This is a genomic window from Steroidobacter agaridevorans, from assembly GCF_009932555.1.
GTDB classification, from domain to species: domain Bacteria; phylum Pseudomonadota; class Gammaproteobacteria; order Steroidobacterales; family Steroidobacteraceae; genus Steroidobacter; species Steroidobacter agaridevorans.
In genome coordinates this window covers 1,453,258-1,509,710 of sequence record NZ_BLJO01000001.1, presented here as the reverse complement: position 1 = coordinate 1,509,710, position 56,453 = coordinate 1,453,258, and the positions used below count along the sequence as shown (strand labels likewise).

The window sequence follows — 56,453 nt, the reverse complement described above, 5'->3', positions numbered from 1 at the left end:
ATGCGATGGCCGAAGGCGCAGTAGTTGTCGTACTCACGATCGCCCAAGGCGAGCACGCCGTAACTCAGGCTCTTCAGTGGCACGGAGCTGTCGAGCACATCGCGAACGAATCCGGCCGCGGGATCTGGCGCGTCGCCTTCGCCAGTCGTGCTCACGACGAACAACGCCTGTTTCGCCTGCCGCAGGATCTCGTCGTCGACCTGCTGTAACGACGCGAGCATCACCGGCGCGCCGGCCGCCTGCAGCGATTGCGCCGTTCTATTTGCGAGTTCGGCCGCAAAGCCGGTTTGGCTCGCGAACGCGATCAAGGTGGGGGCGGCGGTCCGATCGGCGCCGGTGGCGACGAGTGCCGGCCGACGACGCGGCCATAGGAAATAGGCACTGGTCGTGAGATACAAAATCACAACGACGCACGCTGAGTACAGTCGTGCGTCGCTGAGACCGGCCAGAAGCTCGGACATTGCCGCCTTACTGCGGCAACACTTCGAACGTCGCGACGTAGCTCAGCCGGCGCTGCTTGGCCTGCTTCAGCGACGTCTTCTGATCTTCCGTGCCGGTTTCGAGCCAATACATGCCGGGCACGGGCCAGTTGACGCTCAGCTCGCCGTTCGCATCGGTCTTGAGCTTCTGCTCTTCCTGCTCGTTGCGATAGCGCGTGCCGCCAGGCTGCACGACCACGTCGAGATTGGCAGCGGGCTTGCCATCGATCAGGAACCGGAACTTCGACGCTTCACCGGCGTACAGATCGTTCGGATGCGTGAGCGGAATGAGCTCGAGCCCGATGTTGGCCGGCTTCAACGCGGTCTCGGTCGGCTTGCCGGCAGTGACGAACGTTTCGACGCGGCCGAACGATTCGCTGACCTGCAGGTTGTTCGCATCGGCGGGGACTTCCTTGGCGAACTTCTCGGCGTTACCCCGCCAGCGCTTGCGCTGACCGTTCTGTTCGTAGCTGGCGAACAGCCCATTGTTGACGAGCGCCACTTTGTACGTGCCGTTCTGCTTCAGCTGCACGTCGAACACGCTGCGATATTTGCCCGTGAACGGATTCTCCGCATTCACTTTCGAGCCGTCCGGCGCGGTGATCGCCAGTGAGTCCAGGCGCAGCGGGACATGGTTGAAGTAGAACAAATCATTCGAGACGGCCGCGTCGACCGTGATCCATTGATCGACGGTCGAGACGGTGGCGGAGGGCAGCAGCCACATCTTGTGCGCATGGCTCGCGAACGGCGCGAGCAGGGCAGCGGAAACAGCGAAGGCGCGAAGTGCGGTTTTCATGGTTTTCCTCGCCAAGTTAAGGAGTGACGTTGAGGGTGATGGCGCCGAGCTCGGTCTTGCCTTGAGCCGTCGCCGTTTGTTTCTGGGTGCCGGGCCATTCGAACGGCAAGCGGAGCAGCTCGCGTCCGCCGACTTCACGCGTTGCTTCGACCACGACGTTGTATTTGCCGGGCGCGAGAGTGGCGAGCTGTTTGTCACTGCCCTTGTAGGTCAGCACGTGCGCGCCGACCGGACGCGTCGCACCGGTCACGCCGTCGACGGGCATCTGTAACTCGCGGCCGCCACGTCGCCACCACTGGCGCAGGTCTTTCAGCCACTGCGTGCCGTCTTCTTTCTTCGAATCGGTTTGATACCAGACGGCGAGTTGCGCGGCCGTGCTTTGATCCTGGTTCTCGACCCACACCGCGACATAGGGGCGATGATATTCGGCCACGTCGAGCCGCGGAATTTCCAGCTTCAGATTCAATTCGGCGCCGGACGATGCGGCGCTCGCTCCCATCAGCAGCATGGCGCCTGCCAGCTTTGTGATTCTTCTCATGACCCACCTCAATGGATGAACAAAATCGCCAGCAGCAGCGGCAGCACCAATCCTAGGCCCACCATTGGCCAGGTGCCCGGACGATTGCCCGCGTGCATTTTCAGAAGCAGCAGCCCGGTGATTGCGAACACCAGCGCCGCGAATGCGAACACATCGATGAACAAACTCCACGCAGCGCCCGCGTTGCGGCCCTTGTGCAGATCGTTGAAGTACGACAGCCAGCCGCGATCGGTGAGTTCGTGCGTGACCTCGCCGTCCTCCAGATTCACGGTCAGCCAGGCGTCGCCGCCGGGGCGGGGCAGGGACACGTAGATTTCATCGTCGGACCATTCGGTCTCGCGATCGGCGGCTCGCACCGACAAGGTTTCGCCGAGCCAATCGGCCACTGGCGCCGGCAGCGCCGCTTTCTCATCGGCGTCCGTCTCCCACGTCTTCTTCAATTGCGCGAGCAATGAATCGGGGAGTTGAGCAGTCTGTGTCGTCACTTCCGGCTTCGCGCCGATCCACGACGCATGGTTGAGCGTGAAGCCGGTGATGCTGAACAACACCATGCCGATGAGGCACATCGCGGCGCTCATCCAGTGCCACTGGTGAAGGTGCTTCAACCAGAACGCGCGGGTCTTCTGCGCTCGAGCGGATGAGGCGCGGATGGCTTCAGCCATGGACAATCGCTTCGATCGCGGCGGAAATCACTGGCGGACCGTACTCATTGCAAGGTGAATGACCGGCATCATATGAGAATAATTCTCATTGGCAAGCCTCTAGCAAGAAATTTCGAAATTGTCCTGAGACATCGATTAATGTGTCCGCCCGCAACACCGCCATGCAGTCGGTGCGTTTAGTATTTGCAGCCTGGCATCGAGCGAGAGTCACACTTGAGCGCAGCGTCCGTCAGCGTCTTCGACATGTTCAAAATCGGCATCGGGCCGTCGAGCTCCCACACCATGGGGCCGATGACGGCCGCCTGCCGGTTCGCGAAGTCGCTGGAAGATCAGGGAATATTGGCGCGAGTCGCGCAAGTGACCGTCACTCTGTACGGTTCGCTGGCGCTCACCGGCAAGGGCCACGCGACCGATACCGCGGTCACCACGGGGCTTGCGGGCTTTTTGCCCGCGCAGGTCAATCCCGATGCCGCCGCTCAGTTGATCGAAGATGTCCGTCAGCACGGCAAGATCCTGCTGGCCGGCCGGCATGAGATCGAGTTCCGCATCGAGCGCGACATTCACTGGAAATTCAAAGAAAGCCTGCCCTATCACCCGAACGCGCTCACTCTGATCGCGCGCGATGCAAGCGGCGAGTTGCTGCGAGAAGCGACTTTCTATTCTGTCGGCGGCGGCTTCGTCGTCAGCGACGAGGAAGCCAAAGCGCCCGCAGCCGCGCTGGCGGCAAGAGCAGTTCCGCTGCCGTTCTCCGACGCCGCCGAGTTGCTGGAAGTCGCTGAAAACAATGGCCTCACGATCGCCGAGCTGATGATGCGCAATGAATGCGCGACCCGCAGTCGCGAGGAAGTGCTCGCTGGACTCGACGGCATCGCGGAGGCCATGAATTCATGCATCGATCGAGGGCTGCGTCAGGAAGGGGTGTTGCCGGGCGGTTTGAACGTGAAGCGTCGGGCCGCAAAGCTGCGCGCCGCGCTGGAAAAGCGCGAGCAGACGCAATCCGCCGATGCCCTCATCGCGATGGATTGGATTAACGCCTGGGCGCTAGCGGTCAACGAAGAGAATGCCTCGGGCGGCAAAGTGGTCACTGCGCCGACGAATGGCGCGGCCGGCGTCGTGCCAGCTGTACTGCGTTATTACGATCGCTACTGTAATGGTACGCGCGAAGGTCGCCATGTCTTCTTGCTGACGGCCGCGGCGATTGGATCGCTCTACAAACTCAACGCCAGCATCTCGGCCGCGGAAGTGGGCTGTCAGGGCGAGATCGGCGTCGCTTGTTCCATCGCGGCCGCTGGTCTCACCGCCGCGCAAGGCGGGACGAATGAGCAGATCGAGAACGCCGCCGAGATCGGCATGGAGCACAACCTCGGCCTGACGTGCGATCCCATCGGCGGCCTGGTGCAGATTCCCTGTATCGAGCGCAACGCTACCGGCGCAGTGAAGGCCGTGGACGCGTCGCGCCTCGCGCTCATGGGCGACGGTTCGCATCACGTCACGCTCGATAAAGTGATCGAGACCATGCGGCGGACCGGCGCCGACATGCAGGATTCCTACAAAGAGACCTCTTTGGGCGGACTCGCCGTCAACCTGCCGGAGTGCTGACCCTGCAATCCTGAGCGCCAGCTCGCTTACACTGACGGGACCGCCAGGACCACGTCGGATCCAAGCTGAAGCGTTCAGGAGTTTGATCATGATCAGACTGGAAGGTTGGGTCGTTGCGCTCGCGGCGACTTTGTTTGTTAGTGCGGCGTCGGGCGCCGACGAGTACTCAGGCAAACCACAACAGACTTCGGCGCCGGCGCGCTACACGTTCTCGTGGCCTTTGGAAGCGGGCGCGCCAGCGCCGCGCGGTGGTACTACCAAAGGCGCGCCGATCACACTCGATCTCGAACCGTCGAAAGCGTGGAAAGATTTGCGCGCCGACGGCATCTCGGCTCAGGAACGCGATCGTCGCGCCATCGTCGCCATGGCCGGCACGTTTCGAGTCACGTTCGACTTCCTGGAAGTCGTGCCTTTCAAGCGGCAGGACAAGCCGAACGCGCCTTATCAATCGTGGGGCACGGAAAAGATCTACGTCGACAGCGACGACGGCAAGAACATCAGCCTGGTGCACATTCTCGAGATGCGCATCGTGCAGAAGGATGGCTCGATCAGCGAGCCCATGGTCACCAAACATTGGCGCCAGGACTGGCAATACGAGCCGACGCACATCGTCGAGTATCGCGGTCGCGACCGCTGGCAGCGTCGCAAGCTCAGCGCCGCCGAATCCAAGGGCGCGTGGCTGCAAACGGTTTATCAAGTCGACGAATCGCCGCGCTACGCCAGCGTCGGACGTTGGGAACATTCCGCGAGTTTCTCCACCTGGTTGAGCGGCGAAACCTGGCGGCCGCTGCCACGCCGCGAATGGAGCGTGCGCGATGACTATCAAGCGCTGGTCGGCACCAATCGTCACACCATTTCGCCGACCGGTTGGATCCAGGAAGAAAACAATCTGAAGACGGTGCTCACGTCGACGCGGACCGTCGATCCATCGCAACCGTATGTCGCGCGCGAATACGGCGTCGCTCGTTACGAGCGGATTCGCGACGCTGATTTCGCGCAAGCCGATGCTTATTACGATCGAACCAAACAATTCTGGGACCAGGTGCGTGACGAGTGGTCGCAGATCTTCGTGAAGCAGGGCGAAGTCACATTGAAGGGGCCGGTCGACAAACTCGGCCTGTTCCACCCGCTCTTCGCGCAGGCGGATGAGATTGCGGAGAAGGGCGCTGCGGCCAGCTCCGATAGTCAGACCGTCATACGTAATGCATTGAAAGATATGGGCGCTTTGCCCTAAGTCCCCGGTCCGGCATAGGTACAAAACCGAAGGAAGCAAAAAAAGTCCAATAGACCCTTGCACTGTTAGTGAGAGTCATTATCATTTGCATCCATGCTGCAACCACAACCCAAAACCCCTCTCCGCCCAGCGGAGGTTCGATCGCCGGCCACCGAGCTTGCTCGTTTGCCGGCGATTCCTTTACTGCGTTCCGAAGAGCTCTTCGGCAAGGCGCGGGAAATTCTGATCGAGCACAGCGGCGGTTATTACCGCTTGCGTGTGACTCACAGTAACAAGCTCATCCTCACGAAGTGACCGTGCCGGTCACGTGAGTCCTGCGGGACTCCGTGAGCTTGTTGCTGACACTATCGGTCGCGAGGTCGAAGACCTTTGCGATCTCGCCAGCAAGCGCCGCTTCCTCCCCCTCCAGCGGCGCAGCCAGCTATCTCACATCGCCGCCGAATAAAACATCGGCGTAGTCGAGGTAGTCGTGCCAACAGATGTTTGGTTGCTGATCTTCGCTCTGGCCGCCTGGCTGCTGGCAGGCGCACTCGCTTATTCAGCATCGCCGCGGCAACGCTGGTTGCGCGTGCCGCTCCCCACCTTCCCAACTCTTGTCAGCGCCGTGCTCGCCGCGATCGTCGGTTTGCGAGCCTGGGCCGAGGCGCTGCATTTCGTGTCCTGAGTCGACGGAGCCAAGTGATGAACGCAGTCGTATCCCGCCGTTGTTTGACTCGTGTGATGACCGATGACGATCGCGGCGTGGAAGTGGCGCAGCTGCAATCCGTCATGCATCGGATTCAGAACTCGCTGCGTGACGTGCCGATGGCGCAACGTGAGTACATTGCGAATGCGCTGCTGAACCTGGCGGTTTCGCGCATGCTGAAACAAGAGGGCAGTGCGCTTACTGCGAGCATCCTGATGCGACTTGGCGATGTCGTCGCCAATGGCGATGCGCCGCCGGCTCCCGAAAGAGCCGTCGATCTGAATCACATCAACGGATAGAAAAACGTGGCCGCCGAGGCGGCCACGTGAAGGTAACGCTTTAGACGGAGATGATTACGCGGCCCGTGCGCGGCTGATTCTCGAATGCGCCCTGGCGGCCATAAGTCTTTGGCTGATTGGCGCGGCCAGTAACGATGTCCAACATGCCTTGAACGCGGCTCATACGCGCAGTGACCAATGCGCCATTGCGATCGTTGGCGGCACGGCAGCGATCGGCTCGCTCGCCCAATTCTTTCCAGCGCCGACGCAATTGTTTGGAAGGATCGCACCACGCCAGGACGCGATCGAGGCCTTGCTGATCCGGCGACACATTCAGTGCCCGGCACAGCGCCTTGCGGTCGTCGTCGATGCGCATCAACGTGCCGATGCAGTTCTGCCGCGCATTGCCTGCGCGCTCCAGTGCATCCACATCGTTGGCGACCAGATATTCGTGCTCGCGCTCGAGCAGCTGATGCAGCTGGTCGAGCGTGCCCGATTCTTCGGTGATCAATTTGTCGAGCGTATCGCGACAGACAACCGGATCCACGAAACCTCACTCCTTATTTAGCAGCAGCTCCCAGATCGCGGTCCATGCGGAGCAGCTTGTCGGCGATGCGCTCCGGCACCACCTGGTAACTACCGTCTTCGATCGCCTGGCGGATGCGCGCGACTTTCGCCTCGTTCACCACCGGCACGCTATTCACTGTCTGTTCCAGCGCCGCCAGCTTGCGGGCCTGATCAGTGATCTGCACGGGATTGGCCGGCTTGCTCGCCACTTCGGCCGAGCCAGCTGCGCCATCCTTCGCGCGAGTCACCGACTTATCGGTGCCCACCTGCACAGGGGTGTTCTGATAGCCAGTGATTTTGGTAGTCACGGTCCTTTCTCCGGTTGCGGCCACGACACCAACGTCGCACCGCTCGAAAGGGGTAACGGCCGCAATTCTGAGAACTTTAGCAACCTCATCGGCTGCGGCCTCAGACCTGCCTTAGGGGAATCGCCCAAGCCGCGAAATACCAGCGTGACAATAGGTCAAATCGACCTGGCTCCACTCACTCCTGCAAAGCGACACAACAGACGCAAAACTCGTCTCCACCTGAAGTTTCTGGGACTCGCGGCACATTCGCGGCGCGGCCGACGCTTGTGGCGTCGTTTGGCGACAGAGGGAAAACCCCAGTGTCAGAAAACTGCCGCGTTTTCGCGCGGGTTTTCATAACCCGACCCTGACAACTCCATCACTTTCCACCACACCTTCCACAACCTTGAGCGAGCTCACATTCTGGACCCGCACGCGCTCGTCGGCGGCGCCCTCGGTGAGCGCCTGGCCCTGGGCGCGAATCTGCACGCCACTGTTAGCGGCAATCAGCGTGACCTGTTGACCGCGGCGGACCAACACGTTCGGCTGGAGCATCTCGACGGTCAGCGCCGTGCCGACCGGCAGCGAGCGCTTCAACCGATGGCCCTGCAGGCTGGCGGCGTCACTGACAAACAGAGACGCCCGTCCGGGCATCCGCCGGACCTGCGGCTCGACATCGGTAAGCGCAACCGGCGAACGGCGGGCGAGCGGCCGGCGCAACACCAGCACCGACACTTCAACCTCGACGGTGACCGGCACATAGATCGTCCAGGGCGTTGCAGACGGGCAGCGCACGCCGATGGTCATGCGGCCGGTATTCATGCCCGTGCCCTGCGAGAACGCCTCGAGCGGCGAGGCGCATTCATCGAGCCGCAGTCGCGAGTCGAGATTGCCCGCGGTCACGAAATGCTTGACGGATTTTTCCGGCAGGGAAGCCCGTACGAATTGTTCGGCCGCCGCCTGAATCGATTCGATCGGTTGCACGTTGGCGCTCGCGTTCGCCGAGAACGCCAGCGCGGCGAGGGCGCTTGCCAACACACATATATAGGAACGAAGACTGGTCACTATCGAAACCGCCGAGAGTCGTCTCATTGACGCTGCCTGAAACAAAGCAAGTGAAATGCCACAAATCGCGCAAACCCCAGATCGCGCGCACCTCATCGTACGAACTGTGACGCACGCAACAAATCAGCCAGACGACGAAACGCGCACAAACCGACTGGACGGTTGGTGACGCTCTGAAGCGACGGTCGCCGTTACCACTGACGCCAACGGGCCGAGCGATAGCGAAGGCAGTAGGGGAGCACGGTGCCGGAAGGAGGGACGTCACCTCGGGCGGCGCCAGCCACCGACGTCGTCTCTGCCGAGCGGCAAAGCATTGCCGCCCTCGCATGTGACCCACGTCGCGAGATTTTTGTTTGCTAACGACCGAAGCGCTTCAGAGCCCTAGGAAACATGCGGCTCGCGCCGGTGTGGCACGCGCCTTGCTAACTACTTTCGCAGACAGTTTTCTGGCGGATGCAGTTATGACGAGCGCAATCGACAAACATCTTGGAGTGCACGCGCAAGCGCTGACGCTGCGCTCGCAGCGTACCGAACTGCTCGCGGCAAACCTTGCGAATGCCGACACGCCGGGCTATCGCGCTCGTGACATCGATTTCAAGAGCGCGCTGGCGCAGGCCAGCGGCAATGCGCAGCAGGGCGTGCATCTGCAGACGACGAATGCGGGACACATCGGGCCCAAGATGGTTAACGGCGCGCCCGCGCCTGAACTGAAATACCGCACGCCGCTCGCGCCCTCGCTCGATGGCAACACCGTGGACGCTCAATTGGAGCAGGCCGCGTTCGCCGAGAACACCGTTCGCTATCAGGCGACGCTGCAGTTCCTCAACTCGAAGTTCCGCGGCCTGATGACGGCAATCACGGGCCAATAAGAGGTAACGATTCATGTCCTCTTTCAATATTTTCAACATCGCCGGCTCCGGCATGAGCGCGCAGTCCGTGCGCCTCAATACCACCGCCAGCAACCTCGCGAACGCCGACAGTGTCAGCGGCGATCCGAACCAGGTTTACCGGGCCAAGCATCCGCTGTTCGAAGCCATTCGCACCGGCCTCGGCAAAGACGCGCAGAGCTCCGGCGTCGCCGTCAAAGGCATCTTCGAGAATCCGGAAGCGCCGAGCGCCCGCTACGAGCCGGGCAATCCGCTCGCCGACGCCAATGGCTATGTGTACGCGCCCAACGTGAACACCGTCGAGGAAATGACCGACATGATTTCGGCGTCGCGCTCGTATCAGAACAACGTCGAAGTGATGAATACCGCCAAGGAAATGATGCTGGCCACGCTGCGGCTCGGCTCGTAATAGAGAGTATTCGATATGACCATCGCCACCGATCCGATCCAGAACTGGGCCGCGCAAGCGCAGGCTGCTGCCGAGGCACAGGCGAAGAAAGATCAAACGCTCGGCATCGACTCGTTCCTGACGCTGATGACGGCGCAGTTGCGGAATCAGGATCCCTTGAAGCCGCTGGAAGGCACCGAGTTCATTTCGCAGCTGGCTACCTTCGGCACCGTGACCGGCGTGCAGGACATGGGCGCTTCGTTGGAAACATTGGCGTCGTCGCTCCGTGCCACGCAGACATTGAACGGCGCGACCATGATCGGCCGCGACATTCTCGCGTCGGCCGACAGCTTCGATCATACGCAGGGCGGCTCCGTCACCGGTCAGATTGACGTTCCCCCCGGCACGACTTCCTTGCAGCTGCGCATCACCGACTCGACTGGCGCGGTGGTCCGCGAGATCCAGCTCGAGACCGCCGAAGGCGCGCAGAACTTCACCTGGGACGGCTTGCGCAATGACGGCACCCAGGCTGAGTCGGATACCTACGACATCGAAGCCGTGGCCACCGTGCAAGGCGAAACAGGCTCGCTCGAGGTGCTGATGTCGGGCCGCGTATCCAGCGTCAGCCTCGATGCCACCGGCACCAATCTTTCTTTGAATACTGCGACGCTCGGCTCGATCTCGATGGCCGACGTGCGTCGCGTGCAGTAACGAATTCTTCAGGAGTCACCCACATGTCTTTCGGTATCGCGCTCAGCGGTCTCAATGCGGCTCAACAGGACTTGAACGTCACCGCCAACAACATCGCCAACTCCTCGACGACCGGCTTCAAGCAGTCGCGTGCCGAGTTCGCCGACATGTTCGCGGTGTCTCCGTACGGCGTGAACCGTAACGCGACCGGCAACGGTGTGAAGGTGGCCTCGGTGTCGCAGCAGTTCACCCAGGGCAACATCAACACCACCAACAACAGCATGGACCTGGCGCTCAGCGGCCAGGGCTTCTTCATTCTGAGCGACGGCGGCTCCACTGTTTACAGCCGCGCCGGCGCGTTCCGTCCGAACAACGACGGCTACGTCGTGAACAGCCAGGGCCAGCGTCTGCAGGTGTATCCGTCGGGAGCCAACGGCACATTCAACACCAGCACCATGACCGATCTGCGTCTGGTGACCAGCGAGAGCTCACCGGCCGCGACGACGGAAGTCGAGACGGTGTTCAATCTGCCGTCCGCCGCCACGGTGCCGACCACGACGCCGTTCGATGCGGCTGACGAGACCAGCTACAACACCGCGCGTTCGATGACTCTGTACGACTCGCTCGGCGCAGCCCACACCGCCAGCATGTACTACGTGAAGACGGCGACCAACGAGTGGGACATGCACGTGACCATCGACGGCAACCCGTCCGGCACGCAGCATCTCGTCTATGACCAGAACGGCAATCTGACGACGCCGGCCAACGGTCAGTTCGTGTTGCCGACCTACAATGCAGCCGCGGGCCTGTCGACGGGCGCAGCGGATATGAACGTGACCATGGATCTGAGCCGTACAACGCAGTATGGCGACACGTTCACCATGACTTCGATCACGCAGGACGGTTACACCACTGGCCGCCTGATCGGCATCGACATCGACTCCACCGGCGTGGTGCAGGCTCGCTTCACCAACGGTCAGTCGACGCAGCTCGGCCAGGTCGCGATCGCGAACTTCCAGAATCCGCAGGGCCTGCAGCAGCTCGGCGACACCACCTGGGCGCAGACGTTTGCTTCGGGCCAGCCGTTGAACGGCCAGGCCGGCAACTCCGGCTTCGGTCTGATCCAGTCGGGCGCGCTGGAAGCGTCGAACGTCGACATCACGGCGCAGCTGGTCAACATGATCACCGCGCAGCGCAACTTCCAGGCGAACTCGCAGATGATCTCGACCGCGGACCAGATCACCCAGACGATCATCAATATTCGCTAACTCACGACCCTCTGAAATTGTCAGAGATGAGATCGAGTAACTAATGGACCGCTTTCTCTACATCTCGATGTCGGGCGCCAAGGAGACCTTGCGCGCCCAGACCGCGAACAACCACAACCTCGCCAACGCGAGCACGACCGGTTTTCGCGCCGACATGAGCGCATTTCAAACGCGCAACGTGGCGGGATCGGGATATGCCTCGCGCGCGTACGCGACCAACTCGACGACGGGTTGGGATCCGACGCAAGGCGCGTTGACCGCGACCGGTCGCGACCTGGATGTGGGCGTCAACGGTGCGGGCTGGATTGCGGTGCTCGGCAAGGATGGGCGCGAGGCTTACACGCGCGCCGGCGATTTGCGCGTCGATCCGACCGGCATGTTGATGACCGGTGCGGGCTTGCAAGTGATGGGCGAGGGCGGTCCGATCAGTGTGCCGCCGAACACGTCGGCGACCATCGGCTCCGACGGCACGATCTCCGTCATTCCGTTGGGCCAGGGCGCGGAAACCACCGCGATGATCGGCCGCATCAAGCTGGTGAATCCGCCCGACGCGGACATGGTTCGCGGCGAGGACGGTTTGTTTCGCAGCGCCACCGGCGCCGACTTGCCGGCGGACGCGAACGTGAAACTCGTCACCGGCTCGCTCGAAGCCAGCAACGTCAACACCGCGGACGCCATGGTCAACATGATCGAGCTGGCGCGTCGCTTCGATCTGCAAGTGAAAGCGATGCGCACGGCCGAAGAGAACGCGGCGACCGCCGCGCAGCTGCTCCGTGGCGGCGTCTGATCCAGTTTCAGTTATTTGTAGCTTCAGGTACTCATCATGAATCCAGCCTTGTGGGCCGCCAAAACCGGACTCGATGCGCAGCAGACGCGCATGTCCGTGACTTCTCACAACCTCGCCAACGTCAACACGACCGGCTTCAAGAAGGGCCGCGCCGTGTTCGAGGACCTGCTGTATCAGAACGTGCGTCAGGTCGGCGGCTCGACCTCGCAGGACACGGTTGCTCCGACCGGCTTGTCGCTGGGCACGGGCGTTCGCGTCGTGGCGACGGAGAAGCAGTACACGCAAGGAAACATGCAGACCACCGGCAACAGCTTCGACGTTGCGGTGAACGGTCGTGGCTTTTTCCAGGTACTGCTGCCGGACGGCACGATGGGCTACACGCGTGACGGCGACTTCGAAGTCAGCCCGCAGGGCGAGCTGGTGACTAAAAGCGGCTATCGCGTGCAGCCGGGCATCACGATTCCGGACGGCGTGCAAACCATCACCATCGGCAAGGATGGCGTGGTCACGGCCAAGATGGACGGCGAAGCGCAACCGACCCAGATCGGCACGCTGCAGCTGGTGGACTTCATCAATCCCGCCGGCCTGCAGCCCAAGGGTGAAAACATTCTGGTCGAGTCCGCCGCGAGCGGTGCGCCGCAGGTCGGCACGCCGGGCTTGAACGGCCTGGGTTACATCGAGCAGGGCTCGCTGGAAGCGTCCAACGTCAACGTCGTGGAAGAGCTGGTGAACATGATCGAAACCCAGCGCGCCTATGAAATGAACTCCAAGGCGATTTCGACGACCGATCAGATGCTGTCGTATCTGACCAATCAGCTTTGAAGTAACTGAGCAATGATCAATCTCACCGTGCGCAACTTGTTCGTGATGGCCGCGGCTGCGTTCGCGCTCAGCGGCTGCGTGACGCCGCCCAAAGAGCCGGATTACTCCGCGACCTGGCCCGAGCCGGCGCCGACGCCGGAGCAGGGCAATGGCGCCATCTATCAGGTCGGCCACGACATCGCGCTGTTCGAGAACTCGGTGGCGCGCCGTGTCGGCGACACGCTGACGATCAAGCTCAACGAGAACACCAATGCCTCGAAGAGCTCCAGCACCACGACCAGCAAGTCGACCACCGTCGACATGCCGGGGCCGACCATTGCCGGCCGCCCGGTAACCGCCAACGGCACCGAGATTCTCAACATGTCGGTGGACAACAGCGCCGAGTTCGACGGCTCCGGCAACAGCAATCAGAGCAACCGACTTGTGGGCGACATCACAGTCACGGTGGCGCAGCGGCTGCCGAACGGCAATCTTCTGGTCAGGGGCCAGAAATGGATCACAATCAATCAGGGCCGCGAGTACGTGCGCATTCAGGGCATCGTGCGCCCCATCGACATCGATCCTGATAACTCCATCTCATCTTTGAAGGTTGCCGACGCGCAGATCGCCTATGGCGGCAAGGGCGCGCTCAACGACGCCAACACGCCGGGCCTGTTGGCACGATTCTTCAATATACCTTGGTTGCCGTTCTGATTGGCGGCGCCGAATCCGGGTCGAAAGAGTGATGAATCTCACAAAGCTGCTCACCTCGCTGACGATTGCCGCGATGTTTGTCGTGCCGGCTCACGCCGAGCGCGTCAAAGATCTGGCGTCGGTGGCCGGCGTCCGCGGCAACCAGCTGGTGGGCTACGGCTTGGTCGTCGGCCTCGACGGCACAGGCGATCAGACGTCGCAGGCGCCGTTCACCATTCAAAGCATCCGTAACATGCTGGCGAAGTTCGGCGTGACGATTCCGGCGAACGTGAATCCGCAGCTGAAGAATGTTGCCGCCGTGACGGTGCGTGCCGATCTGCCGGCGTTCTCGAAGCCCGGCCAGACGATCGACATCACGGTGGACTCGATCGGCAATGCGACCAGTCTGCGCGGCGGCAGCTTGCTGATGACTCCTCTGCGCGGTATCGACGGCGAGGTGTACGCGATCGGTCAGGGCAGCCTGGTGGTCAGCGGCTTCGGCGTGCAGGGCAAGGACGGCTCGCGTGTTTCTCTCAACGTGCCGAGCTCGGGCCGCGTACCGAACGGCGCATCGGTCGAGCGCTCTGTGCCGAGCAACTTTGCGAGCGAGCCGTATGTAACGTTGAATCTCAATACCCCGGATTTCACGACGGCGGCCCGTTTGACGGACGGCATCAACAAGATGCTCGGTCCCGACACGGCTCGCGCTGTCGATGCTGTTTCGGTCCGCGTGCAGGCGCCGACGGATGCCAGCCAGCGCATCTCCTATCTCTCGACGCTCGAAGCCATCGAGATTCAGCCGGGTGAAGCGCCGGCGCGCGTGATTGTGAATTCCCGCACCGGCACAGTCGTGATCGGCTCGGCCGTGCGCGTGACGCCGGCCGCTGTTGCTCACGGCTCGCTGTCGGTGACGATCACTGAGCGCAACGATGTGAGCCAGCCGAACGCGTTTTCCGATGGCCAGACCGTCGTGACGCCGCGTTCCGATATCAAGGTCGATCAAGGCGCGGCACGCATGTTTGTGTTCAATGCGGGCGTCAATCTCGATGAGATCGTGCGCGCCGTGAATCAGGTCGGCGCTGCGCCGGGCGACCTCGTCGCCATTCTCGAAGCGCTGAAAGAAGCGGGCGCGCTGCGCGCCGAGCTGATCGTCATCTAAAGGGCGCCCACCATGACCGCGCCCATCAATGCCTCGTTCGACTTCGCCGCCCTGGCGTCATTGCGCAATGACGCGACCTCCAAGCAGGACGTGGCGACGCTGAAAGAAGCCGCGAAACAGTTCGAAAGCCTGTTCACGCAGATGATGCTGAAGAGCATGCGCGACGCCAATCGCAGCTTTGGCGAAGGCTCGATGTTCGACAGCTCGCAGGGCGATTTCTACCAGGACATGTTCGACGACCAGATCTCGCTGGAGTTGTCGAAGGGCAAGGGTCTGGGCCTGGCGGACGTGCTCGTGCGCCAGCTGGCGCAGTCGGGCATGGTCAAGGGCGCGGATGCTGCGGCCGCCGCACAGGCCGAGTTCCCCGCGACCACACAGAATGTTTCTGCCGCCGGCGACCATCAGCCGCTGGCAAAGTCGAAAGAAGACTTCGTGAAGATGATGTGGCCGCACGCGCAACGCGCCGGCCAGGCACTCGGCGTGGACCCGAGTGCGCTCGTCGCTCAGGCCGCGCTCGAAACGGGCTGGGGCCGTGCAGTTCCCAACCACTCGAGCGGCTCGAGCTTCAACTTGTTTGGTATCAAAGCGGGCTCGGGCTGGGAAGGCGCGACCGCGACTGTGCCGACGCTGGAATTCGAACAGGGCGTCGCCGTGCGCAAGGTCGAGCGTTTCCGCGCTTACGACTCGCCGGCCGACAGCTTCAACGACTATGCCCGGCTGATCGGCAACAACCCTCGGTATGAAAACGCCCGAGGCGCGGGTGGTGATGTGGCCACCTTCGCCTCGGCGTTGCAGGAAGGTGGCTATGCCACCGATCCGAATTACGCGCAGAAGATCGTCGCGGTAGCCGACGAAGTCCGCGCATTGACTCAATCCTCATCAGACAAGTCCCTAAAGTTCGCTGCAGCGGCGCCGACAAACAACGGCAGCGGCGGACTGCGTCGGTTCTGAGCTGATGAGCTACTCGCAACCGCTTTTCCGGTGAAGTCATGGCAGACCTTTTGAACACCAGCATTTCCGGCTTGCTCGCGTTTCAGCGCGCGCTGGATGTGACCAGCCATAACATCACCAACGCCAATACGCCGGGCTACAGCCGGCAGTTGCCGGACTTCCAGACTCGCACGCCGCAGTTCCTCGGCGGCAACTGGGTAGGCAGCGGCGCGGACGTGTCCACCGTCAATCGCGCTTACGACAACTTCCTGTCCAGTCAGGCGCGCAGCGCGTCGAGTGCTTACTACCAGTCGAACACGTACGCGACTCAGGCGGCACGCATCAGCAATCTGTTCGGCGACTCGACCACGGGTCTGAGCGCAGCGATGCAGAAGTTCGTCAACTCGTTGCAGGCCGTTTCGGATTCGCCGAATTCGACCGCGGCCCGCCAGACCATGCTGGCCGAGGCGCAGACGCTGGTCGATCGCTTGAAGAGCTACGATTCCAGCCTGAAGAGCCTCGACACCCAGGTGAACGCTTCGATCAGCGCCGAGGCCGATACCATTACCTCGCTGGCGCGCGGCATCGCCGATCTGAACAAACAAATCGCCAGCGGTTATGCGCAATCCGGCCAGGCGCCGAACGATCTGCTCGACCAGCGCGACAAGCTGATCGACGAGCTGTCGACGCACGTGAATGTCAACGTCACCAAGACCGACGACAACCAGTTGAACGTATTCATCGGCAACGGCCAGCCATTGGTGGTCGGCGCCGATCCGGCGAAAGTGGTGGCGACCAGCGATCCATACGATCCGACGCGCAAGCGCCTGGCAGTGCAGTCGAGCGTCGGCACTATCGATATCACCGGCTCGATCGCCGGCGGCAGCCTGGGCGGCTTGCTCAACTTCCGTACAGAAATGCTCGATCCGGCGCGCAATACCATCGGCAAGCTGAGCGTCGCGCTGAGCGATGTGATGAACGAACAGCACAACGCCGGCATGGATCTCAACGGCGACATGGGCGGCGACTTCTTCGCGGTCGGCGACGTCGTGGTTCGTTCGCATACCAACAACACCGGCACGGCCGGGGCGACCGTCACGCGCACCGATGCCGGCGCGCTGACGAATTCCGATTACATTCTCACGAACACGGCGGGAGGCTGGAGCCTGCGTCGCGCAGATACCGGCGCGGTCGTGCCGATGACCGGCACGGGTACCGCCGGCGATCCGTTCGTGGCCGATGGCCTCTCGATTGTCGTGAGCGGCGCGGCTGCCGTCGGCGACAGCTTGAAGATCATGCCGACGACGGGCGCGGTCGGCGGGATGAAGGTGTTGATCACCGATCCGAACGAGATCGCGGCCGCGGCGCCCATCGCTGCCCAAGCGACTGCGGGCAACCAGGGCAACGCCACGATCAGCCCGGGCGAGGTGTTGAATCCCACCAACCCGAATTTGCGCACGGCGACGACGATCACTTTCACCAGCGCGACGACCTATCAGATCAGCGGCGATCCGACCGTGTACACGTACACGCCGGGCGCCGACATCGACGCCAACGGCTGGCGCGTCGAGATCAATGGCACGCCGGTGGCAGGCGACTCGTTCACTGTCCGAGACAACAGCAACGGCACGGGCGACAACCGCAACATGCTGCTGCTTGCCGGCCTGATGAACGAGCCGGTGATGAACAACGGCCAGACCTCGCTGTCGCAAGGCATCGGTCAGTTCGTCGGCGACATCGGCGTCAAGACCAACCAGGCGCAGGTGACGGCGGCGGCGCAGAAAGTGGTCTCCGAGGAAGCGCAGGACGCCATGCAGTCGGTCTCCGGCGTGAACCTCGATGAAGAAGCCGCCAACCTGCTGCGCTATCAGCAGGCTTACATGGCGATCTCGCAAATGATTCGAGTCGCGGACAGCTGCTTCCAGTCCGTGCTCCAGGCGACTGGTGGGTGAGCCCGGATGCCTTTTTGAAGACACTTAACGTGTCTTCAAACCGGGCGAACGCCGGTACACGGATGTAACGGCTGGCGAACGTTCCAGGGATGGCTGCTTGAGAAGAGGTTGAATATGCGCATGTCCACTCTTGGCTTTTCGATGGGCTCGCTCAGCGCGATGATGGAACAGCAGTCCTCGCTTGCGAAGCTGCAGAACCAGATGGCGCTCGGCTTGCGCGTCACCACGCCGGCCGACGATCCGATCGCCTACGTGCACATCCAGGAGCTGCAGCGCTCGCAGTCCGAGTCGGAGCAGTTCTCGAAGAACAGCACGCTCGCGAAAAATCGTTTGAGCCTGGAAGAACAGGCGTTCGTCGACATGAGCAGCGCGATGGGCCGCGTGCGCGAGCTGGTGGTGTCGGCGGGCAACACGGCCACGCTGAGCGACGCCGATCGCGAATCGATCGCGACCGAGCTGGCGCAGCGCCTGGACGAGATCCAGGACATCGCCAACCGCCAGGACGGCAATGGCGAATATTTGTTTTCCGGCTACTCGACCCGCACGCAGCCGTTCACGGGCGGCGAGGGCACGCCGATCAACTACATGGGCGATCAGGGCGCGCGGCAGCTGCAGATTTCCAGCACGCAGCGCATCGCCGACAGTCACAACGGTTATGAAGTGTTCGTGAATATTCCGGAAGGCAACGGCACGTTCTCGACGGCCGTGAATATGAGCAACACCGGCTCCGGCAGAATCGACGTGGGCTCGGTGGTCGATCGGCCGAGCTGGGTGCCGGACGATTACACCATCACTTTCACGTCGCCGACCGCCTATGAAATCACCGACGGCGCCACTCCGGCGAACGTCGTACAGACCGGCACATACACCGCCGGCAGCGCAATTGCATTCAATGGCGTGAGCGTGACCGTCAGCGGCGCGCCAGCGACCGGCGATTCCTTCACGGTGAACCGCAGCCGTAACGAAAGCGTGTTCGAGACGATCGGCGACGTCGTCGAGCTCCTCAGGCAGCCCGCGGGCAATGCCACAGCGAACGCCAAGCTGACTTCCACGCTTTCGGGCTCTCTCCAGCAGCTGGATCAAGCGACCGATCATTTCCTCGGCGTGCGCGCTCAAGTGGGCACGCGGCTGGCTGCGCTGGACTCGGCGGACGCCTCTCGCGAAGCGATGGATATCGATACGGCCAGCGCCTTATCAGATCTGCGCGACCTGGACTATGCGCAGGCGCTCACAAAAATGAATCAACAGCTGGTCGGCCTGCAGGCCGCGCAGCTGTCCTATAGCAAGATCTCGAATCTGTCGCTCTTCAACTATCTGCGTTGATAGAGAAATACAGACCTCTTTGCGTAGGCTTTTTACCCTTTGCTCGCCACTGTAAAGCGACTGTCCGTGACCGAGTCCTCAGTTTGTATCGCTGGGGGAAACCCCACTCAAGTTCCCCCGGGACGCACCGATACAGGACTCGAACAGCAGTCCGGCGCACATCACGCCGTAAGTGCTGAGAGCAAGCCGGAGGACAGGGGTCCTGCGGCGAAGTAATCACCAGGAGTTAGATTCATGGCACTTGTTATCAACACGAACGTGATGTCGCTGAACGCTCAGCGTAACCTGTCGACATCCGCCAACCAGTTGGCGACCTCCCTGCAGCGCCTGTCTTCCGGTCTGCGCATCAACAGCGCGAAAGACGACGCCGCCGGTCTCGCCATTTCCGACCGCCTGACTTCGCAGATCAACGGCCTCACGGTCGCTGCTCGTAACGCGAACGACGGTATCTCTCTCGCCCAGACGGCCGAAGGCGACCTCGCCCAGATCGGCAACAACCTGCAGCGTATGCGCGAACTCGCCGTGCAGTCTGCCAACGCGTCGAACAGCGCCTCTGACCGCGCTGCCTTGAACGCCGAAGTGCAGCAGCTCGCCGAGGAAATCGACCGCGTCGCCCAGGCTTCTGCCTTCAACGGCGTGAAGCTGCTCGACGGTTCGTTCCAGGCTCAGACCTTCCAGGTCGGCGCCAACGCGACCGCCACCGACCAGATCACGGTCTCTTCGATCGCCAATGCCCGCTCGAGCGCGCTGGGTGCGTTCAACGGCTTCCAGGCGAGCAACCAGGCGCTCACCACGGGTGGCACCTTCTCCGTCGATACCGGCGCTGGCGCAGTGACGGTTGCGGGCGGCGCGACGCTCAACGATACGAAGTCGCTGGTCAACGCGATCAACTCGCAGGGCATCCAGGGCTTGACGGCGCATGCCGACGCCACGACTGCCACGGGTACGGTGGGTGCCGCTGCTTCGGCCAGCGGTAACTCGACTCTGACCATCAACGGCATCCAGATCACGATCGCCGGCTCGGCCAGCTCCGCTTCGAACGTTGCCAACGCGGTGACCGCGATCAACGCGCAGTCGGCTGCTACGGGCGTGACGGCGGTGGACACGGGTGCGGGCCTCGAGCTGACGGCTGCTGACGGTCGTAACATCGCGGTCGCTGGCTTCGCCGCTGGCGGCGCCACGGGCGCTACCCTGGCCAGCTACGGCCTGGGTGGTTTGACCACGCACACCGCGACGTTCGACGTGACTTACGTCGCTCCGAACGACGTTACGTCGATCACCTTCGGCGGCACGGCGGTGACGGGCCTGGGCACTGCTGCGAACACGATCGCGCAGACCGGCACGGCCATCAGCGCCATCGACGTGACGACTTCTGACAATGCGCGTAACGCGCTCGCCTCGATCGACGCCGCGCTGAGCCAGATCAGCGGCGCGCGCGCCACGCTCGGTGCGACTCAGAACCGCTTCTCGTCGGTCGTTGCCTCGCTGCAGACCACTGCTGAGAACTTGACTGCTTCGCGCAGCCGAATCCAGGACGCGGACTTCGCGTCTGAAACGGCGGCGATGACCAAGGCCCAGATCCTGCAGCAGGCGGGTACGGCGATGGTCGCGCAGGCGAACTCGGCTCCGCAGAACGTGCTCTCGCTGCTCCGCGGCTAATGAGCACTCGATGGAGTGAATGATGAGCAGGCTTGACGCAAGTCAGGTCGAAGCGGGCGGGGAGATCGCAAGATCTCCCCGCTCGCCGTCATTTCCGCAGCCGACCACGGCTGCCGAAGCGACGCAGGCTCAAAAGCCCGCTGTGCAAGCCACCAACGTGGCTGTCGAACCTTCCGCCGAAGAGGTGAAGCGCGCGGCTCAGCAGTTGGAAACATTCATGCAGAGCATGAATCGGTACTTGGAATTTCGGATCGACGAGGACAGCGGTCGCACGGTGGTCACGGTCAAGGACCGCAACACGGGCGACACCATTCGTCAGATCCCCTCGGAAGAAGTGCTGCGCCTGGCGCAGAATCTGGGCGGCAAGGCCCACACCGGTCTGATCGATCAGACCGTGTAACGAACGAAGGAAGAACCAACAATGGCAACGTCAGGTGTGGTGGGCGGCTCGACGATCGACGTGAACACGCTGGTGTCCCAGCTGGTTGCGGCCGAACGCAAACCGCTGGACGATCAGCTGGCGCGTGCGGTTTCCAAGAACACTCTGCAGATTTCCGCGACCAGCGCCTTGCTCGGCGCGCTGTCTTCCTTCCAGTCTGCGTTGAACGGTTTGAAAACCACCAACGTATTCAGCGGCCGCTCTACGACGAGCAGCAATGAAGACATCGTGACTGCCACCGCCTCGGCCAATGCCGCGCCGGGCAGCTACGATGTGGAAGTCGAGCGCCTCGCGACCGCGCAACAGATTTCGTCGACGGGGTTTGCGGCCGGCCCGACCACGGTGGTCGGCTCGGGCACGCTGACGATCTCGCTCGGTGGCGCCAGTTTCAGCGTCGGTGTCGCCGACCCGGCCAACACGCTCGCGGACATTCGCAACGCCATCAATTCTTCCGCCAACAATCCGGGCGTCAGCGCTTCGATCATCAATGCCGCCGATGGCGCGCACCTGGTGCTCACGTCGACCAAGACCGGCGCTGCCAATGCGATTCAAGTGACGCAGACGGGCACGCTCTCGGCGCTCGAGTACACGCCCACCAACCAGGCGAATTACACACAGCTGCGGCCCGCGCAGGACGCTTTGGTGAATGTCGCCGGTTATTCGACGACCAGCGCGACCAATTCCATCACGGGCGTGATCGACGGCGTGACGTTGAATCTGGAGTCGGCCGCCGACAACACCACCGTCAGTGTCACCGTGGGCTACGACGACGCCAAAGCGAAGGACAAGATCAAGTCTTTCGTGACCGCTTACAACTCACTGCGCAGCATGATGACGCGCCTGGGCGGCTATGACTCCGCGAGCGGGACGGCGGGTCCGATGCTGGGCGATTCGATTTTGTCCGGCATCGATGCTGAGCTCCGTCGCACGTTGTCGAACCCGGTGACCGAGGCTGGTCCGGCCATGCAAACGCTTGCGTCCATCGGCATCAATTCTTCGCCCAAGGACGGCACGCTGACCATCGACGACGCCAAGCTGGATGCCGCCCTGGACAGCAACTTCGACGGCGTGGCGCGCCTGTTCGGCTCGCCCGAGACGGGCGTGGCCGCGAAATTGTACGATCAGATCGAAGATCGCCTTGCCGATGGCGCCGCCATCGACACGCGCAACAAGACCCTGCAGGCGGAGCAGAAAGCGCTGACCAAGAAGAAGGGCGATATCGACCTCCGCATGCAGATCGTGCAGCAGACGTATCTGAAGCAGTTCACCCGGCTGGACACGCTGCTTTCGAGCCTGTCGGCCACGTCCGCGTATCTGGCTCAGCAGATCGATTCGCTGCCGAGCTGGTCGCCGAATTAAGCGCCTCAAGTAACGACCCAGGACGCCGTTATCCACTTCAGGGATTGATGGAGCATTGAGCATGCTGGGTTACGCAAAATCGTCGAATCTTGCCGCCTATCAGAGCGCAGCTGCGCATGGTGGCGTGGCGGCTTCGGACCCGCATCGCCTGATCGTGATGTTGCTGGATGGCGCGCTCGAGCGCATCGCCACCGCGCGTGGCTGCATGCAGCGGAACGAGACCGCCGAGAAGGCCCGGCTGATCAATCGCGCCATGTCCATTGTCGGTGAGCTGCGCAACAGTCTCGATTTGCGCAATGGCGGACAGATCGCCGCCAACCTCGCCGAGCTGTACGATTACATGTGCCGCCGCCTGCTGCTCGCCACCACCGAAAACAAGGTGGAGATGCTCGACGAAGTCAGCACGCTGTTGCATGAGATCCGTAGTGCGTGGCTCGCGATTGCTCCGGAGGGCCGTGGCAGATGAGCTCGATCATTGCCGATGGCGTACTGGCCGCCACTCACAAGCTCGTCCAGCAGGCCATGACCGGCCAATGGCAGGACGTGCCGAAGACGGTGCAGGAGCGCCGTGAGCTGCTCGACAACCTGTCGGCGTCCGCGTCGCCGCAGGATCGCCAGTGGCTGGGCGCGCTCCAGCAGGCGATGGCCGAATCCGATGCGGCCGTGGCGAAGATCGCACCGGCGAACGTATTGCCTCACTTCGATCCCAAGGCACAGACACAAGGAACGGTCGCGAACGGCGTGGTCGACACGCCCGACTCGGCTGCGGTGGACAGCATGATGGAGCTGCTCAGACAGAGCAGATAGCTGCTATGTATGAAGGATTAGACACGGTCATTCTGTACGAAGAGCTCGCCTACGAAGACGTGCTGCCGGTGGCCTGGCGGCCGCTGCCCGAACCGTTCGATCCCGCCATCGTCGGCAGCTTCGCCGACCGCAACCTGCGCGTGCTGCAGGCGGTCGCGGCGCTCGACGAGCATGGCCAGATCGAGAAGCCCGACGAGAACGCCCCGCACGCCGCCGACATCATGCGGCTGGAAATGAAAATGAACCTGCTGCTGGACATGGTCGGCGCGCTGCTGATCGCCAGCCGTCCGCGCCCCAAGCCCGCAGCGGTGCGTTTCAATGCGCTCGGCGGAGTGTTCCAAGGCTCATCGCCGTTCCCGCCACTGGGCAACCAGGGCGTGCTCGAGGTCTATCTGCGCGATTGCGTCGCCGATCCGTTGCGCCTGTTCGGGCGCATTGCTTCGGTAAGCCCTGACGGCAAGGTCAAGGTGCGCTTCGTGCCGCCTGGCGAGAACATTTCGGACCTGCTCGAGAAGCTCGCATTTCGCAAGCATCGCCGTCAGGTCGCGGGCGTCCGCCAGCCGAAGAAATAACACTCCCGCCTGTTGAGTCGGCAAGTGTTGTCACCGGCAACGAGTGTGACGCGCTTCGCACCCGATTTGCGCGCGCCAATTGTCCGACGCAGTTTCGATACTGTTTAGCCGCGATGAAAGTGCGCGCCAGTGCGCATTTTTTTGCGGTCTGCACCATGCTTTACTCAGCTCTCCCCTGAGCCGTGCGCCAAATTTCTGGCAGCAGTTCACGCACACGCGGCGTTCAGGGTTAGCCTGATAGAGCGATTCCTTCCCAGGCACAGAATGCCTGTCAGGCATACAAAGACTGACGCGCTTGAGCGCGAGGCGTAGGAATGAATTTGAACGACACCCAGGCGAGAAGCCTGACCATCCAGCAGGCCGTCGTGTACGACAGCGATCCTGGGCGGGCAGAAAAAGTCGCGGACGTTTTGCGTGAACTGAGTCTCGAGCCGCTGTTGATCGATCACTGCGCCCTGATGCGCGCCATGATCCAGACCCCCAACAATCCTCCCGCGCTGCTGGTTGGCGATGTCGCCGACTGCGATTGGGTCGAGCTGGGCGCCGCCTTGCGCGAGCAACTCAGCGACATCCCCGTGGTGGCCTACGGCTCCTCGACGGTCGCCGATCAATTGATCGCCCATGTGGGCGCGCCCCGTGTGCGCCGTCTCACATTTCCGTTCAAGTCCACGGTGCTGGGCACTGCGTTGCGCATGCCTGCACAAGCTACACAGGCCGAAGTCGGCGAAGTGGCCATGCCCACCGGCAGCTCGGCCGCGATTCGCGATGTTACGCGCCTCATCCGCCAGGTCGCCGCTCACGACTCCAGCGTGCTGATCCTGGGCGAGTCGGGCACCGGTAAGGAGCTGGCTGCTCGTGCCGTCCATGAGGCGAGCCCGCGTCGCCAACGTCCGTTCGTCGCCATCAACTGCGGCGCCATCCCCGCGGAGTTGCTGGAGAGCGAACTGTTCGGCCACGAGAAGGGCTCCTTCACCGGCGCCATTGCGGCTCGCAAGGGACGCTTCGAGATCGCCGAGGGCGGCACGCTGTTCCTCGACGAGATCGGCGACATGAGCCTGCCCATGCAAGTGAAACTGCTCAGGGTGCTGCAGGAGCGGGTGTTCGAGCGCGTCGGCAATCACACGCCGATCCGCTGCAACGTCCGCATCATCGCCGCGACTCACCGCAACCTGGAGGAGTCGATCGCCAAAGGCACGTTCCGCGAGGACCTGTTCTACCGCTTGAACGTGTTCCCCATCGAAATGCCGGCGCTGCGGACCCGCATCGACGATCTGGCGATGCTGGTGCGGGACTTTTCCGAGCGCAACGTCGCCGAAGGCCGCAGCCGTGTAGAACTGACCGCGCGTGCACTGAAAGTGCTGAGCCACTATCCGTGGCCCGGCAACGTGCGCGAGCTCGGCAACCTGATCGAGCGTCTTTCCATCCTGTGCCCGAACCGGCTAGTCGACGTGGCCGATCTGCCGCTGAAGTACCGTCCGGCGGATCTGCTGGCCGAGCTGGATCTGAGCGCCGACCTGCAATTGCCGGTGGAGACGCTGGAGTCCGAGCTGGAAGCGGAAGAAGCGCTGGATGAAGACCGTGAAGTCATGTCCATGCTGGCCAGCGAGCCGGCCGAGTCCGCGGTCGTGCAGCTGCCCCCGGATGGCATCGACCTGCGCGATCACCTGTTTACAATCGAGCGCGATCTCATCCAGCAGGCGCTGAGCCGCGCTGGCGGCACCGTCGCTCATGCGGCCCGTCTGCTCAAACTGCGTCGTACGACGCTGGTCGAGAAGCTCCGCAAATTCCACATGCTCAACGAGGCGGCCGCGTCGGAACTTTGACGTACGCGGCGCGCGTCCCGCTCGCCCCGAGTGCTTCCCTCAGCACAACCCTGACTTCGATGGCCGCGATTGCCGCGGCAAACCTTTGCCGGTGTGATGGGCTCCACAGGATTCACCGGCAAAACCTCTCCGCTGCGGCACTGGAACAGAACTTGCTCCCTATGGGGTGGCAACCAGAGACCCGTACGAATGAGCGCAGTGTCACAAACAGAGTTCGACGACGTGAGCACCGAAGCGGCCGTCAATGACGACGCCGTGGAGACGGTGGAGTCACGCGCGGCGCTCTCGTCATCGGATGACATGGTCGCGATCGCCGACACGTCGCGCCGCCTGGCCGACCTCGCGCGTCGCGTCGCCGCCAGCGACTGCACGGTGCTGATCGCGGGCGAGTCGGGCACCGGCAAGGAAGTACTGGCCCGTTTCATCCATCGCCATTCGCCTCGCGCCAGCAAAGCCTTCGTGGCGGTGAACTGCGCCGCGATTCCGGAAAACATGCTCGAAGCCATTCTGTTCGGCTACGAGAAAGGTTCGTTCACGGGCGCGCATGCCAGCCATGCCGGCAAGTTCGAGCAGGCGCAGGGCGGCACGCTGCTGTTGGATGAAGTGACCGAGATGCCGCTGGGCTTGCAGGCCAAGCTGCTGCGCGTTCTGCAGGAACGTGAAGTCGAGCGCCTGGGCGGTCGTTCTTCCATTGCTCTGGACGTACGCGTGCTCGCGACTACCAACCGTAACCTGCGTGCCGAAGTCGCCGCCGGCCGGTTTCGTGAAGACCTCTACTATCGTTTGAATGTGTTTCCTCTGCAGACCTCGCCGCTGCGCGAGCGTCGCGATGACGTGTTGCCGCTGGCGATGCGTTTGTTGACGGCCCGCTGCCGCGCTGGCGAACGCATTCCTGCGCTGAGCGCCGATGCCGCTCACATGCTGTTGCTGTATCCCTGGCCGGGCAACGTGCGCGAGTTGGACAACGTCATGCAGCGTGCATTGATTCTCGCGAACAGCTCGGTGATCCAGCCGGAGCACATCCATCTCGAGATCGAAGGTCTGGATGCGCTGCCGGCCGCGCTGGCCGCCGCGAGCCAGACGGTTCGCGATTTCGTGGCCGCGCCTCAGCGTCCGGCCGCTCAAGAAACAGCGCGCAAGAACGGCACGGCGGAGGGCGGCTTGTCCGACTCTCTGTCCAGCGCCGAGCGCGATTTGATCCTGGACGCTTTGCGTTCGGACAACGGCAATCGCCAGGCCGCCGCCAGGCGCCTGGGTATCAGCCCGCGCACGCTGCGTTACAAATTGCAGCGGCTGCGTGAAGCGGGCTTCGTGGTTCCTGCGGCCTGACACAGCTGAGTAAACGCACATGTCTTCATTACAGATCGACGCCGTGCTCTCGCAGATCCGCGCCATGCAGTCGCAGATCAAGGGTGTCGGCGGTGGCGTCGGCGCTCCGCAGAACGATGTCGCCAAAGTGGCGGGTGTGGAAAGCGCGGTTCAGTCGCCGACCAACTCGTTCGCGAACGTGTTGAAACAAGGACTGGATTCGGTCAGCCAGACGCAGGCGCGCGCCTCGGACATGGCGACCAAGTTCGAGCAGGGCGTGCCCGGCATCGAGCTGCCGCAAGTGATGTTGGAAATGCAGAAGGCCAGTGTTTCCTTCCGCGCGGTCACCGAAGTGCGCAATCGCTTCGTGAGCGCGTACCAGGAAATCATGAACATGCCTATTTAATGGCTAGCGACCAACCAATGATTATGGGTTTCGATGGAATCGTTCGGAGTGAAGGATGAGCGCTGAAGCAGCAGCATTGCCGTCGCCTGCGCAGCAGATGGCGGGGTTGCCCGAAACGTCGACGCCGGCGCAGCCGCCGCGTCCGTCGCTCATTCCGCCGGCCTTCAAGCCGCTCGTGCTGCTGATCGGCATCGCGGCCGCCGTGGCTGCCGGCGTCGGCATCGTGTTGTGGTCGAAGGAGCCGACGTACAGCCTGTTGTACGGCAACCTCGGTCAGCAGGATGCCGCGCAGATCGCGCAGGCGCTCGATACCAACGGCATTCCATATAAGCTCGAAGGCACCGGCGCCATCACTGTGCCGGCCGATCGCGTGCACGATGCTCGCTTGAAACTCGCCGGCCAGGGCTTGCCCGAAGGCGATGGCGGTTTCTCCGTCATGTCGAAGGATCCGGGCTTCGGCGTCAGTCAGTTCATGGAAGGCGCGCGTTATCAGCACGCGTTGGAAACCGAGCTGGCTCGCACGATCACAAATCTGCAGGCCGTCGAAGGTGCGCGTGTGCACCTCGCGTTGCCGCGTCAGTCCGCTTTCGTTCGCGATCGTCGTAAGCCGAGCGCCTCGGTGTTCCTGCAGATGAAGCCGGGCCGTCGTCTCGAGTCGGAGCAGGTGACTGCGATCGTCAACCTGGTCGCGTCCAGCATCCCCGAGCTCGAGTCGCAGCAGGTCACGGTGGTCGATCAGCAGGGCCGCTTGTTGTCGTCGCCCGAAGGCATGAACACCGAAGTGGCCGAGCGCGAGAAACAGATGGAGATCGCGCGCGAGCTCGAAGATCGTTACACGCAGCGGGTCCAACAGTTGCTGGCGCCGTTGGTCGGCACCGATCGCGTGCGTGCCCAGGTCGTCGCCGATGTGGAAATGTCCACGACCGAAGAAGCTCGGGAGCAGTATCGCCCCGACAGCCAGATCGTTCGCAGCGAGCAACTCGCCGAAGAAACCAGTCGCAACGGCTCCGGTCCGCAGGGCGTACCGGGCGCGTTGACGAATCAGCCGCCGCAGCCGGGCACCGCGCTGCCGCCGGGTGCGAACGCCACGCCGGCTGCCGCCAATGGCGCGCCCGCTAATGCGAATGGCGCTGCTGGCGTCGCGCCGCCGGACAACACGTCCAAGCAGCAGACTCGCAACTACGAAATCGATCGCACGGTCGCGTACACCAAGTTGCCGGCCGGCCGTTTGAAGCGCCTCACCGTGGCGGTGTTGGTGGACAACCTGCGCTCGACGACCGAAGACGGCAAAGTGACTGAAACGGCGCTCACGCCGGAGCAGATCGAGAACATGACGAAGCTGGTGAAGGACGCGATCGGCTTCAACGAGCAGCGCGGCGACAGTGTCAGCGTCGTGAATCAATCGTTCCGCGGCGAGACCAAGCCGGAAGACATCGTGCCGGATGAGATCCCTCTGTGGGAACAGCCGCTGATGCGCGACGTGGCGAAGCTGCTGGTGGGCTTGATCGCGTTGCTGGTGCTGGTGTTCAGCGTGCTGCGCCCGATGCTCCGCAGCCTGCTCGGCGTACCGCCGAAGGCCGACAAGAAGAGCAAGGACAAGGACGGCAAGCAGGCTCAGATTCAACAGGTGACGCCGGTGCCGATGGCCGCAGTGGCCGGCCCTGCAGTAGCGGCCGCCGCTGATGGCGCTGCGGCGCCGCTCGATTATGACGGCCAGATCGCGGCAGCCCGCGCTCTGGTAACGCAGGATCCTGCACGTGTGGCGCAGTTGGTAAAGACGTGGGTCGGCGACGATGAGTAGGGAAAAGTCGGAAAGCAAGCGGAATGGCACCGAGCGTGCGGCCATCCTGTTGCTGTCGCTCGGCGAGGCCGAAGCGACGGAAATCATGAAGCACATGGGCGCCAAGGACGTGCAGCGTATCGGCGCCGCCATGACTCAGTTGCAGAACATCTCACGCGCCGAAGTGCAGAACGTGCTTTCGGAGTTCACCAGCGAGCTCGAGGAAAAGACCGCGCTCGGCATTGGCGTCGACGACTATCTGCGTAAAGTGCTGATCGGTGCGCTCGGCGAGGACAAGGCCGGCGGCGTGATCGATCGCATTCTGTTCGGCCGCTCCAGCAAGGGCTTGGAAGCGCTCAAGTGGATGGACGCCCGCGCGGTGGCCGAGCTGATCCGTCAGGAACATCCGCAGATCATTTCCATCGTGCTCGCGTATCTCGATGCCGATCAGTCGGCGGAAATCCTGTCGCAGTTCCCGGATTGGCTGCGCGCCGACGTGATCATGCGCATCGCGACGCTGGACGGCATTCAGCCGACGGCGCTGCATGAGCTCGACGAAGTGATCGAGAAACAATTCGCCGGCAAGACCGGCGCGCTCAAGACTTCGATCATCGGCGGCATCAAGACGGCGGCGCAGATCATGAACTTCCTGGACTCGAGCCAGGAGAGCGTGCTGATCGAAAACATTCGCAAGGTCGACGACACGCTCGGCGGCAAGATCCAGGACCTCATGTTCGTGTTCGGCGACCTGGTCGAGATCGACGATCGCGGCATGCAGGAAGTGCTGCGCGCCGTGCCGGGCGAGAAGTTGCTGCTCGCGATGAAGGGCGCGGACGACGAGCTCAAGGCGAAGATCTTCAAGAACATGTCGCAGCGTGCGGCTGAAATGCTCAAAGACGATCTCGAGTCGCGCGGGCCGGTGCGCCTGTCCGAAGTGGAAGCCGCGCAGAAAGAAATCCTGCTGCAGGTTCGTAAGATGGCCGAAGCGGGCACCATCCAGCTCGGCGGCAAAGGTGAAGAGTTCGTATGACGAATCCGGCGCGCTACGAATTGCCGAGCATCACCAGCATGCAGGCGGCCGTGCAGGGGCGTCGCCCCGGCAAGACCGTGCAGGAGCTGGAAGATCTCGAACAGCGCACGTACGAGGAAGCGTTTGCCAAGGGCCACGCCGAAGGTCGGGCCCAAGGGCTGGCCGCGGCCGAGCGCGAGATGCGTCCGCAAATCGAACAACTGCAGGCCCGGGTGCAGCGGCTCGACACCATCATCAATTCATTGGCGCGTCCGCTCGACGAGCTCGATCCGGAAGTCGAGGATCAGCTGTTGCAGCTCGCGCTGACGATCGGCCGTCATCTGGTGCGTCGTGAGTTGCGCATCGATCCGAGTCAGGTGATCGCGATCATTCGCGAGACCGTAGCTTTGCTGCCTGCATCGGCGCGCGATGTACGCGTTCATTTGCATCCTGAAGACGCCGCCGTCGTTCGTGAAAAGCTCTCTGCCCCGGTCGGCGAGCGCGCCTGGACGATTGCCGAAGACCCCGTCATGGGGCGAGGCGGGTGCCGTGTGACCACCGAGACTGCGCAGATCGACGCACGGTTGGATACGCGAATCGGCAGTGTCGTCAGCGCTCTGCTGGGCGATGAACGCGTTACGGCCATTCGCGGTGACGAAGGACAGGCTGCTGAAGCTGGCACGTCGGCGGACATGTTCGATGACAACGAGCCGGGCCCGGGGGTGGCATGAGCACTCCGGTCCTGCAACTCAAGCGCGGCGCGAACTGGGCCAAGCAGCTCCAGCGTGCCTCGAAGCTCGTCGATCGACTGGAGCCGCCGCCGGTCGAAGGCGTGCTCACTCGCATGATTGGACTTACGCTCGAAGCAGCGGGTTGTCAGGCGGCGATTGGCGATCGGTGTGACGTGTTGGGAACGAACGGTCACAGCGTCGAAGCCGAAGTCGTCGGCTTCTCGGGCGATCGTTTGTATCTCATGCCCACCGGCGACATTCACGGCCTCAAGCCGAACGCACGCGTCGTTCCTCGCACCGGCGCGGGCACGGCAATCGTCGGTCCCCAGCTCATGGGCCGCATCATCGATGGCGCAGGCAATGCACTCGATGGCCTCGGGCCGCTGAACTGCGAAGATCGCATTCGCATGGTCGGTGCGCCGATCAATCCATTGATGCGCAAACCGATCGAAGAACCGCTCGATGTCGGTGTGCGCGCGATCAACTCGTTGCTCACAGTCGGCCGCGGCCAGCGTATCGGTTTGTTTGCAGGTTCCGGCGTCGGTAAGAGCGTGCTGCTCGGCATGATGGCTCGCTATACGACCGCGGATGTGATCGTCGTCGGTCTGATCGGCGAGCGTGGTCGCGAAGTGAAGGAATTCGTCGAGCGCATTCTCGGGCCGGAAGGCCTGGCCCGCTCCATCGTCGTCGCATCGCCGGCTGATAATACTCCGCTGATGCGTTTGCATGGCGCGTGGCGCGCGACGGCCATCGCCGAATATTTCCGCGATCAAGGCAAGAACGTTCTGCTGATCATGGACTCGCTCACTCGTTTCGCACAGGCGCAACGTGAGATCGGTCTCGCGATCGGCGAAGCACCGGCAACCAAAGGTTATCCGCCGTCTGTGTTCGCCAAGCTGCCACAGCTCGTGGAGCGCGCAGGTAATGGCGATAGCGGCGCGGGTTCGATCACGGCTTTCTACACCGTGTTGAGCGAAGGCGACGATCAGCAAGATCCCATTGCAGACTCGGCGCGCGCGATTCTCGACGGTCACATCGTGCTGACGCGTCGTTACGCCGAAGCGGGTCACTATCCGGCGATCGATATCGAAGCGTCCATCAGCCGCGTCATGCACGAGATCGTGCCGCACGAGCATTCGACGATGGCGCGTCAGTTCAAACAAGCTTTGTCGACGTTCCAGCAGAACCGCGACCTGATCGCGATCGGTGCTTATAACAAAGGCAGCGATCCCCGCATCGACGCAGCCATTGCCGCGTGGCCGGCCATGCAGAAGTTCCTGCAGCAGAACGTCCACGAGTCGGTCGACTACCGCACCAGCCTGGCGCAGTTGCAGGCCTTGGTGGGAGGCGGCTGATGGGGCCTGCTGACTCTCATTTAATGGGCTGCGTTGCGCCTCCAATCGCCTGCAGCAAGGCGCAAAGCGCAGCCCCCTACGGGGGCAAGCTTTGTAACGCAGCGGCAGGCCCATGTCTTATATGGGAATCGGGAGGCGCAACCCATTTAATGAATAAATATCCTTTGATGGGACGAGCTATTGCGGTTCAGGACGTCGTTACTCCTCCCTTATGTACGGAGAGTACACGGCGGTCGTCGCGCCTAGCCCTGAACCGCAATAGCTCGTCGCAGCCCATTAAATGAGAGTCAGCAGGCCCCTTAGATGAAGCGAGCGAAACGACTCGAGCCCGTTCAGCACATCGTCGACGAGGCGCAAAAGCGTCTCGCGATGAGCGTGGCGGCGTTCGAAAAGCGGCTGTTGGACGGCGAGAAGAAGCTCGAAGAGCTGGTGCGCTACAAGGCCGAGTACGAACAGGGCTTCCAGCAGCGCGCCGCGGGCGGCATCGGCGTGATGGAAATGCGGGACTATCAAGCCTTTCTCGCAAGATTGGCTGAGGCCATCAAGCAGCAGGAGGCGCTTGTGAACCGCGCCCGCGCCGAACACGAAGCCGAGCGCGTAAAGTGGCAGGAAGCTTTGAAACGTTCCAAGGCGCTGGGCCACGTGGTCGAGCGCTGGCAGGCCGAAGAGCGCCATGTGACCGAACGACGCGAGCAGCGCGAAAGCGATGAGCGCGCCCAGCGAAAGACTCCCAGACCCTGATCATGACGCCCAGTGTTCCCTCCGCAGGTACTCCCATGTCAGTCGCCAGCACTTCCACGTCCGGCGCCGCTGCTCCGGCGACGTCTGCGTCGACCGCGCCGTCCAGCGTCTCGGTGGATTTCATGTCGATGCTGGGTCAGCTCGCGGGCGCCGTTGCGCCGACGCCGGCATCGACGGCCATGCAAACGGGTCCGGTGCTGGCCGCGGCCGAAGACACCGAAGAGTTGGACGGCGATGCCGAGTCCACCGACATGCTCGGCATGATGCCGATGTCGTTGCCTGTGATGCCGGCGGAAGTAAAGGCTGAGGGCAATGCGCAGGCAGCGACGCTGCTTGGTGTGGTCGCAGCGAGTGTGGGCAAGGGCAAAGATGCGGTCGCTCCGGAAGCGCAGTTGCTCAGCGATTTGATTCAACCGGAACAGGCTTCGGCGCAGGGCAAGTTCGAGATTCCGCAATTGCCGGAGAACGACAACGTGTCGCCGTTGCGCCAGGCCGAGTCGGCGCACGCTCGTCCGGTGAATGTTCCTGTCGGCAATGCGCAGTGGGCCGACGAGATCGGCTCGCGCATGACCATGATGGTGGAGCAGGGCAAGCACACGGCGTCGTTGCGTTTGTCGCCCGAACATCTCGGCCCGCTGGAAGTGCGCATCACCGTGAATGGCGATCAAGCGTCGGTGCAGTTCGGGGCTGCGCACGTCGATACCCGCAATGCCATCGAAAACGCTTTGCCGCGCTTGCGTGAAATGTTCGCGTCTCAAGGCTTGTCGCTGGCCGATGCCAACGTCTCTCGCGAACCGCCGCGTCAGCAGCAGAATCCCACGCCGCAGTCTTCCTCATCTTCGTCCAGCTTCGGCGGCGAAGACGGTGCGGCTGCGGTGTCGGCCGCTCAGGTCAGGCTCGGACTGCTCGACGCGTACGCCTAGCTTCATCCTTTCTTTCGCAGCCCGTCGTACATAGAAAACACCCACGGTCGCAAGGCCAGCAGTAACCCCATACTGCGCTTGTCCTTATCGGGCAGCCCGGCGTCGAGTGCGGCAAGCTCGGCGAAATCTCGCGCCAGCATCTCGGCCTTGCGCGTCAGGATCTTTGCCGACGCGTCGGACAACTCGGCCGAAGCAAAGCTGATCGACTCGTGACGGCCGGTGAAATCGGCCTGCAGGAATTCCGTTTTCACCTGTTGCTCATAGAGCCGTCGCACCGGCCCGTTACTGCGCCAGGAGATCACATTCGAGGTGCGCAGGCGTACTTTCAGCTTCGGCTGCAGCTCGATCAGCTTCGCTGCATCGAGCTTGACCAGCAGACGCCGCAGCTCCCGTTCCGGCAAGTCCAGCTCGCTCGCAATCGCCGGCGGCTCGTGTCCATTGAGCAGCAGATGAAAGCAGGCGAGCAGGTGTGAATCGGTGGCCAGCGTTTCTTCCTGCTCGGTCGTGAGCTGTTGGCCTCCGGGAGTGGTTTGTTGAGCCGCCATTCTGGCGACTTCCACGATGCTCAATCCCAACGCCGTGCAGATCTGCTCCAGCCGCGCGAGCGAGAAGGTCTCCTCGGCGAAGATGCGCTTGATCGAGGCTTCGCTCAGGCCGACCGTTGCGGCCAGGTCTCGATAGGTCGTGCCCCGCGCCTTCAGGCTGCGTTTCAACACGGCGACGATCTGCGCGCACTCGCTCATCGGATGGGATCCCAGTTCGGTCGGATGAGGCCCAGAGTATTGGATTTCGCAACTTCTGCAAGGCCGGTTGCGAATTCCGGGCAGGGGGCGGCACGCTCGCCCGACCCCATGGCAGCCTGAAGGAACAACATGAGCGCGCTGGCAACGTTCGAGTCGAGGGAAGAACATCGCGAGGTCTGCAACGACAAGCACTCCCATCTCAATTCGACGAGCGTACTCGGCCGAATCGCGCCGCGGGCCGTTGAGGATGTGGTCAGAGCTGTACGACATGCCGAGCAGCGTGGCCAAAGCCTGAGTGTCGCCGGATCGTGTCACGCGATGGGCGGCCAGCAGTTTGCCACCGACGCGTGGCTGCTCGACATGCGCTCAATGGACAAGGTACTCGGCTTCGATCGCGAGCGAGGGATCATTCATGCGCAGGCCGGGATCACTTGGCCGGACTTGATACGACACTACGTGATTGCGCAGCGTGGTGGGGCGAGCGCGTGGGGCATCCGGCAGAAACAAACGGGCGCGGATCGGCTGACGTTGGGCGGCGCTGTCGCTGCGAATATTCACGGACGAGGGCTTGCCTATGCGCCCTTCGTCAACGACATCGAATCTGTCGAAGTGGTGCGGGCAGACGGCTCAGTCGTCGAGTGCAGCCGTGCGCACAACTACGATCTGTTTCGTCTGGTTGTCGGTGGCTATGGACTGTTCGGCGTCGTGACCTCAGTGAAGCTGCGCTTGGCGCCGCGGCAGAAAGTGGAGCGCGTTGTCGAGCTCGCGCGCGTGGAGCAAATCATCGAACGCTTCCAGGAGCGAATCGATGCGGGTTATCTCTACGGCGACTTCCAGTTCTCGAGTGCGCCGGAGGATCGTGGGTTCCTGTCTCACGGAGTCTTCTCCTGCTATCGCCCGGTGGATCCCGATACCCCGATTCCGTCAGGTCAGATTCGCTTGTCACCGGCGGATTGGCGCCGCCTGCTGTATCTCGCTCATCGCAACAAGCTGCAGGCGTTCAACGAATTCGCGGACTTTTATCTGCAATCTTCCGGACAGATTTACTGGAGCGACACGCATCAGTTGAGCGTGTATCTGGACGACTACCACGGCAAGCTCGACGACGCGTTGCAGCCGCAGGTTGCCGGATCGGAAATGATCACGGAGCTGTATGTGCCTCGCGAGCAGCTGGCCGCCTTCATGCAGGATGTGCGTAAGGATTTCCTCAGGCACCGGGTCGACTTCATTTACGGCACGGTGCGACTGATCGAGCCCGATACCGAAACGTTCATGGCCTGGGCTCGCGAGCGCTTCGCGTGCGTCATTTTCAACCTGCACGTGGACCATGACGCTCGCGGCTTGACTACTTCAGCGGAAGCATTTCGCCGGTTGATCGACATCGCCATCGACCACGGCGGCAGCTACTTTCTCACCTATCATCGTCATGCCTCGCTCGGCCAGCTGCGGACCTGTTATCCCATGTTCGATCGATTCCTGGCCGCGAAAAGAAGCTTCGATCCACAGGAGCTCTTTCAAAGCGATTGGTACCGGCACTACCGCGACGAGCTCGCGAGGATGCCATGAACATCGAGCACGTATTGGACGCGAATCGGGCGCGACTGGCAGTGCTGTGGACTTGCACCGTCCTGTTCCTGCTGCGCGTCGTGGGGCAACTGGAAGTGCTGCTCGCCGCCCCGTCCTGGTTGCCGCCGATGAGCGACTGGTATTCAGGGCTGATTCCTTATCCGATTTTGGTGCCAGTGCAGATCGCGATCTTGATGCTCATGTCGGCCTTGGTGATGCGCGAGATGCAGACGGAACGTCGCCATGGGATGCCGTGGGTGCGCAGGTTCGCCATCGTCTACTTCGTGGCGATGGTACTGCGACTGCTGCTCCAGCTCCTGCGAGGCGCCGACAACGCGATCGATGCTGGAGGCATTCCGGTAGCGTTTCACTGGGTACTGGCGCTGTTTCTGCTAGTGCTGAGCAGGCCCCCGTCGGTTAGCATGGATGTCCGCGCAAAGAGGAAGCCTGCATGAAGATCGAGTTCTGGTTCGAGTTTGCCAGCACGTATTCCTACCCGGCGGCGATGCGTATCGAAGCGCTTGCGGCCAGTCGAGCCGTACAAGTGGTGTGGCGGCCTTTTCTGTTGGGCCCGATCTTTCAGCAGCAGGGCTGGAACGATTCGCCCTTCAATATTTATCAAGCAAAGGGACGGTACATGTGGCGCGATATGGAGCGCCTGTGCGAGCGTCAGGATATTCCCTTGCGCAAACCATCCGTGTTTCCGCGCAATGGTTTGCTCCCGGCGCGAGTCGTGTGTGCTCATTCAGAGCAAGCGTGGGTGCCGGGTTTCGTGCGTGCGATCTATCGCGCGAACTTTGCGGAGGACGCAGACATTTCCAGTGCTGCCATCGTGGAGCAATGCTTGACCGCGCTCGGTCAGGACGCCGCAACGATTCTGGCGACGTCGCAGACGCCGACGGCCAAGGACAAGCTCAAGGCTCAGACGGCGGAGGCGATGGAGCGGGGCATTTTTGGCGCGCCGTCGTTCGTTGTGGGAGACGAGCTGTTCTGGGGGAACGACCGGCTCGAAGATGCCCTCGCGTGGGCCCGCCGCTGATCGGTATTTCGACCCGGTTTTACCAGGGTCTTGCGCCGGTTTAAATTGTCAGACAATATAAATCCCGTCGGCCGACACGGATCAGTCACTCATCCAACGGGAGATTCCAATGACGGAACTGCACGGCCGGATACCTTTACCCCGCCTTCTGGCGGTCATCCTGTTCCTGCTCGGCTCGCTACTGCTGTTCAACCAACTGGCCCATGCGCAGGTCGCGCCGAGCCACGACCCCTCGCGCATGATCCGCAACGTCGACGGGCGCTATTGGATATTCACGACCGGCGACGGCGTCTGGGCGATGTCCTCGAGCAATGCCAACTTCACCGATTGGCGCGTCGAGAACCCGGTTTTTCCAGTGGGCACGTGGCCCAGCTGGATCAACAATTACGTGTCGGGATTCAACGGCTTCTTCTGGGCGCCGGATGTCATCAACGTCAACGGTCAGTATCGTCTTTACTATTCCTGCGCGGGACAGGGCGCGGCAGCGGCGATCGGACTGGCGACGGCGACCAACCTGGCCGGTCCGTGGACCGATCAAGGATTGGTCGTCGCCGGCAACAACGCCATCGATCCGGCGCCGCTGGTCGATGGCAGCAATCATTGGCTGACGTGGGGCAACTGGCAGACCGGCATCGACCTGCTCCAGCTGAATGCGTCGAACGGCAAGGCGCTCAATTCCAATCGCTGGGATCTCGTGCCCGGCCAGGTGGAAGCGCCCTATCTGCACAAGAACGGCAGTTATTACTATCTGTTCTTCCAGCGCGGCCTGTGTTGTAACGGGGTGAACAGCACGTACTACACGGTCGTCGGCCGCTCGACCAGCATCACCGGCCCGTATCTCGACAAGACCGGCGCGAGCGTGTTGAACGGCGGCGGCAGCATCTTCCTGCCCAATCGCGACGGCAGATACATCGGGCCGGGTCACGTGGGCGTCGGCGAAGGCAAGCTCACTTATCACTTCTACGACGGCAACGACAACGGCGCGGCGAAGCTCAGAATCACCACGATGAGCTTCAGCAACGGCTGGCCAGTCGCCGCGGGCGTAAACCTGCCGCCGCAAGGCGGAGCGCTCGCCAATGGCACGTATCGGATTCGCAATCGGGCAACCGGCAAGTATCTGGACAATCTCGGCGCGACGGCCGATGGCGCCAACGTCGCGCAGTGGGCATCCAGCAACAGCCCGAACCAGCGTTGGATACTCACGACCTCCGGTGGCTATTCGAAGTTGCGAGCAGTGACGGGCGGGAAATATCTGGACAGCGTCGGTCGCACAGCCGACGGCTCGGCGGTCGGGCAATGGACGGACAGTCCCAACTTCAATCAGCAGTGGACGCTGGTGGCGGTCGACTCCCACTACAAGATCGTCAATCGTGCCAACGGCAAGGCCGTGGACACCGGCGGTCAGACGGGCGACGGCGCCGTCATGCAGTTCTGGTACGACAACATCAGTTTCAACCAGCAGTGGGCGTTCGAATACGTCAGCTCGGCGACGAGCCCGTAGCTCTCACTTGCCGGGCATGGCCGGGCTGGTCCCGGCCATGCTCGCCGCGTGCTCTCTCGTGCGAGTGTCGCGCGCCAACACTTCGACGGCGGCTGCTCGAAGCTTGTCTGCAGGCACATCCGACAGATCGTCCTGTGCGGGCGTCGAACCGTTCGCGGACAGATACGCCTGCAGATCGCGTATCACTCGCTTGTTCGCGAACAGGTGCGGCACTTGTTCGTCGTCGCCTTGATCCCGGTTGAACTTGCCGAGCAGAAATCGCAGCGAGTCCCTCGACATCCACAGCTCGGTGAGCTTCGCGCGATATTCCAATTCCCAGGATGTCAGGTTGGGGAACTGCTGCAGATCGGCGAAGTGCTGAGTTTCGTGCCCGAGCAAGCTGGCACGGAACGCTTCGCTATCCAGACCCTGCGGAAATGCGGGGCCGACGGCATACACGCGCTCATCGGTGGCCCAGCCGCCATTCGAGCGACGCTCGCAGCGTGCATACGAGCTCCAGCCGCGCGAGACGAAGTCATTCAGCACCTCGAGTTGCACCGGATAAGTACGCTCGGGCAGCCGGACTTCGCGCACGGAGGAATCCTGAGTGCGCCAGACCATCAGTTCTCGCAGCGGCGGAGTGTTTCCCAGCTGCGAGTAGTAGCCTCGTGCACGCAGCTCGCGGGCGACTCGCTCATCCAGCGCGTCCCAGTCGATGATCGCATCCGACTCGCCCAGCAGAGCGCTGAGGCCGCGTTGGAGTTCGCGGCCATATTGATCGCGCGCGGCAGGGAACATCAATGCGTGCCACCAGTAGGTTTGATACAGCCCCAGTACATTACTGAGGAAAGCATCGCCTGCCTCGGGTCGCGCCGGCGGCGTGGCGTCGGAGCCGAATCGCTGCAGCATGCAGCGTCGATATACAACATCCTTGCCGGCGAAGTTACTTCTCGCTACCGATTGCAGCGACGAGGCCGCGAGCCTGGCGTTTCCCTGCAGCGCGGCTTTCATGGATTGCGCAATGGCCGCTTCGCCGACCGCAGTGGTGATGTCCCCATTTTCGCCGGCGGCGCAGCTCGTGGTGCTCAGCCATCCGCAAACGAAGAGAAGTGCCCCAGCCGCGGCCCGCCCGAATTGCTGAAACATCGCGCCCTCGACCAGATGAGACACCTGGCGAGTTGGACGCGAGCGGCGCGCCGAGGGTTACACGAGAACGTCAGTGAGCAATTTCCGCTCTGTTCCTCACGGCAGGTCGATGGCGACGATACGAGCCGAGCCGCCGATGAACAGCAGTTGCTCGTCCGGCGACAATGTCATGCCGAAGCTGTCGTAGCCGGTGGGAAAGTTGAGCGAGGTGGTGTCGGGGGCGCCCATGTCGCTGGGCACGGCAATATCGGCCCCGACTTGCGGAAACACGTTGAGCGCACCGACCGGCGTCGTGATGTCGAATGTCGCCACGTGGCCGGTGCCGCCCGCGCCATGGATATAAGCGTAAGCGCGTGTGCCATCGGCGGACAGCGTCGCGGCCTCATTGGCCGGCAGCTGACCGATATCGGCGCCGGTTCGATCGCGCACTGTGTAGTTATTGATCAGCACCCTCGTGCCGGTGCGGTCCAGCGCGAGGCGATAGTAGTAGTAATAGCGGTATCGGAACCAGTCGCCGCGATCGATGAACGTGCGGTCGATCACGTCGAACAGTCCGTAGTGGCCGCCCGATGTGCGGGTGCTGCCGATCGCAAGTACGCGACCGTCACCGCTCGACGCCAGCGTCGGCGTGGGGAAATACCATTCGACGTACGCGGGCCCGGGCGTGAACGGCCTGTTCATGACATTGGACAGCAGATCCAGTTCCTGGAGGTCGGTGCCATCGCTGCAGCTGAGCCTGGTGACGGCAAAGATGGAGCCGGCCGCCGGCGCCGCCATCGATTGCGCTTGCGTATTGATGCAGCTTGGATCGGCAGTCTCGCCGATCGTGGTGGCCACGCCGCTGTCGAGGTCGACTTTCCAGAGCAATGCGGTCGTCGACGCGACCAGATGACGGCCGTCACGCAGCAGGGCTGCGTCCGCCAACCGCGGTATCGAGACGCTGCTCAGCGTCACCCATTGCGTGCCGTTCCATTGATAACGTTCGATCTCATCGTGCAGCACATCGACGCCGTACAAGCGAGTGCGCGTCGGATCGAACAGCAACTTCACTCGATTGCCCGTGGTCACGATATCGCCGGCGCCGGGAGTCGGTTGCGCGACGACGACCTTGAGCGCCGCGGCGGAGCGCGACAGGCCCAGCTCGTTATGGAAGCTCACCTCGTAGTCGTTGGCAGCCAGCGCCGGCAGAGTCAGAGAGATTTCCCGTTCGTTCGTCAGCGTCGCGGACGCACCCAGTGCCGACAGCGGCTGACCGTTCATTCGTAACAGCGCGAGATCTTCCTGGATGAGATTCTCGCCCAGCAGAGTCACTGTCGCGGGTGTTCCGGCGGTCACGAAGTACGGATCGATGGTGTTGGCGCGAGGCAGGCGCACATCCAAGTTGAAGCGCAGATAGGTGTAGGTGTTGATGGTCGCCGTCGGAAGGTAAGCGCCCGAGCGCAGCGCATTGAGCTGATCGCGATCCAGGTCGACGGTCAGTGTGGTCGGGGCGCCCGCGGTGGAGCCTGTGGTCGGCGTGACGGTGAGCAGCGGGGAGTTGCTGCTCGCGCCCCAGGAAATGGCTTTGGGAATGTTCTGACCCAATGCCGTGTCCGAGACGGCGAGGTTGTACTGCAGGGCCGACAGCGGCGTCTGCGCGTTGAGCAGGATATCGAACTGAGTGCTGCTGAGAGTGAGCTGCGGTTCGTTGACCTGCACGGATGCAAACATTCCCCACGATCCGCCGGAGACGCTGTCTCTGATACGAAAGATTTGCTGGTAGTAGCCGGCAGCGAGGCCGGTCATGTTCGGCCGGACATTGATGCTTCCCCGGGCATTGCCGCTGGTCGCGGAGAACTGCAGCCATGCCGGCGGATCCTCGATGCTCCAGGCCACGTTCTCGCCGGTGATCTGGATGTTCACTCCGTCTGCGGGGGTATAGGGACCGGCTTCCGTGGCAGTGAATCGCATGTCCGCGGCAGCCGTGGCTTTGAATCCCTCGCGCAGGTTCAGAGTGACGGTCAGGTCGCGATGAACGACGCTCGAGCCGTCCGCCGCGCCGCTCAGAAAGCGCAGTGTGGATGTATGCGTGCCGACAGGCAGTCCGCCGGGAGTGACCTGAACCGAGAAGGTGGCCTGATTGCCGCTCGTGCCGGTGCTCAATACCTGGAGCCAGGACACCGGGACTTGCCCCGGCAGCGTGCCGACCGCCACGCCGTCGCCCTTGAAAGTGGCGGTGACGGTTTGCGCGGGGATGGTGGTGTACTGCACGCCCGAGAACGAGAGGGAGCCGGTCGACAGCGAAATCGAATGGCGGCCGTTGCTGCTGCCATCGCCACCTCCACCGCCGCCACCGCCGCCGCATCCGGCCAGCAGCAGCAATATCGCGAACGCACCCAAGATCCTGCGAAGAACCGCCGTGTTCTCGATCATGTTTGAATTCCGCTGAGAGAAAGCGCGGCTTGTTTGCTAATGGAGCGCCGCTTGCGCCGGACTATACAAGGCCCGGAGTGACTTCGCAGCCCCTCGGGGCTGCGTCGATGTCCGGGCACAATGCTGTCACAATGCCGGTTCAGGTTGTGCGCGAGGTCCGGTCGTGAAAGCAGTGCTGTTAGTGGCTTTGGGCGGAGCCGTCGGTTCGGTGGCTCGTTTCAAGCTGTCCGGCTGGGTGTTGCATGCGACGCCGAACTGGCGCTTTCCCACCGGCACGTTCGCCGTCAACGTCATTGGCTGCCTGATTGCCGGGCTGCTGGCGGGCATGGCCGTGAAGCAGGATTTCTTCACGCCGGAGGCGCGGCTGCTGCTGTTCACCGGCTTGCTCGGCGGGTTCACGACGTTCTCGGCGTTCGGCCTGGAGACGTTGTTGCTGTTCAAGCGGGGCGAGCCGGGCGTAGCGATCGCCAACGTGGTCCTGAGCATCGTCGTTGGCTTGCTGGTTGCATGGCTGGGTTACGAGATGACGGCTAGCGGTGCGGCCTGAGGAGATCCGGCGATGAAGTTCGTGACGTGCACGCTGGCGGCGCATGGTGCGGCGATTCTGGACATCCTGAACGAGCAGATCCGCACATCCACTTCGGTGTATGAGTATGCGGAGCGCACACCGGAAAGCATGGTGGCCTGGTTCAAGGCCAAGGAAGCGAAGCACTACCCGGTGATCGGCGTAGAGGAGGAGAGCGGCGCGCTGATGGGATTCGCCACGTACGGCGTCTTTCGCGAGCGTCCGGCGTACAAGTACACCGTCGAGCATTCGGTGTACGTGCATCGGGATCACCGGGGCAAGGGTCTCGGTTTGGTGCTCATGGAACGTCTGATCGAGGCGGCCCGTGCGCAGGATTTGCATGTGATGGTGGGCGGCATCGACGCGACCAATGCGGCCAGCATCGCCCTGCACGAGAAGCTCGGCTTCGTGCATGCGGGCACGATTCGCGAGTCGGGCTACAAGTTCGGCGGCTGGCTGGATCTGGCGTTCTATCAGCTGACGCTGCAGACACCGCGCAAACCGGTCGAAGGTTGATAACAACTACAACGATGGCTGCGTCCAGCATTTGACACCTGCCGGATGCGAGCCGGCGTGCTCTTGAGCAGCACGTCACAGTTGCCCGCGCCAAGATTCCGTCGCGAGTTTGCGGTGTGTCGCAGTTCACACTGTGTTTTTCGCGTATTTCTCTTCTGAATTAATCACTTGCATGCTGCTTCCGAGGCGTGGCACGTCGCTTGCTCTTATTCGGCAGCGACGAAGTCTTCGAGGAATGCGCGATGTCCGATGCTCCTGCTGCCGAAGCGCCTGCTCCGGCGCCCGGCAAGTCCAAAATGCTGGTGATTGTGTTGTGTTCGATCCTCGCTGCGGGAGCAGCGGGCGGCGGTGTTTATTTCATGACCGCGAAGAAGAGTGGCGAAGAGCATGCGGCCGCGGAGGCTGCGCCGGCCGTGAAGACGCCCGCGATCTACAGCAAGTTCGATCCGCCGTTCGTGGTGAATTTCCAGAACAAGGGAATGATGCGCTTCCTGCAGGTCAGCATCGAAGTGATGACCCGCGACCAGATGACCGCCGATCTGATCAAGGAACACGATCCGAAGCTGCGCAATGACCTGCTGATGCTGCTCGGCGGCCAGACGTTCGAGACGTTGAGTTCGCGCGAGGGCAAGGAACAGCTGCGCACCCAGGCGCTCAAGGCGGTGGCGGACGTGATCGCGGCCGAAGGCGGCAAGGCCGAGAGCGTCGAGCAGCTGTACTTCACCAGCTTCGTGATGCAGTAACCACAGAGATTGAGACATGTCCGGCAGTGACATTCTAAATCAAGATGAAATCGATGCCCTGCTACATGGCGTAGACAGCGGCGCCGTCAAGACCGAAGCGCCCGTCGCGCCCGGCGAGGCGCGCAACTACGATTTCTCGAATCAGGTTCGCATCGTGCGTGGGCGCATGCCCACGCTCGAAATGATCAACGAGCGGTTCGCGCGCCTGTTCCGCATCAGCCTGTTCAACCTGCTGCGCCGGACGCCGGAAGTCGCGGTGGCGCCGGTGAAGATGCTGAAGTTCAGCGAGTACGTGCATACGCTGCACGTGCCGACCAATCTGAACCTGGTGAAGATCGTGCCGCTGCGGGGCACCGGCCTGATCGTGATCGATCCGAAGCTGGTGTTCACCACGGTGGACAATTTCTTCGGCGGCAACGGCCGCTACGCGAAGATCGAAGGCCGCGAATTCACCGCCACCGAGCAGCGGATCATCCACATGCTGCTCAAACACGTGTTCGCCGATCTCAAAGAAGCCTGGTCGCACGTGCAACCCCTGGATATCGAATACGTCAATTCCGAAATCAACCCGCACTTCGCGAACATCGTGAGCCCGACCGAGATCGTCGTGATCACCAGCTTCCACGTGGAACTGGACGGCGGTGGCGGCGATATTCACATCACCATGCCGTACGCGATGATCGAGCCGCTGCGCGAGTTGCTGGACGCCGGCGTGGCGAGCGACCGTGTCGAGCACGACGAGCGCTGGGTCAGTGCGCTGAAGGAAGAGATCGAGGACGCCGAAGTCGAGCTGACGACGTTGTTGGGCCGCTCCAAGCTCACCATGCGTCAGCTGATGGATATGAAAGCCGGCGACATCCTGCCGTGCGACTTCAACGGCCGCGCCACGGTCATGGCCGAGGACGTGCCCATCTTCCGCGGCAAGTTCGGTGTTTCCAACGGCCAGCAGGCCGTGCAGATCGAAGATCGTATCTCCCGTGTGCGTCCACGAATGCTGGACATTTTGAACGCGAAGGTTTGAACCCATGAGCATGAGTAGAGAAGCAATGGAGGCGGCCCAGGCCGCCCAGTTTGCCGAACTGCTGGAGCAGGAACAGCGCCAGCGCGCGGCTGCCCAGCCACAACCCGATGTCGGCCTGCCGAGCGGATCGCCGAGCGATGTGAATCTGGACGTCATCCTCGACGTGCCGGTCACGCTGTCCATGGAAGTCGGCCGCACGCGCATCCCGATCCGCAACCTGCTGCAGCTCAATCAGGGCTCGGTGGTGGAGCTGGATCGAGCGGCTGGTGAGCCGCTCGACGTGTTCGTCAACGGCACGCTGGTGGCGCACGGCGAAGTCGTGGTCGTGAACGAGAAGTTCGGCATCCGTCTCACCGACGTGATCTCGCCGTCCGAGCGCATCCGCAAGCTGAAGTGAGTTGATGTCGAAGTGAGTCAGGGCAAAGTTCTCATGCCGCGCACCTTGATGTTGTCCGTCATTCGTGGCGTGGCGCTTCGAGGTCTGGCCGTCACGGCCGCGATCGGCGTTCTGTGTTTAGCCGCACCGATGGTATTCGCCGCCGAGAAATTCGCGGCCCCCGAAGCGTCCCAGGCGCCCGCCGCCGTCGGCGCGGGCAGCCTGACTCAGGTGACGCTGTCGTTGTTGCTCGTGCTCGGCATCGTGTTCGCGGCCGCTTGGGTCACGCGTCGTCTGCGCGGCTTCGGCAAGTTTGGCAATGGCGCTCTGCATGTGGTTACAGAGATCGCTGTCGGTACGAAAGAGCGCGTCGTACTCGTGCAGGTTGGCAAACAGCAGTTGTTGATCGGCGTGGCGCCTGGCCGCGTCAGCACGCTGCACGTTCTCGATGAGCCTGTGACACCTCAAACTCCAAGCAATCCAGTCGCGCCTGCCGATGGCTCGACGCCACAACATCCCACCGATTTCAAATCGATCCTGAAGCGGAGCCTCGGACTGTGATGCGCGCTTTCGACAAGCTGCGCGGCCGGGGGCTCGCGCGGTATGCGCTGGCGGCTCTGTTGTTGCTCGCGCCGTTTGTTTCTTTTGCTCAGGGCATTCCGGCAGTCACCGTTTCCACGGCGCCGGGCGGCGGTCAGCAGTATTCGTTGACGCTGCAGATCCTGATCCTGATGACGGCAATCACGCTGTTGCCGGGCATCGTGCTGATGATGACGGCCTTCACACGCATCGTGATCGTGCTGGCCATCCTGCGTCAGGCGCTGGGCGCCGGCCAGGCGCCGCCGAATCAGGTGTTGATCGGCTTGTCGCTGTTCCTGACGTTGTTCGTCATGGGCCCGGTCGTCGATCAGGTGAATACCCAGGCCGTGCAGCCGTACATGGAAGGCAAGATCGACGCGACCACCGCCATGAACACCGGCGTGGAGCCGCTCAAGCGGTTCATGCTCGATCAGACGCGCGAAAGCGATATCGCGACGTTCGTGCGCATCTCCGGCGGCCAGGGCTTCGATAAGCCCGAAGATGTGCCGTTGCGGATCCTGGTGCCGGCGTTCGCAACCAGCGAGCTGAAGTCGGCGTTCCAGATCGGCTTTCTGATCTTCATTCCGTTCGTGATCATCGACCTGGTCGTGGCCAGCGTGCTGATGTCCATGGGCATGATGATGTTGTCGCCGGTGCTGATTTCCTTGCCCTTCAAACTGATGCTGTTCGTGCTGGTCGATGGCTGGGGCCTGATCATGGGCACGCTGGCAGCGAGCTTCTATACATGACGCCCGAAACCATCATGACCATCGGCCGCCACGCGCTGGAGATCACGATGCTGCTGGCGGCGCCGCTGCTGATCGCCGCGCTGGCGATCGGCTTGCTGGTCGGCGTGTTCCAGGCGGCGACGCAGATCAACGAAATGACTTTGTCGTTCATCCCGAAGCTCATCGGCATGGCGGCGACGCTGGTGATCGCCGGTCCCTGGATGTTGAAGCTCATCGTCGGCTACACGCGCGAGCTGTTCGAGAGCATCCCCGGGCTGATCGGCTGACAGACCGGTCGATGATCAATCTCACCACAGGACAGCTCGAAGCCTGGCTGGCGCAGTACCTGTGGCCATTCCTGCGCATCGGCGCCTGTTTCATGATGGCGCCCATCTTCGGCGCCGGCTTCGTGCCGCCGCGGGTGCGTTTGTTTCTGGCGGGCGCGATCACGTTCATCGTCGCGCCGCTGATTCCAGCGCCGAACGTCGAAGTGTTTTCGTTCGCCGCCGTCGTCGTGACCGTGCATCAACTGCTGATCGGCTTCGCGAGCGCGTTCGTGTTGCAACTCATCTTCGATGCGCTCGCGATGGGCGGCCAATTGCTGGCCAATACGATGGGTCTCGGCTTCGCCTTCAACGTCGACCCGCTGCGCGGCGTGAGCACGCCGGTGCTCGGCCAGATGTACATGATCCTGGTGACGCTGCTGTTTCTGGCGATCAACGGCCATCTCGTGCTCATCGAGATCCTGGTGCAGGGTTTTACAACCCTGCCGGTCGGCATGAGCGGTCTCGACAGCGAGATGATCTGGCGCGTCGCGCAGTGGGGCACTCAGCTCTTCGCGGGCGCGTTGATCGTCGCGCTGCCAGGCATGGCCGCACTGCTCGTTGTGAATCTTGCGTTCGGTGTGATGAGCCGCGCGGCGCCCACGCTGAATCTGTTCGCGGTCGGTTTTCCGATCACGCTGATCTCCGGCCTGGTGATCATGTACATCGGCCTGCCTTCGGTGCTGGCCGCCTTCAACCAATCGCTCGAAGCGGCGTTCGGACTCATCCGTACGCTGTTTCAGATCTCGCCGTAGGAGTGGGCCATGGCAGAGGGCGATGACGCACAGGAAAAAACCGAAAGTGCAACTCCCAAGCGCCTCGAGGAAGCGAGGCGCAAAGGTCAAATCCCCAGATCCAGGGACCTGAGTGCGGCGGCGGTGACGATGTCGGCCGCGGCGGCGCTGTACATGATGGGCGATCAAATCGCCGGGAAGATGTCCTCGTTCATGGAAAGGAGTCTGACGCTGACTCGCGAGCAGTCGCTGGATTCCACGCAGATGATTCCAATGCTGACGAGCGCGGCGCTCGACGGTTTGAAGATGTGCGCGCCCGTGCTCGGTATCATCTGTCTCGCTGCGATCCTTGCTCCGCTTGCGCTCGGCGGCTGGTCGTTCAGTACCGAAGCGCTCATGCCGCAGTTCAACCGGCTGAATCCCCTGGAAGGTGTGAAGCGCATCTTCTCCATGCGCGCCGTGGTCGAGCTGATCAAGGCGCTGGCCAAGTTCGGCATCGTCGGCCTGATCGCCGTGATCGTGCTCTGGAACGACGTGACCACGCTGCTCAATCTCGGCCAGGAACCGCTCCATCAAGCCATTGCTCACACCATCACGCTGAGCGGCAAGGCGTTGATCGCCATCACCGCGGGCCTGCTGATCATCGCCGGCATCGACGTGCCTTATCAGCTGTACACGTACGCCAAGCAATTGAAGATGAGCCGTCAGGAAATCCGCGAAGAGCACAAGGAATCGGAAGGCTCGCCGGAAGTGAAGGGCCGCATTCGCCAGTTGCAACAGCAGTTCGCCCGCCAGCGCATGATGCAGGACGTGCCGAAGGCCGACGTGATCGTCACCAACCCGACGCACTTCGCCGTGGCCTTGCGTTACGACGAGAAGCGCATGCGCGCCCCGATCGTCGTCGCCAAGGGCGTCGACCTGGTCGCCGCGCGCATCCGCGAGGTCGCGACCGAACACAATGTGCCGATCTTCGAAGCGCCGCCGCTGGCCCGTGTGTTGTATCGAAACGTCGATATCGGCGGGGAGATTCCCGCAACCGTGTATCAGGCCGTCGCTCAAGTGCTGACGTACGTGTTCCAGCTACGCGTCGCCAGGCGCTCCGGCTTCCAGCCGCCGCCGCGGCCGGATGTGACGGTCGAAGAGTAATGTCATAGACTCGGTCGCCTATGACCGAGCCGCCGCTGTCCGTGCCTTCGATGTTCGTGCCGCCAGCCCTGGCCATGCCGGGCTCGGGATTGCCGGAGGTGATCGACTTCGGCAGCCGGCTGTGGCTTTCCATCGACAACTACCGCCTGCGCGAGCGCTACGACAGCCTGATCCACGGCGAGGACATGATCAAATTCCATGTCCGCCTGGCCGGCCGGCGCTCGCTGACCTTCGATGGCTACGACATGCTGGCGCTCGATGACACCGCCACCGCGGTGCTGCTCCATGAGCGCGATCTGCCGAAGACCGACCACATCTTCGCCAACCACGAGGAAGTGTCGATCACCGTCGCCATGAAGCGGCAGCGCTTCCTCGAGTATCTCGACACCGGCAACACCGGCGTTCCCGTGGTCCTGGAAGACGTCATCAGCCGATACGCTCACACGCCGCGCCTGGCGACCGCCGTGCCGACGCCGGATGAGATCCGGCTGGCCCGGGAAATCCTCGGCTGCCGCCGCACCGGTCCGATGCGCAAGTTGTTTCTCGAGGCCAAGGCGCTCGAGTTCATCCATGCCGTGCTGGAGCACCTGGTGTCGCCGGCCGAAGCGCGAGCCTCATCGGTCCGGCTGACCGAGCGTGACAAGCGCCAGCTGCAACAGGTTCGCGAGCGTCTGGAAGCAAGCTTCATGGAGGGCGCGCGCATCGAGGATCTGGCCCGCGAGTTCGGACTCAATCGCAACAAGCTCTGCACCGGGTTTCGCAATCTGTTCGGCGTGTCCATCTTCGACTTCGCCAGCGGTCTGCGAATGGACCAGGCGCGGCGCCTGCTGCGCGAATCCAGCCTGAGCGTTTCCGAAGTTGCGCTCTCCGTCGGCTATTCCTCGACGGGCGCGTTCAGCTCGGCCTTCCACCGCTACTTCGGCCATTCCCCCAGCGAAGCCCGAATACTCCCCTGATCTTCTGATCGAAAGCGGCCGAGGCCCTTTCGATACGTCCGGCAAAAGGCGCGACTTTTGCCGGACTACCGATAGTGACGATCTCGAACGACTTAGTGAGGATCGCGTAAGCCGGCGGCGCCGACATCGCGTAAAACAGCCTCATTGGGGATCGTTCGGGAGAGTCGCTCGTGAGCAATGCGTGGCGTGCCTTGTCCGCCGTGGCTGTGTTGGGCCTGCTGGCTTCTGGCTGTTCCAAGCACGAAGCCGCGGCTCCGCAAGCGGCCGATGTCGGCTGGCTGACCGGTGGCCACGACGACGCCCAGACCTATCATTCGCCGCTTCAGCAGGTCGATGAAGCCAATGCCGGCCGGCTAGGCTTCGGGTGGAGCTACGACCTCGAGACCACGCACGGGCAGGAAGCGACGCCAGTCGTCGTCGACGGCGTGATGTACGCCAGTGCTCCCTGGGGATTCGTGCACGCTGTCGATGCACGCACCGGTCGGCGTCGCTGGGTGTTCGATCCCAAAGTCGACAACTCCATTACCAGCAAAGTGTGTTGTGGCATCGTCAGCCGCGGCCTGGCGTTCGCCGAAGGCCGTGTGTTCACGGCATCCATCGATGGCCGGCTGTCGGCGCTCGATGCCAAAGACGGCAAGCAGCTGTGGCAGGTCGATACGATCGTCGATCACGAGCGCGGCTATACCGTCACCGGCTCGCCCTACATTGCAGGCGATGTTGTCGTCATAGGCAACTCGGGCGGCGAGTTGGATGCACGCGGCTACATCAGCGCGTATCGAATCAGCTCCGGCGAACTGGCGTGGCGCTTCTTCACCGTGCCCGGCAGTGCGCAAGGCCCCTTCGAGCACCCTGAGCTCGAAGTCGCTGCGAAGACGTGGGATCCAAAGTCGCGCTGGGACGTGGGCCTCGGCGGCACTGTTTGGGACGGCATGGCCTATGACGCCAAGCTCGATCTGCTGTACGTCGGCGTCGGCAACTCGGCTTTGTATCCGCGCAAGCTGCGCAGTCCGAACGGCGGCGACAATCTCTACGTCTCGTCGATTCTCGCGATCCATCCGAAGACCGGCCGGCTGGCGTGGCATTACCAGACGACGCCGGGCGATCAGTGGGATTACACCGCTACTCAAAAGAAGATCCTCGCCGATCTGCGCATCGGCGACCGGACCCGCCAGGTGCTGATGCAGGCGCCGAAGAACGGCTTCTTCTATGTGCTCGATCGCGCGACCGGTGAGCTGCTCTCGGCCAAGCCTTATGTGCCTGTGACGTGGGCGTCGGGCGTCGACGAGAAGACGGGTCGCGCGATGGAAACGGGGCAGGGCGATTACAGCAACGGCCCGAAGCTGGTGTTTCCTTCGCCCGCGGGCGGTCACAACTGGCATCCGATGGCGTTCAATCCGGACACGGGCCTGGTTTACATCCCGACGCTGGAAGCAAGCGCGGTGTTCTGGATGCCCGACGCTCCGTATGTGTATGCGAAGGGCGGTCCCAACACGGGCGCGCTGTATGCGTTCCCCGCCGCACACGCCGGCAACTGGGGGTTGGAATCGCCGGCCGCGAAACATCTCCCGCCGTTGTCCGAACTGGGCAAAGGCCAGCCCGACACGACCATTCGCGGCTTCCTGCGTGCGTGGGATCCGGTTGCAAACAAAGTCGTTTGGGAAGTCGAAACATCCGGTCAGTGGGCTGGCCAGATGAATGCGCTGTGGAATGGCGGCGGCGTGATGACCACGTCGGGCAATCTCGTGTTCCAGGGCCAATCGACCGGTGCGCTGCACGTCTATCGCGCGACCGACGGTCATCCGCTCGCGGCGATCGATATCGGCACCAGCATCATGGCTGCGCCGATGACGTATGAGCTCGACGGCATTCAGTACGTCGCTGTGATGGCGGGCTTCGGTGGCGCGCTGGGCGGCGTTCATCCTGTCGGCACGGCTGCGGAAAGATATGGCAATGCCGGGCGCATCGTTGCATTCAAGCTCGATGGCGGCCCGGTGCCGAAGCCGGCGGAGAAAGAGCATGTTTCTACCGTGCCGCGCCCGGCTGTCGAGCGCTTCGGCTCGGCGGCGGATATCCAAACCGGCAACGACCTGCTGAAGCGCAACTGCGCGCGCTGCCATGCGAACGAAGGTCCGGGCGCCATTCCCGATCTGCGCTGGATGAGTGCGCAGACTCACCAGGAATTCGAAGACATCGTGTTGAAGGGCGTGCGCGCCGCCAAAGGCATGGGATCGTTCGCCGGTTTGATCACGCCCGCTCAAGCTCAGCAGATTCGTGCGGCGGTCGTCGATTCGGCATGGCGTGCTTACGAGGCTGCGCAGAACACTCCTCAATCGGCGCCTCATGTGCCGACGACTGCACCTGAGCTGCCACGATCGCCCGAGCCCGTGCCGGGCCGTGAGCCGACTACCGCTTCCAACGGAGCCTCTCGCTGATGTCACAAATCCGTTCGTTACTTGCAGCCTGCGTGTTGTGCGTCGGGCCCTCCGCGCTCGGCCAGAGTGCGCCGTCTGCTGCCGATTCGATGCTCGCCGCGGCTGAGCGCGCGATCTCTGGCTGCTTCGCGTATGCCGCTGCTAACAAGATGCCGCCGCTGAGTGTGGTCGTCGTCGATGCGAGCGGTGCGCTGATCGCGTCGAAGCGGCAGGACGGTGCGATGCCCGTGGCGAGTGACGCGGCGCTGCTCAAAGCTCGCACCTCTGTTCGCACGCGAGCACCGACGGCGGTGCTGTCGCCCATCGTTCAGGGCGATGCGGGAACGCGCGATGCATTCATCACGATGCAACTCACATCGATTCCGGGTGGCGTGCCGTTCGCGCGCGGCGCCGAAGCGATTGCTGGCGCGGTGGGCGTGTCGGGCGGGCAGCCCGATCAAGACGCGGCGTGCGCGATGAGCGCGGTCGAGGCGCTGAAGGCGAAGAGCTGAGAATACAAACCATGGTTCAACCGACTCGTCTTTCCTCGCTGCTGGTCGGGTTGCTGATTGGCGGAAGCGTCACTCATGCGGCCGAACCGGCCCCCAGCGTCGTCGTCCACTGCGGCACGCTCATCGATCCGGCTGTCTCGGCTCAGCCCCTGTTGGAGCGCTCGATCGTCATCGAGCAAGGACGCGTAATTCGAGTCGACAGCGGTTTTATCGCCGCCCCGGCCGGTGCGCAGACCGTCGATTTGCGCAAGGCCACGTGCTTGCCCGGATTCATCGATAGCCACACGCATCTGACACTGGAGTTCGGCAAGGGCGCCTATCTGAACAAGTTCGTCGATACCGACGGCGATGTCGCCTACAAGGCGGCGCGCAACGCCAAGGTCGTGCTGATGTCCGGCTTCACGACCGTGCGCGACCTGGGAGGTCAACATCTGGTCGATGTCGCGTTGAAGAATGCCATCGAGCGAGGCGATGTGCCGGGGCCTCGCATGCTCGTCGCGACGAACCTGTTGTCCATCTCCGGCGGGCACGGCGATCCATCCGCGGGATATCGCGAAGAGTTGTTTCATCCGACGGAAGCCGATGGCGTCGTCGACGGCGTCGACAGCGCCATTCGCGGCACACGCATCGCGATCAAGCGCGGCGCCGATGTCATCAAGGTCACGGCGACGGGCGGCGTGATGTCGGTCGCCGATCATGGATCGGGAGCGCAGTTCTCCTCCCCCGAGCTGCAAGCCATCGTCGAGACCGCGAAGAGCCATGGCTTGAAAGTGGCGGCGCATGCGCATGGTGACGAAGGCGCGTATCTCGCCGTGGCGGCGGGTGTCTCTTCGGTCGAGCACGGAACGTATCTGACGCCGAAGACATACGCGCTCATGAAGAAGAATCATGTGTATCTCGTACCCACGGTTATCGCCGGCGCGTCTGTTGCTGAGGCCGCGAAGACGCCCGGTTTCTTCCCGCCGTCCGTGCAGGCCAAGGCACTGGAGATCGGCCCACTCATGGTTGCCGCGCTCAATCGCGCTTGGAAAGCCGGTGTGCCGATCGCGTTCGGCACGGACTCCGGCGTGTATCCGCACGGTCGCAACGCTCGTGAGTTCGGCTACATGGCCGAAGCGGGAATGCCGCCCATCGATGTGATTCGCGCCGCCACACAGAACGCCGCCGATCTGCTCGATCGCAGCAAGGACATCGGCACGCTGCAGCCCGGTCACTTCGCAGACATCGTCGCCGTGCAGGGCGATCCGCTGAGCGACGTTCGTTTGCTCGAGCAGGTTTGGTTCGTGATGAAGCAGGGACGCATCTATAAGGCAGACGGCGCCGCCGTCGCATTCTGATAAATCCATCCGAGGTCATCGCCAGTGAACACTCGAACTCATCTTGCTGCCGCGATGAGCGCGGCAGTTCTTGCCAGCACGATTCCGCTGCACGCCTCGGCTCAAGACGGCGCCGCCGGCGACGGCCTGGAGGAAATCGTCGTCACTGCGCAGAAGCGCGAGCAGAAACTGCAGGAAGTGCCGATGGCGGTCACTGCGGTCTCGGGTGCGCAGTTGGAACAGCAGGGCATCACGCAGTTCCAGGACCTGTTGCGCAGTGTGCCGGGCGTTACTTTCGCCGGCACCGAGCCAGGACAGAGTCGCTACGCGATTCGCGGCGTCAGCACCGAAGCATCGAGCCCGACCGTCGGTGTGTATCTCGATGACATCTCGTTGGTGTCCATCTCTACGAGCTTCGCGGGTGCGATCGATCCGGCGTTCTTCGACTTCGAACGCGTCGAAGTGTTGAAGGGGCCGCAGGGTACGCTCTACGGCGGCAGCGCGATGGGCGGCGCCATTAAATATGTGAGCCGTCAGGCGGTGATCGACGAGACCTCGTTCTCGACTGCGGCTGGTTTGTCCTCGACACGCGGCGGCGATCTTTCTTACGAGGCCGAGGGAGTTGCCAACATTCCGCTGGTCGCAGAGAAGCTGGCGCTGCGAGGCGGTGTGTCCTATCGCAAGACTGGTGGCTATATCGATAACGTCGCCGGCGGGGATACCGAAGTCTGGACGCGCAGCACGACGCTGCCGCCGGCGGCGCTGCAGCCGACTCGCTATTCGACGCTGAGCACGTTCGATCAGGACGATGCGAACGAACGTGACTTGCTGTCGGTGCGGCTGTCGGCGAAGTACACGCCTACCGATACGCTGACGGTGGTGCCGGCGGTGCTCCTTCAAAAGAGCGAGAAAGACGGCACGGATAGTTTCTTCACGAACCTGCCGGAGTATGAGGCGTCGTATCGCTTCGGTCAGCCGACCAAGGACGACGTGGGCATCTACAGTCTCACGATCAACAATGACTTCGGTGGCGCGACTCTTACCTCGATCAGTGCGTACGTGGATCGTGACGTGAATTGGGACCGCGATTACTCGCTGTTCATCGGCAACCTGGCGGCGCCCTTCTTCCCGTACGATTCGTATAACACTTCTGACACGGTCACCAAGACGTTCACGCAGGAGTTGCGCCTGTCGGGCGATGGGTTCAGCGGTCGTCTGCAGTGGGTGGGCGGTTTGTACTATGCCGACCAGGAAGATCGGCTGCTGCAGGTCGTGACCACGGCGGGGGCGGGTGTGCCGTTCGGCCTGGGCACCGATGTGACTTACTTTGGCGATCAGCGCACGGATAGCAAACAGTTCGCCGCGTTCGGCGAGCTCACGTTCGAGATTCTCTCGACTCTGGACTTGACGGTGGGCCTGCGCTACTTCGATCAGGATCAGACCGTCAACGCGGAGTTCGACGGCATCTTCAACGGCGGCGCCAGCACCGTCGATGACAAGAAGAGCAGCGAGGACGGCGTCACGCCGAAGGTGTCGCTCACCTGGCGGGCAACGCCGGACAATCTGCTCTACACGACGGCGAGCAAGGGGTTCCGTCAGGGCGGGCCGAATCGTTTCAACACGAATAGCCCGCTGTGCGCACCGGACTTCGAGCGGCTCGGCATCGATCGCGTGCCGGACAGCTATCGGCCGGATACGCTGTGGACGTACGAGGTCGGCAGCAAGAACCAGGTTCTCGATCGTCGTGCGACGGTGAATGCGGCCGTGTACTACACGGATTGGAGCAAGATTCAGCAGCAGGTGAACCTGCCGACTTGCGGATTCCAGTTCGTCGGCAATGTCGGCGCGGCTGAGATCAAGGGCGCCGAGCTGGCCATCGAAGCGGCTGTTACCGATGCGTTCACGCTCGGCGGTACGGCCAGCTATACCGACGCGGAGATCACCGAATCTGCACCGGGTGTGTCTGCGCAGGTCGGGCAGTCTGTGCTCGATACTCCGGAATGGATGGGCAATGTTTACGGCGACTACAAATTTCACCTGAGCGAGACGATGGATGCCACGCTCCGCGCCGAGTATCAGTATCGCGGCTCCAGCTTGCGTCAGTTCGATACGACCATGCTGGTGTCGTATCCAGATGGCAGCGCGGCTAACGTTCCCAACA

Annotated in this window: 59 protein-coding genes and 1 pseudogene (1 of these 60 running past the window's edge); 50 read left to right on the top strand and 10 right to left on the bottom strand. The window is 62.6% G+C overall.

From position 1 onward, the window contains the following. The 4 genes in view from GYH35_RS06435 to GYH35_RS06420 are tightly spaced (at most 16 nt apart) and all read right to left on the bottom strand, a layout consistent with a single transcriptional unit that may run on beyond the window. A protein-coding gene (locus GYH35_RS06435) for a sulfite reductase subunit alpha (protein WP_161816351.1) crosses the window boundary here: on the bottom strand, positions 1–461 show its start. Its footprint begins 922 nt before the window's first position; only the first 461 of its 1,383 coding nucleotides appear in the window; the start codon lies at positions 459–461; its stop codon lies beyond the left edge, outside the window. Positions 462–468: 7 nt separating this feature from the next. Then, positions 469–1,275, bottom strand: coding sequence for a DUF4198 domain-containing protein (locus GYH35_RS06430; RefSeq protein ID WP_161816352.1), 807 nt, complete (start codon positions 1,273–1,275; stop codon positions 469–471). A 16-nt stretch (positions 1,276–1,291) separates the two neighbouring features. Continuing rightward, positions 1,292–1,813 (bottom strand): DUF2271 domain-containing protein, encoded by a 522-nt coding sequence (locus GYH35_RS06425; RefSeq protein WP_161816353.1) that lies wholly within the window; start codon positions 1,811–1,813, stop codon positions 1,292–1,294. A gap of 8 nt (positions 1,814–1,821) precedes the next feature. Continuing rightward, positions 1,822–2,475 (bottom strand): PepSY-associated TM helix domain-containing protein, encoded by a 654-nt coding sequence (locus GYH35_RS06420; protein WP_161816354.1) that lies wholly within the window; start codon positions 2,473–2,475, stop codon positions 1,822–1,824. A 213-nt stretch (positions 2,476–2,688) separates the two neighbouring features. Between GYH35_RS06420 and GYH35_RS06415 the strand changes: the two genes are divergently transcribed. From GYH35_RS06415 to GYH35_RS06395, 5 genes are all read left to right on the top strand, one after another. Further along, positions 2,689–4,074, top strand: a complete 1,386-nt coding sequence (locus GYH35_RS06415) for an L-serine ammonia-lyase (RefSeq protein ID WP_244319117.1) — start codon at positions 2,689–2,691, stop codon at positions 4,072–4,074. Positions 4,075–4,162: 88 nt separating this feature from the next. Further along, entirely contained in the window at positions 4,163–5,308 is a 1,146-nt protein-coding gene (locus GYH35_RS06410) for a DUF6607 family protein (RefSeq protein WP_161827916.1), read from the top strand. Positions 5,309–5,473: 165 nt separating this feature from the next. Next, the gene (hemP, locus tag GYH35_RS34830; protein ID WP_246038825.1) at positions 5,474–5,602 is read left to right on the top strand and encodes a hemin uptake protein HemP; all 129 of its coding nucleotides are present in this window, start codon (positions 5,474–5,476) and stop codon (positions 5,600–5,602) included. 175 nt (positions 5,603–5,777) lie between these two features. Beyond that, positions 5,778–5,972, top strand: coding sequence for a hypothetical protein (locus GYH35_RS06400; RefSeq protein ID WP_161827915.1), 195 nt, complete (start codon positions 5,778–5,780; stop codon positions 5,970–5,972). A gap of 17 nt (positions 5,973–5,989) precedes the next feature. Next, positions 5,990–6,292: a hypothetical protein gene (locus GYH35_RS06395; RefSeq protein ID WP_161816358.1), complete on the top strand. Its 303-nt coding sequence runs from the start codon at positions 5,990–5,992 to the stop codon at positions 6,290–6,292. Positions 6,293–6,332: 40 nt separating this feature from the next. Here GYH35_RS06395 and GYH35_RS06390 read toward each other — a convergent pair whose 3' ends face one another. From GYH35_RS06390 to flgA, 3 genes are all read right to left on the bottom strand, one after another. Continuing rightward, positions 6,333–6,818 carry a flagella synthesis protein FlgN gene (locus GYH35_RS06390; protein WP_161816359.1) on the bottom strand — a complete coding sequence of 162 codons (486 nt, stop codon included), beginning with the start codon at positions 6,816–6,818 and terminating at the stop codon, positions 6,333–6,335. 13 nt (positions 6,819–6,831) lie between these two features. Further along, positions 6,832–7,146, bottom strand: coding sequence for a flagellar biosynthesis anti-sigma factor FlgM (gene flgM, locus GYH35_RS06385; RefSeq protein WP_161816360.1), 315 nt, complete (start codon positions 7,144–7,146; stop codon positions 6,832–6,834). A gap of 333 nt (positions 7,147–7,479) precedes the next feature. Beyond that, positions 7,480–8,190, bottom strand: coding sequence for a flagellar basal body P-ring formation chaperone FlgA (gene flgA, locus GYH35_RS06380; RefSeq protein WP_161827914.1), 711 nt, complete (start codon positions 8,188–8,190; stop codon positions 7,480–7,482). 461 nt (positions 8,191–8,651) lie between these two features. On the opposite strand from flgA, the gene flgB reads away from it, so the two are divergent. The 26 genes from flgB (at position 8,652) to GYH35_RS06250 (ending at position 33,980) form a co-directional block, all read left to right on the top strand. Beyond that, on the top strand, positions 8,652–9,059 hold the full coding sequence (gene flgB / locus GYH35_RS06375) for a flagellar basal body rod protein FlgB (RefSeq protein ID WP_161816362.1): 408 nt from the start codon (positions 8,652–8,654) through the stop codon (positions 9,057–9,059). A 13-nt stretch (positions 9,060–9,072) separates the two neighbouring features. After that, a complete protein-coding gene (gene flgC / locus GYH35_RS06370; RefSeq protein WP_161816363.1) occupies positions 9,073–9,486 on the top strand; it encodes a flagellar basal body rod protein FlgC in 414 nt (137 codons plus the stop codon). A gap of 15 nt (positions 9,487–9,501) precedes the next feature. Then, the gene (locus GYH35_RS06365) at positions 9,502–10,176 is read left to right on the top strand and encodes a flagellar hook assembly protein FlgD (RefSeq protein WP_161816364.1); all 675 of its coding nucleotides are present in this window, start codon (positions 9,502–9,504) and stop codon (positions 10,174–10,176) included. Between the two features lie 23 nt (positions 10,177–10,199). Then, positions 10,200–11,423, top strand: coding sequence for a flagellar hook protein FlgE (gene flgE / locus GYH35_RS06360; protein WP_161816365.1), 1,224 nt, complete (start codon positions 10,200–10,202; stop codon positions 11,421–11,423). Positions 11,424–11,466: 43 nt separating this feature from the next. Beyond that, on the top strand, positions 11,467–12,210 hold the full coding sequence (gene flgF / locus GYH35_RS06355) for a flagellar basal-body rod protein FlgF (RefSeq protein WP_161816366.1): 744 nt from the start codon (positions 11,467–11,469) through the stop codon (positions 12,208–12,210). 36 nt (positions 12,211–12,246) lie between these two features. Further along, the gene (gene flgG, locus GYH35_RS06350; protein WP_161827913.1) at positions 12,247–13,032 is read left to right on the top strand and encodes a flagellar basal-body rod protein FlgG; all 786 of its coding nucleotides are present in this window, start codon (positions 12,247–12,249) and stop codon (positions 13,030–13,032) included. 12 nt (positions 13,033–13,044) lie between these two features. Then, positions 13,045–13,725, top strand: coding sequence for a flagellar basal body L-ring protein FlgH (gene flgH / locus GYH35_RS06345; protein ID WP_202624105.1), 681 nt, complete (start codon positions 13,045–13,047; stop codon positions 13,723–13,725). A 31-nt stretch (positions 13,726–13,756) separates the two neighbouring features. Further along, complete coding sequence (locus tag GYH35_RS06340) at positions 13,757–14,863, top strand: flagellar basal body P-ring protein FlgI (protein WP_161816369.1); 1,107 nt, start codon at positions 13,757–13,759, stop codon at positions 14,861–14,863. Positions 14,864–14,875: 12 nt separating this feature from the next. After that, positions 14,876–15,814, top strand: a complete 939-nt coding sequence (flgJ, locus tag GYH35_RS06335; RefSeq protein ID WP_161816370.1) for a flagellar assembly peptidoglycan hydrolase FlgJ — start codon at positions 14,876–14,878, stop codon at positions 15,812–15,814. Positions 15,815–15,852: 38 nt separating this feature from the next. After that, positions 15,853–17,745 carry a flagellar hook-associated protein FlgK gene (flgK, locus tag GYH35_RS06330; protein ID WP_161816371.1) on the top strand — a complete coding sequence of 631 codons (1,893 nt, stop codon included), beginning with the start codon at positions 15,853–15,855 and terminating at the stop codon, positions 17,743–17,745. A 114-nt stretch (positions 17,746–17,859) separates the two neighbouring features. Continuing rightward, positions 17,860–19,068 (top strand): flagellar hook-associated protein FlgL, encoded by a 1,209-nt coding sequence (gene flgL / locus GYH35_RS06325; protein ID WP_161827912.1) that lies wholly within the window; start codon positions 17,860–17,862, stop codon positions 19,066–19,068. Positions 19,069–19,302: 234 nt separating this feature from the next. Continuing rightward, a complete protein-coding gene (locus GYH35_RS35240) occupies positions 19,303–20,727 on the top strand; it encodes a flagellin N-terminal helical domain-containing protein (protein WP_161816373.1) in 1,425 nt (474 codons plus the stop codon). A gap of 22 nt (positions 20,728–20,749) precedes the next feature. Further along, the gene (locus tag GYH35_RS06315) at positions 20,750–21,127 is read left to right on the top strand and encodes a flagellar protein FlaG (protein ID WP_161816374.1); all 378 of its coding nucleotides are present in this window, start codon (positions 20,750–20,752) and stop codon (positions 21,125–21,127) included. 21 nt (positions 21,128–21,148) lie between these two features. Continuing rightward, on the top strand, positions 21,149–22,525 hold the full coding sequence (fliD, locus tag GYH35_RS06310; RefSeq protein WP_161816375.1) for a flagellar filament capping protein FliD: 1,377 nt from the start codon (positions 21,149–21,151) through the stop codon (positions 22,523–22,525). Between the two features lie 61 nt (positions 22,526–22,586). Beyond that, a complete protein-coding gene (gene fliS, locus GYH35_RS06305) occupies positions 22,587–22,991 on the top strand; it encodes a flagellar export chaperone FliS (protein ID WP_161816376.1) in 405 nt (134 codons plus the stop codon). Continuing rightward, the gene (locus GYH35_RS06300; RefSeq protein WP_161827911.1) at positions 22,988–23,332 is read left to right on the top strand and encodes a hypothetical protein; all 345 of its coding nucleotides are present in this window, start codon (positions 22,988–22,990) and stop codon (positions 23,330–23,332) included. The genes fliS and GYH35_RS06300 overlap by 4 nt, the downstream gene beginning before the upstream one ends. A 5-nt stretch (positions 23,333–23,337) precedes the next feature. Beyond that, on the top strand, positions 23,338–23,904 hold the full coding sequence (locus GYH35_RS06295) for a PilZ domain-containing protein (RefSeq protein WP_129644813.1): 567 nt from the start codon (positions 23,338–23,340) through the stop codon (positions 23,902–23,904). 314 nt (positions 23,905–24,218) lie between these two features. After that, positions 24,219–25,727 carry a sigma-54 interaction domain-containing protein gene (locus GYH35_RS06290; RefSeq protein ID WP_202624104.1) on the top strand — a complete coding sequence of 503 codons (1,509 nt, stop codon included), beginning with the start codon at positions 24,219–24,221 and terminating at the stop codon, positions 25,725–25,727. A gap of 189 nt (positions 25,728–25,916) precedes the next feature. After that, the gene (locus tag GYH35_RS06285) at positions 25,917–27,056 is read left to right on the top strand and encodes a sigma-54 interaction domain-containing protein (RefSeq protein ID WP_308683778.1); all 1,140 of its coding nucleotides are present in this window, start codon (positions 25,917–25,919) and stop codon (positions 27,054–27,056) included. Positions 27,057–27,075: 19 nt separating this feature from the next. After that, positions 27,076–27,441: a flagellar hook-basal body complex protein FliE gene (gene fliE / locus GYH35_RS06280; RefSeq protein ID WP_161816379.1), complete on the top strand. Its 366-nt coding sequence runs from the start codon at positions 27,076–27,078 to the stop codon at positions 27,439–27,441. Positions 27,442–27,496: 55 nt separating this feature from the next. After that, a complete protein-coding gene (gene fliF / locus GYH35_RS06275) occupies positions 27,497–29,242 on the top strand; it encodes a flagellar basal-body MS-ring/collar protein FliF (protein ID WP_161816380.1) in 1,746 nt (581 codons plus the stop codon). Then, the gene (gene fliG / locus GYH35_RS06270) at positions 29,235–30,251 is read left to right on the top strand and encodes a flagellar motor switch protein FliG (protein WP_161816381.1); all 1,017 of its coding nucleotides are present in this window, start codon (positions 29,235–29,237) and stop codon (positions 30,249–30,251) included. Before fliF ends, fliG begins: the two co-directional genes overlap by 8 nt. Next, positions 30,248–30,961 carry a flagellar assembly protein FliH gene (locus GYH35_RS06265; protein ID WP_161827910.1) on the top strand — a complete coding sequence of 238 codons (714 nt, stop codon included), beginning with the start codon at positions 30,248–30,250 and terminating at the stop codon, positions 30,959–30,961. Before fliG ends, GYH35_RS06265 begins: the two co-directional genes overlap by 4 nt. Beyond that, positions 30,958–32,316, top strand: a complete 1,359-nt coding sequence (fliI, locus tag GYH35_RS06260) for a flagellar protein export ATPase FliI (RefSeq protein WP_161816383.1) — start codon at positions 30,958–30,960, stop codon at positions 32,314–32,316. Before GYH35_RS06265 ends, fliI begins: the two co-directional genes overlap by 4 nt. A 303-nt stretch (positions 32,317–32,619) precedes the next feature. Next, a complete protein-coding gene (gene fliJ, locus GYH35_RS06255; RefSeq protein WP_161814814.1) occupies positions 32,620–33,057 on the top strand; it encodes a flagellar export protein FliJ in 438 nt (145 codons plus the stop codon). A 35-nt stretch (positions 33,058–33,092) separates the two neighbouring features. Then, positions 33,093–33,980 (top strand): flagellar hook-length control protein FliK, encoded by an 888-nt coding sequence (locus GYH35_RS06250; RefSeq protein ID WP_161827909.1) that lies wholly within the window; start codon positions 33,093–33,095, stop codon positions 33,978–33,980. 2 nt (positions 33,981–33,982) lie between these two features. On the opposite strand, the gene GYH35_RS06245 is transcribed toward GYH35_RS06250, so the two are convergent. Next, positions 33,983–34,723 (bottom strand): helix-turn-helix domain-containing protein, encoded by a 741-nt coding sequence (locus tag GYH35_RS06245; protein WP_161827908.1) that lies wholly within the window; start codon positions 34,721–34,723, stop codon positions 33,983–33,985. Positions 34,724–34,852: 129 nt separating this feature from the next. On the opposite strand from GYH35_RS06245, the gene GYH35_RS06240 reads away from it, so the two are divergent. The 4 genes from GYH35_RS06240 to GYH35_RS06225 all read left to right on the top strand — a co-directional run bounded on the left by GYH35_RS06240 (position 34,853) and on the right by GYH35_RS06225 (position 38,829). Further along, positions 34,853–36,289 (top strand): FAD-binding oxidoreductase, encoded by a 1,437-nt coding sequence (locus GYH35_RS06240; RefSeq protein WP_161827907.1) that lies wholly within the window; start codon positions 34,853–34,855, stop codon positions 36,287–36,289. Next, a complete protein-coding gene (locus tag GYH35_RS06235; protein WP_161814810.1) occupies positions 36,286–36,744 on the top strand; it encodes a hypothetical protein in 459 nt (152 codons plus the stop codon). Before GYH35_RS06240 ends, GYH35_RS06235 begins: the two co-directional genes overlap by 4 nt. Beyond that, complete coding sequence (locus tag GYH35_RS06230; protein ID WP_161827906.1) at positions 36,741–37,328, top strand: 2-hydroxychromene-2-carboxylate isomerase; 588 nt, start codon at positions 36,741–36,743, stop codon at positions 37,326–37,328. Before GYH35_RS06235 ends, GYH35_RS06230 begins: the two co-directional genes overlap by 4 nt. A gap of 109 nt (positions 37,329–37,437) precedes the next feature. Then, positions 37,438–38,829, top strand: a complete 1,392-nt coding sequence (locus GYH35_RS06225; protein ID WP_161827905.1) for a family 43 glycosylhydrolase — start codon at positions 37,438–37,440, stop codon at positions 38,827–38,829. Between the two features lie 3 nt (positions 38,830–38,832). Here GYH35_RS06225 and GYH35_RS06220 read toward each other — a convergent pair whose 3' ends face one another. Together GYH35_RS06220 and GYH35_RS06215 are read right to left on the bottom strand one after the other, a co-directional pair. After that, complete coding sequence (locus tag GYH35_RS06220) at positions 38,833–39,954, bottom strand: hypothetical protein (protein ID WP_161827904.1); 1,122 nt, start codon at positions 39,952–39,954, stop codon at positions 38,833–38,835. Positions 39,955–40,050: 96 nt separating this feature from the next. Further along, a complete protein-coding gene (locus GYH35_RS06215) occupies positions 40,051–42,366 on the bottom strand; it encodes an SMP-30/gluconolactonase/LRE family protein (RefSeq protein ID WP_161827903.1) in 2,316 nt (771 codons plus the stop codon). Positions 42,367–42,529: 163 nt separating this feature from the next. Here GYH35_RS06215 and crcB point away from each other — a divergent pair, with 163 nt between their 5' ends. The 15 genes and pseudogenes from crcB to GYH35_RS06140 form a co-directional block, all read left to right on the top strand. Next, entirely contained in the window at positions 42,530–42,913 is a 384-nt protein-coding gene (gene crcB / locus GYH35_RS06210; RefSeq protein WP_161814805.1) for a fluoride efflux transporter CrcB, read from the top strand. A 12-nt stretch (positions 42,914–42,925) separates the two neighbouring features. Then, positions 42,926–43,447, top strand: coding sequence for a GNAT family N-acetyltransferase (locus GYH35_RS06205; protein ID WP_161827902.1), 522 nt, complete (start codon positions 42,926–42,928; stop codon positions 43,445–43,447). A gap of 242 nt (positions 43,448–43,689) precedes the next feature. After that, positions 43,690–44,190: a flagellar basal body-associated FliL family protein gene (locus GYH35_RS06200; protein ID WP_161827901.1), complete on the top strand. Its 501-nt coding sequence runs from the start codon at positions 43,690–43,692 to the stop codon at positions 44,188–44,190. A gap of 16 nt (positions 44,191–44,206) precedes the next feature. Beyond that, on the top strand, positions 44,207–45,211 hold the full coding sequence (fliM, locus tag GYH35_RS06195) for a flagellar motor switch protein FliM (protein ID WP_161814802.1): 1,005 nt from the start codon (positions 44,207–44,209) through the stop codon (positions 45,209–45,211). Between the two features lie 142 nt (positions 45,212–45,353). Next, a pseudogene (gene fliN, locus GYH35_RS35365) lies at positions 45,354–45,608 on the top strand (flagellar motor switch protein FliN); the annotation flags it as partial. Between the two features lie 12 nt (positions 45,609–45,620). Next, positions 45,621–46,148, top strand: coding sequence for a flagellar biosynthetic protein FliO (gene fliO, locus GYH35_RS06185; protein ID WP_202624103.1), 528 nt, complete (start codon positions 45,621–45,623; stop codon positions 46,146–46,148). Then, the gene (gene fliP / locus GYH35_RS06180) at positions 46,148–46,915 is read left to right on the top strand and encodes a flagellar type III secretion system pore protein FliP (protein WP_161827900.1); all 768 of its coding nucleotides are present in this window, start codon (positions 46,148–46,150) and stop codon (positions 46,913–46,915) included. Before fliO ends, fliP begins: the two co-directional genes overlap by 1 nt. Further along, positions 46,912–47,181, top strand: a complete 270-nt coding sequence (fliQ, locus tag GYH35_RS06175; protein ID WP_129644853.1) for a flagellar biosynthesis protein FliQ — start codon at positions 46,912–46,914, stop codon at positions 47,179–47,181. The genes fliP and fliQ overlap by 4 nt, the downstream gene beginning before the upstream one ends. An 11-nt stretch (positions 47,182–47,192) precedes the next feature. Further along, complete coding sequence (gene fliR / locus GYH35_RS06170) at positions 47,193–47,972, top strand: flagellar biosynthetic protein FliR (protein WP_161814799.1); 780 nt, start codon at positions 47,193–47,195, stop codon at positions 47,970–47,972. A gap of 9 nt (positions 47,973–47,981) precedes the next feature. Next, positions 47,982–49,097, top strand: a complete 1,116-nt coding sequence (flhB, locus tag GYH35_RS06165; protein ID WP_161814798.1) for a flagellar biosynthesis protein FlhB — start codon at positions 47,982–47,984, stop codon at positions 49,095–49,097. A 20-nt stretch (positions 49,098–49,117) separates the two neighbouring features. Then, positions 49,118–50,053, top strand: a complete 936-nt coding sequence (locus GYH35_RS06160; protein ID WP_161827899.1) for a helix-turn-helix transcriptional regulator — start codon at positions 49,118–49,120, stop codon at positions 50,051–50,053. Between the two features lie 170 nt (positions 50,054–50,223). Continuing rightward, the gene (locus tag GYH35_RS06155) at positions 50,224–52,485 is read left to right on the top strand and encodes a PQQ-dependent dehydrogenase, methanol/ethanol family (RefSeq protein WP_202624102.1); all 2,262 of its coding nucleotides are present in this window, start codon (positions 50,224–50,226) and stop codon (positions 52,483–52,485) included. Further along, complete coding sequence (locus tag GYH35_RS06150) at positions 52,485–52,976, top strand: GlcG/HbpS family heme-binding protein (RefSeq protein WP_161827898.1); 492 nt, start codon at positions 52,485–52,487, stop codon at positions 52,974–52,976. Before GYH35_RS06155 ends, GYH35_RS06150 begins: the two co-directional genes overlap by 1 nt. Before the next feature lie 11 nt (positions 52,977–52,987). Next, on the top strand, positions 52,988–54,313 hold the full coding sequence (locus GYH35_RS06145; protein ID WP_161814795.1) for a metal-dependent hydrolase family protein: 1,326 nt from the start codon (positions 52,988–52,990) through the stop codon (positions 54,311–54,313). 24 nt (positions 54,314–54,337) lie between these two features. Further along, the coding region (locus GYH35_RS06140) for a TonB-dependent receptor (protein WP_161827897.1) at positions 54,338–56,453 on the top strand (2,116 nt) is incomplete at its 3' end.

Excerpts from the sequence above, each read along its gene's own strand:
- GYH35_RS06365 (WP_161816364.1), top strand. The coding sequence starts at position 9,502 with ATGACCATCGCCACCGATCCGATCCAGAACTGGGCCGCGCAAGCGCAG.
- GYH35_RS06295 (WP_129644813.1), top strand. The coding sequence starts at position 23,338 with ATGTATGAAGGATTAGACACGGTCATTCTGTACGAAGAGCTCGCCTAC.
- fliI (WP_161816383.1), top strand. The coding sequence starts at position 30,958 with ATGAGCACTCCGGTCCTGCAACTCAAGCGCGGCGCGAACTGGGCCAAG.
- GYH35_RS06220 (WP_161827904.1), bottom strand. The coding sequence starts at position 39,954 with ATGTTTCAGCAATTCGGGCGGGCCGCGGCTGGGGCACTTCTCTTCGTT.
- flgE (WP_161816365.1), top strand. The coding sequence starts at position 10,200 with ATGTCTTTCGGTATCGCGCTCAGCGGTCTCAATGCGGCTCAACAGGAC.
- GYH35_RS06205 (WP_161827902.1), top strand. The coding sequence starts at position 42,926 with ATGAAGTTCGTGACGTGCACGCTGGCGGCGCATGGTGCGGCGATTCTG.
- GYH35_RS06315 (WP_161816374.1), top strand. The coding sequence starts at position 20,750 with ATGAGCAGGCTTGACGCAAGTCAGGTCGAAGCGGGCGGGGAGATCGCA.
- flgC (WP_161816363.1), top strand. The coding sequence starts at position 9,073 with ATGTCCTCTTTCAATATTTTCAACATCGCCGGCTCCGGCATGAGCGCG.
- fliD (WP_161816375.1), top strand. The coding sequence starts at position 21,149 with ATGGCAACGTCAGGTGTGGTGGGCGGCTCGACGATCGACGTGAACACG.
- flgG (WP_161827913.1), top strand. The coding sequence starts at position 12,247 with ATGAATCCAGCCTTGTGGGCCGCCAAAACCGGACTCGATGCGCAGCAG.
- GYH35_RS35240 (WP_161816373.1), top strand. The coding sequence starts at position 19,303 with ATGGCACTTGTTATCAACACGAACGTGATGTCGCTGAACGCTCAGCGT.
- flgL (WP_161827912.1), top strand. The coding sequence starts at position 17,860 with ATGCGCATGTCCACTCTTGGCTTTTCGATGGGCTCGCTCAGCGCGATG.
- GYH35_RS06200 (WP_161827901.1), top strand. The coding sequence starts at position 43,690 with ATGTCCGATGCTCCTGCTGCCGAAGCGCCTGCTCCGGCGCCCGGCAAG.
- fliJ (WP_161814814.1), top strand. The coding sequence starts at position 32,620 with ATGAAGCGAGCGAAACGACTCGAGCCCGTTCAGCACATCGTCGACGAG.
- GYH35_RS06160 (WP_161827899.1), top strand. The coding sequence starts at position 49,118 with ATGACCGAGCCGCCGCTGTCCGTGCCTTCGATGTTCGTGCCGCCAGCC.
- flgH (WP_202624105.1), top strand. The coding sequence starts at position 13,045 with ATGATCAATCTCACCGTGCGCAACTTGTTCGTGATGGCCGCGGCTGCG.
- GYH35_RS06145 (WP_161814795.1), top strand. The coding sequence starts at position 52,988 with ATGGTTCAACCGACTCGTCTTTCCTCGCTGCTGGTCGGGTTGCTGATT.
- flgB (WP_161816362.1), top strand. The coding sequence starts at position 8,652 with ATGACGAGCGCAATCGACAAACATCTTGGAGTGCACGCGCAAGCGCTG.
- GYH35_RS06230 (WP_161827906.1), top strand. The coding sequence starts at position 36,741 with ATGAAGATCGAGTTCTGGTTCGAGTTTGCCAGCACGTATTCCTACCCG.
- GYH35_RS06395 (WP_161816358.1), top strand. The coding sequence starts at position 5,990 with ATGAACGCAGTCGTATCCCGCCGTTGTTTGACTCGTGTGATGACCGAT.
- GYH35_RS06425 (WP_161816353.1), bottom strand. The coding sequence starts at position 1,813 with ATGAGAAGAATCACAAAGCTGGCAGGCGCCATGCTGCTGATGGGAGCG.
- GYH35_RS06245 (WP_161827908.1), bottom strand. The coding sequence starts at position 34,723 with ATGAGCGAGTGCGCGCAGATCGTCGCCGTGTTGAAACGCAGCCTGAAG.
- fliG (WP_161816381.1), top strand. The coding sequence starts at position 29,235 with ATGAGTAGGGAAAAGTCGGAAAGCAAGCGGAATGGCACCGAGCGTGCG.
- flgJ (WP_161816370.1), top strand. The coding sequence starts at position 14,876 with ATGACCGCGCCCATCAATGCCTCGTTCGACTTCGCCGCCCTGGCGTCA.
- flgF (WP_161816366.1), top strand. The coding sequence starts at position 11,467 with ATGGACCGCTTTCTCTACATCTCGATGTCGGGCGCCAAGGAGACCTTG.
- fliQ (WP_129644853.1), top strand. The coding sequence starts at position 46,912 with ATGACGCCCGAAACCATCATGACCATCGGCCGCCACGCGCTGGAGATC.
- flhB (WP_161814798.1), top strand. The coding sequence starts at position 47,982 with ATGGCAGAGGGCGATGACGCACAGGAAAAAACCGAAAGTGCAACTCCC.
- GYH35_RS06250 (WP_161827909.1), top strand. The coding sequence starts at position 33,093 with ATGTCAGTCGCCAGCACTTCCACGTCCGGCGCCGCTGCTCCGGCGACG.
- GYH35_RS06150 (WP_161827898.1), top strand. The coding sequence starts at position 52,485 with ATGTCACAAATCCGTTCGTTACTTGCAGCCTGCGTGTTGTGCGTCGGG.
- fliR (WP_161814799.1), top strand. The coding sequence starts at position 47,193 with ATGATCAATCTCACCACAGGACAGCTCGAAGCCTGGCTGGCGCAGTAC.
- GYH35_RS06240 (WP_161827907.1), top strand. The coding sequence starts at position 34,853 with ATGAGCGCGCTGGCAACGTTCGAGTCGAGGGAAGAACATCGCGAGGTC.
- GYH35_RS06430 (WP_161816352.1), bottom strand. The coding sequence starts at position 1,275 with ATGAAAACCGCACTTCGCGCCTTCGCTGTTTCCGCTGCCCTGCTCGCG.
- GYH35_RS06340 (WP_161816369.1), top strand. The coding sequence starts at position 13,757 with ATGAATCTCACAAAGCTGCTCACCTCGCTGACGATTGCCGCGATGTTT.
- fliM (WP_161814802.1), top strand. The coding sequence starts at position 44,207 with ATGTCCGGCAGTGACATTCTAAATCAAGATGAAATCGATGCCCTGCTA.
- GYH35_RS06420 (WP_161816354.1), bottom strand. The coding sequence starts at position 2,475 with ATGGCTGAAGCCATCCGCGCCTCATCCGCTCGAGCGCAGAAGACCCGC.
- GYH35_RS06300 (WP_161827911.1), top strand. The coding sequence starts at position 22,988 with ATGAGCTCGATCATTGCCGATGGCGTACTGGCCGCCACTCACAAGCTC.
- fliP (WP_161827900.1), top strand. The coding sequence starts at position 46,148 with ATGCGCGCTTTCGACAAGCTGCGCGGCCGGGGGCTCGCGCGGTATGCG.
- GYH35_RS06285 (WP_308683778.1), top strand. The coding sequence starts at position 25,917 with ATGAGCGCAGTGTCACAAACAGAGTTCGACGACGTGAGCACCGAAGCG.
- GYH35_RS06225 (WP_161827905.1), top strand. The coding sequence starts at position 37,438 with ATGACGGAACTGCACGGCCGGATACCTTTACCCCGCCTTCTGGCGGTC.
- flgK (WP_161816371.1), top strand. The coding sequence starts at position 15,853 with ATGGCAGACCTTTTGAACACCAGCATTTCCGGCTTGCTCGCGTTTCAG.
- GYH35_RS06215 (WP_161827903.1), bottom strand. The coding sequence starts at position 42,366 with ATGATCGAGAACACGGCGGTTCTTCGCAGGATCTTGGGTGCGTTCGCG.
- GYH35_RS06410 (WP_161827916.1), top strand. The coding sequence starts at position 4,163 with ATGATCAGACTGGAAGGTTGGGTCGTTGCGCTCGCGGCGACTTTGTTT.
- GYH35_RS06265 (WP_161827910.1), top strand. The coding sequence starts at position 30,248 with ATGACGAATCCGGCGCGCTACGAATTGCCGAGCATCACCAGCATGCAG.
- fliE (WP_161816379.1), top strand. The coding sequence starts at position 27,076 with ATGTCTTCATTACAGATCGACGCCGTGCTCTCGCAGATCCGCGCCATG.
- GYH35_RS06290 (WP_202624104.1), top strand. The coding sequence starts at position 24,219 with ATGAATTTGAACGACACCCAGGCGAGAAGCCTGACCATCCAGCAGGCC.
- GYH35_RS06235 (WP_161814810.1), top strand. The coding sequence starts at position 36,286 with ATGAACATCGAGCACGTATTGGACGCGAATCGGGCGCGACTGGCAGTG.
- fliS (WP_161816376.1), top strand. The coding sequence starts at position 22,587 with ATGCTGGGTTACGCAAAATCGTCGAATCTTGCCGCCTATCAGAGCGCA.
- fliF (WP_161816380.1), top strand. The coding sequence starts at position 27,497 with ATGAGCGCTGAAGCAGCAGCATTGCCGTCGCCTGCGCAGCAGATGGCG.